This window comes from Noviherbaspirillum soli (genome assembly GCF_015352955.1).
GTDB lineage: Bacteria > Pseudomonadota > Gammaproteobacteria > Burkholderiales > Burkholderiaceae_D > Noviherbaspirillum_A > Noviherbaspirillum_A soli.
Window position 1 is genome coordinate 1 of sequence record NZ_JACYOX010000040.1, and the last position, 46,570, is coordinate 46,570.

Annotated in this window: 43 protein-coding genes, 1 tRNA gene and 3 pseudogenes; 27 read left to right on the forward strand and 20 right to left on the reverse strand. The window is 62.3% G+C overall.

Annotated features, from left to right (window positions below; genetic code table 11):
- Window positions 1-120: pseudogene (locus IGW04_RS25910) on the forward strand (IS5/IS1182 family transposase); the annotation flags it as partial.
- Here the strand turns inward: IGW04_RS25910 and IGW04_RS21585 are convergent.
- Window positions 83-1,771, reverse strand: coding sequence for a hypothetical protein (locus IGW04_RS21585; RefSeq protein ID WP_194715169.1), 1,689 nt, complete (start codon window positions 1,769-1,771; stop codon window positions 83-85). The pseudogene IGW04_RS25910 and the gene IGW04_RS21585 sit on opposite strands and share 38 nt — an antisense overlap.
- Window positions 1,772-2,236: 465 nt before the next feature.
- Entirely contained in the window at window positions 2,237-3,082 is an 846-nt protein-coding gene (locus IGW04_RS21590; protein WP_194715170.1) for a DUF4007 family protein, read from the reverse strand.
- Between the two features lie 646 nt (window positions 3,083-3,728).
- Here IGW04_RS21590 and IGW04_RS26255 point away from each other — a divergent pair.
- The gene (locus tag IGW04_RS26255; protein WP_407672160.1) at window positions 3,729-3,944 is read left to right on the forward strand and encodes a helix-turn-helix domain-containing protein; all 216 of its coding nucleotides are present in this window, start codon (window positions 3,729-3,731) and stop codon (window positions 3,942-3,944) included.
- A 9-nt stretch (window positions 3,945-3,953) separates the two neighbouring features.
- Window positions 3,954-4,499 (forward strand): hypothetical protein, encoded by a 546-nt coding sequence (locus tag IGW04_RS21600; RefSeq protein WP_194715172.1) that lies wholly within the window; start codon window positions 3,954-3,956, stop codon window positions 4,497-4,499.
- Between the two features lie 114 nt (window positions 4,500-4,613).
- On the opposite strand, the gene IGW04_RS26260 is transcribed toward IGW04_RS21600, so the two are convergent.
- The gene (locus IGW04_RS26260; protein WP_194715173.1) at window positions 4,614-4,793 is read right to left on the reverse strand and encodes a helix-turn-helix domain-containing protein; all 180 of its coding nucleotides are present in this window, start codon (window positions 4,791-4,793) and stop codon (window positions 4,614-4,616) included.
- Between the two features lie 346 nt (window positions 4,794-5,139).
- On the opposite strand from IGW04_RS26260, the gene IGW04_RS21610 reads away from it, so the two are divergent.
- The 8 genes from IGW04_RS21610 to IGW04_RS21645 all read left to right on the forward strand — a co-directional run bounded on the left by IGW04_RS21610 (window position 5,140) and on the right by IGW04_RS21645 (window position 15,033).
- Window positions 5,140-6,876, forward strand: coding sequence for a SpoIIE family protein phosphatase (locus IGW04_RS21610; RefSeq protein WP_194715174.1), 1,737 nt, complete (start codon window positions 5,140-5,142; stop codon window positions 6,874-6,876).
- Between the two features lie 5 nt (window positions 6,877-6,881).
- Window positions 6,882-7,376 carry an ATP-binding protein gene (locus IGW04_RS21615; RefSeq protein WP_194715175.1) on the forward strand — a complete coding sequence of 165 codons (495 nt, stop codon included), beginning with the start codon at window positions 6,882-6,884 and terminating at the stop codon, window positions 7,374-7,376.
- A 234-nt stretch (window positions 7,377-7,610) separates the two neighbouring features.
- Window positions 7,611-9,452 (forward strand): glycosyltransferase family 2 protein, encoded by a 1,842-nt coding sequence (locus IGW04_RS21620; protein ID WP_194715176.1) that lies wholly within the window; start codon window positions 7,611-7,613, stop codon window positions 9,450-9,452.
- Window positions 9,449-10,795 (forward strand): DUF3131 domain-containing protein, encoded by a 1,347-nt coding sequence (locus IGW04_RS21625; protein WP_194715177.1) that lies wholly within the window; start codon window positions 9,449-9,451, stop codon window positions 10,793-10,795. The genes IGW04_RS21620 and IGW04_RS21625 overlap by 4 nt, the downstream gene beginning before the upstream one ends.
- Window positions 10,792-12,213 (forward strand): DUF3131 domain-containing protein, encoded by a 1,422-nt coding sequence (locus IGW04_RS21630; RefSeq protein ID WP_228527301.1) that lies wholly within the window; start codon window positions 10,792-10,794, stop codon window positions 12,211-12,213. Before IGW04_RS21625 ends, IGW04_RS21630 begins: the two co-directional genes overlap by 4 nt.
- Window positions 12,207-13,652, forward strand: a complete 1,446-nt coding sequence (locus IGW04_RS21635; protein WP_194715178.1) for a DUF3131 domain-containing protein — start codon at window positions 12,207-12,209, stop codon at window positions 13,650-13,652. Before IGW04_RS21630 ends, IGW04_RS21635 begins: the two co-directional genes overlap by 7 nt.
- A gap of 40 nt (window positions 13,653-13,692) precedes the next feature.
- Entirely contained in the window at window positions 13,693-14,640 is a 948-nt protein-coding gene (locus IGW04_RS21640) for a hypothetical protein (protein ID WP_194715179.1), read from the forward strand.
- 51 nt (window positions 14,641-14,691) lie between these two features.
- A complete protein-coding gene (locus IGW04_RS21645) occupies window positions 14,692-15,033 on the forward strand; it encodes an STAS domain-containing protein (RefSeq protein ID WP_194715180.1) in 342 nt (113 codons plus the stop codon).
- A gap of 22 nt (window positions 15,034-15,055) precedes the next feature.
- Here IGW04_RS21645 and IGW04_RS21650 read toward each other — a convergent pair whose 3' ends face one another.
- Together IGW04_RS21650 and opgC are read right to left on the reverse strand one after the other, a co-directional pair.
- Entirely contained in the window at window positions 15,056-15,781 is a 726-nt protein-coding gene (locus IGW04_RS21650) for a family 16 glycosylhydrolase (RefSeq protein WP_194715181.1), read from the reverse strand.
- 172 nt (window positions 15,782-15,953) lie between these two features.
- Entirely contained in the window at window positions 15,954-17,210 is a 1,257-nt protein-coding gene (gene opgC / locus IGW04_RS21655) for an OpgC domain-containing protein (protein ID WP_194715182.1), read from the reverse strand.
- A gap of 347 nt (window positions 17,211-17,557) precedes the next feature.
- Between opgC and IGW04_RS21660 the strand changes: the two are divergent.
- Window positions 17,558-18,043, forward strand: a pseudogene (locus IGW04_RS21660) (NADPH-dependent FMN reductase).
- Window positions 18,044-18,106: 63 nt separating this feature from the next.
- Here the strand turns inward: IGW04_RS21660 and IGW04_RS21665 are convergent.
- The 5 genes from IGW04_RS21665 to IGW04_RS21685 form a co-directional block, all read right to left on the reverse strand.
- Window positions 18,107-19,642 carry an ArnT family glycosyltransferase gene (locus IGW04_RS21665; protein WP_194715183.1) on the reverse strand — a complete coding sequence of 512 codons (1,536 nt, stop codon included), beginning with the start codon at window positions 19,640-19,642 and terminating at the stop codon, window positions 18,107-18,109.
- The gene (locus tag IGW04_RS21670; protein WP_194715184.1) at window positions 19,639-20,637 is read right to left on the reverse strand and encodes a glycosyltransferase family 2 protein; all 999 of its coding nucleotides are present in this window, start codon (window positions 20,635-20,637) and stop codon (window positions 19,639-19,641) included. Before IGW04_RS21670 ends, IGW04_RS21665 begins: the two co-directional genes overlap by 4 nt.
- Window positions 20,610-21,017 (reverse strand): GtrA family protein, encoded by a 408-nt coding sequence (locus tag IGW04_RS21675; protein WP_194715185.1) that lies wholly within the window; start codon window positions 21,015-21,017, stop codon window positions 20,610-20,612. Before IGW04_RS21675 ends, IGW04_RS21670 begins: the two co-directional genes overlap by 28 nt.
- The gene (locus tag IGW04_RS21680; RefSeq protein WP_194715186.1) at window positions 21,017-22,567 is read right to left on the reverse strand and encodes a hypothetical protein; all 1,551 of its coding nucleotides are present in this window, start codon (window positions 22,565-22,567) and stop codon (window positions 21,017-21,019) included. The genes IGW04_RS21675 and IGW04_RS21680 overlap by 1 nt, the downstream gene beginning before the upstream one ends.
- 153 nt (window positions 22,568-22,720) lie before the next feature.
- Window positions 22,721-23,188: an MgtC/SapB family protein gene (locus tag IGW04_RS21685; protein ID WP_194715187.1), complete on the reverse strand. Its 468-nt coding sequence runs from the start codon at window positions 23,186-23,188 to the stop codon at window positions 22,721-22,723.
- A gap of 216 nt (window positions 23,189-23,404) precedes the next feature.
- On the opposite strand from IGW04_RS21685, the gene IGW04_RS21690 reads away from it, so the two are divergent.
- The 4 genes from IGW04_RS21690 (at window position 23,405) to IGW04_RS21705 (ending at window position 26,799) form a co-directional block, all read left to right on the forward strand.
- Complete coding sequence (locus IGW04_RS21690; protein WP_194715188.1) at window positions 23,405-24,082, forward strand: response regulator transcription factor; 678 nt, start codon at window positions 23,405-23,407, stop codon at window positions 24,080-24,082.
- On the forward strand, window positions 24,069-25,523 hold the full coding sequence (locus IGW04_RS21695) for a sensor histidine kinase (RefSeq protein WP_194715189.1): 1,455 nt from the start codon (window positions 24,069-24,071) through the stop codon (window positions 25,521-25,523). The genes IGW04_RS21690 and IGW04_RS21695 overlap by 14 nt, the downstream gene beginning before the upstream one ends.
- A gap of 127 nt (window positions 25,524-25,650) precedes the next feature.
- Window positions 25,651-26,343 carry a TerC family protein gene (locus IGW04_RS21700; RefSeq protein WP_194715190.1) on the forward strand — a complete coding sequence of 231 codons (693 nt, stop codon included), beginning with the start codon at window positions 25,651-25,653 and terminating at the stop codon, window positions 26,341-26,343.
- A gap of 15 nt (window positions 26,344-26,358) precedes the next feature.
- Window positions 26,359-26,799: a universal stress protein gene (locus IGW04_RS21705; RefSeq protein ID WP_194715191.1), complete on the forward strand. Its 441-nt coding sequence runs from the start codon at window positions 26,359-26,361 to the stop codon at window positions 26,797-26,799.
- A 477-nt stretch (window positions 26,800-27,276) separates the two neighbouring features.
- On the opposite strand, the gene IGW04_RS21710 is transcribed toward IGW04_RS21705, so the two are convergent.
- From IGW04_RS21710 to IGW04_RS21740, 7 genes are all read right to left on the reverse strand, one after another.
- Window positions 27,277-29,310 carry an acyl CoA:acetate/3-ketoacid CoA transferase gene (locus tag IGW04_RS21710; RefSeq protein WP_194715192.1) on the reverse strand — a complete coding sequence of 678 codons (2,034 nt, stop codon included), beginning with the start codon at window positions 29,308-29,310 and terminating at the stop codon, window positions 27,277-27,279.
- Window positions 29,311-29,420: 110 nt separating this feature from the next.
- A complete protein-coding gene (locus tag IGW04_RS21715; protein WP_194715193.1) occupies window positions 29,421-30,638 on the reverse strand; it encodes a hypothetical protein in 1,218 nt (405 codons plus the stop codon).
- Between the two features lie 754 nt (window positions 30,639-31,392).
- Window positions 31,393-32,862, reverse strand: coding sequence for a DNA recombination protein RmuC (locus IGW04_RS21720; RefSeq protein ID WP_194715194.1), 1,470 nt, complete (start codon window positions 32,860-32,862; stop codon window positions 31,393-31,395).
- A gap of 4 nt (window positions 32,863-32,866) precedes the next feature.
- Window positions 32,867-33,274 carry a group II truncated hemoglobin gene (locus IGW04_RS21725; RefSeq protein ID WP_194715195.1) on the reverse strand — a complete coding sequence of 136 codons (408 nt, stop codon included), beginning with the start codon at window positions 33,272-33,274 and terminating at the stop codon, window positions 32,867-32,869.
- Window positions 33,275-33,305: 31 nt separating this feature from the next.
- The gene (locus IGW04_RS21730) at window positions 33,306-35,801 is read right to left on the reverse strand and encodes an ABC transporter permease (RefSeq protein ID WP_194715196.1); all 2,496 of its coding nucleotides are present in this window, start codon (window positions 35,799-35,801) and stop codon (window positions 33,306-33,308) included.
- On the reverse strand, window positions 35,801-36,385 hold the full coding sequence (locus tag IGW04_RS21735; protein ID WP_194715197.1) for a DUF4126 domain-containing protein: 585 nt from the start codon (window positions 36,383-36,385) through the stop codon (window positions 35,801-35,803). The genes IGW04_RS21730 and IGW04_RS21735 overlap by 1 nt, the downstream gene beginning before the upstream one ends.
- A gap of 114 nt (window positions 36,386-36,499) precedes the next feature.
- Window positions 36,500-37,516, reverse strand: a complete 1,017-nt coding sequence (locus IGW04_RS21740; RefSeq protein ID WP_194715198.1) for an adenosine deaminase — start codon at window positions 37,514-37,516, stop codon at window positions 36,500-36,502.
- A gap of 133 nt (window positions 37,517-37,649) precedes the next feature.
- Between IGW04_RS21740 and IGW04_RS21745 the strand changes: the two genes are divergently transcribed.
- On the forward strand, window positions 37,650-38,024 hold the full coding sequence (locus tag IGW04_RS21745) for a hypothetical protein (protein ID WP_194715199.1): 375 nt from the start codon (window positions 37,650-37,652) through the stop codon (window positions 38,022-38,024).
- A 43-nt stretch (window positions 38,025-38,067) separates the two neighbouring features.
- Here the strand turns inward: IGW04_RS21745 and IGW04_RS21750 are convergent, their stop codons facing one another.
- A complete protein-coding gene (locus IGW04_RS21750) occupies window positions 38,068-38,472 on the reverse strand; it encodes a DoxX family protein (protein WP_194715200.1) in 405 nt (134 codons plus the stop codon).
- 186 nt (window positions 38,473-38,658) lie between these two features.
- Between IGW04_RS21750 and IGW04_RS21755 the strand changes: the two genes are divergently transcribed.
- The gene (locus IGW04_RS21755; RefSeq protein ID WP_194715201.1) at window positions 38,659-38,826 is read left to right on the forward strand and encodes a hypothetical protein; all 168 of its coding nucleotides are present in this window, start codon (window positions 38,659-38,661) and stop codon (window positions 38,824-38,826) included.
- A gap of 47 nt (window positions 38,827-38,873) precedes the next feature.
- Here the strand turns inward: IGW04_RS21755 and IGW04_RS21760 are convergent, their stop codons facing one another.
- Window positions 38,874-39,212 (reverse strand): hypothetical protein, encoded by a 339-nt coding sequence (locus tag IGW04_RS21760; protein ID WP_194715202.1) that lies wholly within the window; start codon window positions 39,210-39,212, stop codon window positions 38,874-38,876.
- Between the two features lie 156 nt (window positions 39,213-39,368).
- On the opposite strand from IGW04_RS21760, the gene IGW04_RS21765 reads away from it, so the two are divergent.
- The 9 genes from IGW04_RS21765 (at window position 39,369) to fliR (ending at window position 46,070) form a co-directional block, all read left to right on the forward strand.
- Window positions 39,369-39,458, forward strand: a tRNA-Ser gene (locus tag IGW04_RS21765).
- A 264-nt stretch (window positions 39,459-39,722) separates the two neighbouring features.
- Window positions 39,723-41,606, forward strand: coding sequence for a PAS domain S-box protein (locus IGW04_RS21770; protein WP_194715203.1), 1,884 nt, complete (start codon window positions 39,723-39,725; stop codon window positions 41,604-41,606).
- Between the two features lie 164 nt (window positions 41,607-41,770).
- Window positions 41,771-42,277: a flagellar basal body-associated protein FliL gene (fliL, locus tag IGW04_RS21775; protein WP_194715204.1), complete on the forward strand. Its 507-nt coding sequence runs from the start codon at window positions 41,771-41,773 to the stop codon at window positions 42,275-42,277.
- A 7-nt stretch (window positions 42,278-42,284) separates the two neighbouring features.
- Window positions 42,285-43,286 (forward strand): flagellar motor switch protein FliM, encoded by a 1,002-nt coding sequence (fliM, locus tag IGW04_RS21780; protein WP_194715205.1) that lies wholly within the window; start codon window positions 42,285-42,287, stop codon window positions 43,284-43,286.
- Window positions 43,276-43,692 carry a flagellar motor switch protein FliN gene (fliN, locus tag IGW04_RS21785; protein ID WP_194715206.1) on the forward strand — a complete coding sequence of 139 codons (417 nt, stop codon included), beginning with the start codon at window positions 43,276-43,278 and terminating at the stop codon, window positions 43,690-43,692. Before fliM ends, fliN begins: the two co-directional genes overlap by 11 nt.
- Window positions 43,689-44,228, forward strand: coding sequence for a flagellar biosynthetic protein FliO (fliO, locus tag IGW04_RS21790; RefSeq protein WP_194715207.1), 540 nt, complete (start codon window positions 43,689-43,691; stop codon window positions 44,226-44,228). Before fliN ends, fliO begins: the two co-directional genes overlap by 4 nt.
- Entirely contained in the window at window positions 44,218-44,961 is a 744-nt protein-coding gene (gene fliP, locus IGW04_RS21795) for a flagellar type III secretion system pore protein FliP (RefSeq protein ID WP_194715208.1), read from the forward strand. Before fliO ends, fliP begins: the two co-directional genes overlap by 11 nt.
- 31 nt (window positions 44,962-44,992) lie before the next feature.
- Entirely contained in the window at window positions 44,993-45,262 is a 270-nt protein-coding gene (fliQ, locus tag IGW04_RS21800) for a flagellar biosynthesis protein FliQ (protein WP_194715209.1), read from the forward strand.
- A gap of 19 nt (window positions 45,263-45,281) precedes the next feature.
- The gene (fliR, locus tag IGW04_RS21805) at window positions 45,282-46,070 is read left to right on the forward strand and encodes a flagellar biosynthetic protein FliR (RefSeq protein ID WP_194715210.1); all 789 of its coding nucleotides are present in this window, start codon (window positions 45,282-45,284) and stop codon (window positions 46,068-46,070) included.
- Between the two features lie 306 nt (window positions 46,071-46,376).
- Here fliR and IGW04_RS21810 read toward each other — a convergent pair.
- Window positions 46,377-46,570, reverse strand: a pseudogene (locus IGW04_RS21810) (hypothetical protein); the annotation flags it as partial.

A 46,570-nucleotide genomic window follows, 5' to 3' on the forward strand; every position in this document is an offset into this window, starting at 1 on the left:
TTGCATCAATTCCGGCGACTGCGCGTACGCTACGAACGACTGCCCTCGATTCATGAAGCATTCCTTCACTTGGGCTGCGCCCTTATTTGCTGGCGCATTTTGAAAAACTCATTTTGTTAGATGCTCTTAGCCACAACAACGCCTTACGCAAACCCTCGCATTCCGGGTTATCAAACCGAGCATCATGTAGTGCAGCCGAAAGAAACTCGTCGTTTGGCTGAAAACCCGCGGCAAGCACCGAAGAAAGGAAAATCGTTGACATGATATTCTGCCGCTCAGCAATATCTTGTACATCCGCTCCATCCGATTCTAACTGACTCAAATTTTTATAATGCACATCGAGTTGTTCCTCGAGTCCACTGCGGCGCATACGTTCGCCATAATATTCGACTAATTCGGGAATACGAACCAACTCATGACGGTATAACGTGTCTTGAGGTACGTCTATATCTAACCGGCCACGGTCCTCGAGTTCTGGAAGAAAATGGAACGCAGTGCGTGTTGCTGCCGCATAGTTGTTTGATAAAGCTAGCAAACCGGCGGTTGTAACTGGATGTAGTGGGTAACACTGCTTCGCTACAAATTCTACCTCTGAGCCTAGGTGGGAAAACAATTCTAGGCGCTGGCATGCATCGATTACTTTCGTCGCATTCTCGCGATTGGCATCCAAAGCCGCCCTGCCCTTCTCTGTCTTAGCCACTTGCGCCGCTAACAAATGGTAGCCTTCCGATTCAGCGGCCTTCATCTCGACCTTCAATATGGTGAAGCGCCCTTCGATTTTAGTCAGGTTTTCCCGCACGCCCTCCGTTGCCCCTTGGCGCGGACCGTATTCACCTAAAGACACGTGCGTTAGGCCAATGAATAGAGTATGACCTTGAGATGGCGTGCAAACTTGCTCAACGAATCGCTGCAGATCGTGGATTTCTGCCTGCGGGTTGCGCGCACTGTTGGTGAGCATGTCTTCCAACGCATACCCAAATTCATCCCAAATAACTGCGATCCCGCGATAGTTTTTCTTTTGCAGAGCGGCGGCAGCATCCGAATAAATGGCGTGGAAACTTTTTGCTCCAAAGTTTTCAGGTGCAAATTCGATACCAAACGTTACTGCCTTGTGCCATTTCACGAAGAAATCAAGTGCTGCTGCTTCTCGGTTTTGTAGCGCTTCCTGAAGGTCTGAGAGCTGCAAATACTGATCGCCTATATTTCTTTTTGGCAAGAACTCGCTAGCAAACGCCGGGGATTGTTCCAACATTTTGGCAATCCTGTCCAACGCAACATCAAATGCCGTTTTTGGCATTAGCTTGGCCGGGTCGAACCCAGAGCTAACAAGGGAAGTGTACAGTGCCTCCACCAATGCGGCTTGTACCGAGGTTGCACGATTGCCGTAAAGCGGCACAACGAAATACGGGCGCGCGTCGTCGTCCTCTGGCGGCAAAAAGTTACTTTTTAGTGACTTCGCCAATGCCCCTTCATTCATGTCTACCAAACGATTCAAGAACGTTTCGAAGTCGGAGCCACCCACACCACCGCTTAATGCTTGGCCGACCAATACTGCAAGACGGCTTTTCCCTGCGCCGTAAGTGCCGAACCAATTAAATGCGCGTTCATTGAACGCTGCGTCCGGGGCAACCGCCCGTAACAACTTCTTCAAAATTGTTATTGACGCTTGTGTTGGGGTGAAAGTACCAGCCAGTGCTTTGTTTTTTAGTCCATCCTCTAAGACGATGGCAGCCTGCTCGCGGCGAATTGAGACGATCTCACTGAGTTTCATGCTAGTTTTCGTATTTTGATATGTAGACGTGAATTTCAGGCCCAAGCGATTGAGTCCGATTTAGGTAACTTTCTACGTTTGCCAATGTAGCTGCCGTACCTGTAAACACCACAAAAACTCGATTTCTCCCATACGTTTCTGCGAGATTTGCCCAGAATACACGCCTGTCTGCGATCGACCATCCGACCATCCATTCTTCTGGCAAGTAGACAATTATTCCGTTGGGATGAGGTTCAGAGAATAGGCGCGCACAAAATTTGTTTCGCGATATCGGAACATGAGGAGCACCGTCTGATCCAGGTTTGCTCCATACAGTTACCGGCCGCAACAGCTGCGACAATTTAGACTTAAGAATTTCTAAGTCGGCTTGGCGAGCTGATGAAAAAGCAACCCCGATATAGCGAGGCGGCGGCGAATGGCTAGCCCGGTCTACGAGAAATCGCCGGAGCGCGCTTTCCAATTCGATTACATCCAAGTGTCCGCTCCTTCTTGCAAGAAGGTAATCAATACTGACTCAGCGGTGAAAAGCGGATCGAACGATAGTGAATCTAAGTTGGCATTCGTGGTGTATTGCAGTCCAAGGTTTTTCAACGACAGCTGTTTGATGCGGGCTCGCAATGCGTCTTGCGAGGTGAGCAGGTAATGATCAAGATGCATTCCAATTAACTCGCTGAAGTCAACCGATATGCGAGTAGGGAAAAAACGCTCACGCGTGAGCGCAATACCGAATAGGATGGCACCATCTGGGACTAGTGGGGCACCAAGCCGCCAGAATACGTTGTCATCACTAGCGCCACGATCAATACGGGATTCAACCAAGCCGAGCCCTTCGAGAGCGCCATCACGACCAAAGGTTTTTAAAATGCCGTCAAGGTAAGTCTCAAGGGTCCCAACCCTTAAATCGTTGCCTTCAACCTCGGAAACCCTTTCAACCAGCGCTTTGGTCCCGATATAGGTGCGCACCGAAGGTTCAAGTTGAACGAAAACTCCGTGATACGGGTAAGCGTCTTCTGAAAGGCACAGTAATAAATGGAACGCCCACCATGTTGAGGAGCGCTGAAAAGTTGGGTCATTCTCCAAGATGGCCTTGCCGTAACGGCCCACGACAAAACCGTTACCATCCTTTTTGATCAACTTTGACGCTGACAGCCAATTTTTAATGGCTGTCAACATATTTGCTCCTGCAAGCAATTCCTTTCGTGCCATGCGTCTGTTCGCATTGCTAAAAATTGCAGGATTAGACTGTACTGCCTTTAGACCTGCTTGTGCCCACCACCGGTTCATGGGGAACGACTGCGTATCGAGTGCCATCGAAGAAGAACTTCCGTCTATTGAATAGGGATGCGAGGGTACCAAGGGCACATCGCTAAAACATAAATGCCAAGCTTATAAGCTCCAAACGATAAATAATATAACTTGAAAGAATTTTTATGCGGCAACAAAATTATTGTTCTACATTCTAGGATAGTGGTTACCAAACTGCAACGAAATTGCTTAGAGTTGCATAGAATACAACGCCAGTTAAACATTCTGGCCTCGACAAATCGCTGGGGCTGGCAAAGAATATGTATTCCGCGTTCACCGCGCTGGCATCGACCAACCTTTCCCTAGCAAAGCATCGTCTGAAGACGCTATCACGCTCGTAAATGGGCGCCAGCGCCTATAAGGGTATAAATTACGGCAGACCGCCTTCCATCCTAGATTCTGGCCTTTATCGTCTAGAAAAATCTCAGAATCGAAGAATGTTCAGAGTTTCTATAAGGCAAGTTGCGCTTGCCTTGCTCATAAGCTGCAACCTTAATTGGCTGTGCTACCAAAACAGGAGTATGGCAATAGAACGAAGACGTCCAAAGAACGCAGAGATCGAGCTCTCTGAACAGGAGCATGCCAGCTTGCAAGTCGTGGCACATTGCCGCTCTTGCCGCATAGCTTGGTGCGCCGAACGCAAATGATCCTGATGTCGGCCGAAGACCACTCCAATACCGCCGTCGCCGAGCATTTTGGCTTGACACTGCCCAGCGTCGGTTACTGGAGAAAGCGCTACCTGAGTCAAGGAATCGACGGCTACTATGATATCAGCTGTCTCCGGCGCCCATGGAGCTATGAAGATGACAGCGTAGCGACTCTACTCAACAAGGTGCCTAACTATAAGTCCCGGCAAGCTAAGGACTGAAGCGTTCTCTTGGCGGCTAAAGAAACTGGCATTTCCAAGAGCACGGTGCAACGCTACCGGCATCTGTTCGGCGTGCAGCCCCATCGCAGCAAGTCGTTCAAGCCTTTGACTGATCCCTTCGTCGTTGAGAAAGTGTGCGACATCGCGGGCGTATACCTCAATCCTCCCGATAAGGCATTGGTTCTTTGCGTGAATGAGAAGAGCCAGATTCAGGCCATTGAGCGCGGCCATCCGGCCTTGCCAGTCAGTCTGGACCAAGTCGAAGGGATCACCCTTGACTATTATCGGCACGATACCATTACGTTCTTTGCTGCACTGGATGTGATAACCCGCTACGTCATCGGGCAATGCAAGGCGCGGCACCGGCACCGGCACCACGAGTTTCTGTCATTTCTGCGCCATATTGACCAGAGGGTTCCTGAAGAGCTGGACCTCCATTTAGTGATCGACAATACGCCGCGCACAAGCACCCAAAGTACGGGCCTAGCTGGCGCAGCGTCCCCGCTATCAGGTGCATTACACGCCGACGTACACCCCGTAGCTCAGCCATATTGAACGCTGTTTTAAGCTGCTGACGCAGAGAGCGCTACGTCGCAACTTGTTTAAACCGTTAGAGAACCAATCCGCAAAATTGACAACTTTGTAAAGCAATACAATGTGCATTACCGGTCATTGACTGGATCGCCAAGGCAGAAGCCCAGCAGTACCGTGATGCTGATAGGCTCCCACCCAAGTCCTGACAAGGCTATCAGCGATGTCGTACTTGGCGGAGAGGATTTTGTATCCTCCCTTTCCAGATAGGTAGTCACGGACCACCTTCCGTTTGAATTTAATGTCGAACGTCCTCATGAAACCTCCAGGGTTATGTCCAACTCTTGGGGGTCAGTTCAAACCCGGGGCGATTCATCCGTCCGCACCACAGATAAGAGACGACGTAGCGCAATGGATCAACGCGTCATCAGGACAGTGTGGCAACAGCTGGCAGCGTGGGTCGCCTCACGCCAGCCTCCTGCGAAATGCTTGTTCAAACACATGAATCATTACCGCCCCGGCGTCATTGCCAGAAAAGGCCGGTGATAATCCGCCAAAGGATTTGAGCCGGCCGCAAGCCGCGCAAGACGTCAAGCGCCGCCTGGCCGGAACGACCAACCATGACAGCCCGACAGGAATCCTCCTCTACCCACTGCACGCCTCTATGGAAATTGCGCCACTACCGGAAAACGAAGCCGAACGGCTGGACAATCTCTACAGCTACGACCTGCTCGATACACCGCTCGACCCGGTCTTCGACGACATTGCATCGCTGGCCGGCAAGATCTGTGGCGTGCCCTATGCGCTGATCACCCTGGTCGACGCGAAGCGGCAATGGTTCAAGGCTTCCTATGGATGGAAAGGCGGACGCGAGACCTCGCGCGACATCAGCTTCTGCAGCCATGCGATCCTGCAGGAAGACGTCTTTCATGTGCCTGATGCCAGCGTTGACCAGCGCTTTTCCGGCAATCCGCTGGTGACCGGCGATCTGGCCATCCGCGTCTATGCCGGCGTGCCGCTGGTCAGCGAGGAAGGCCACCGCCTCGGCGCAGTGTGCGTGCTGTCGGACCAGCCCGCAACGCTCTCGAACTGGCAACTGGAGTCGCTGCGGCAGCTGTCGCATGTGGTGGCCTCGCTGATCAAGGCCAGGAAGCGGGACGCCCGCATGCAGCTCATGGGCAAGGTGCTGGACCAGATTCCCGACGAGATCATGCTGGCCGATGCGAGAAGCCTGCGCTGCGTGTATGCCAACGCAGCAATGGAACGCACCGCCGCCAGTTTGGGCAGGAACGTCAGGGAAGCTACCCTGGCCGAAGTGGTGGCGGCAGCTCCGAACTCGGCGGCAGCGCGGCTGCTCGACGAGGTGCGGTCAGGACAGATCGCGCGGGCAGTAGTCGAGGTCGAACGGCCGCGCGATGCGGATGGCACAACGCAGCCCGACCAGCTCGAAATGCGCCTGCAGCGGCTGCAGTTCGACAAGTTCGACACCATCATTTCAGTCGGCCATGACATCGCCGAACGCAAGCATGCCGAGCAGGTCAGGCTGGGCCTGCAGGCCGAACTGGAAAGCCGCAACCGCCAGCTCTCGCGGGCCTACAACCAGCTCGATGATGAACTCAAGCTGGCGCGGGAAACCCAGTTCCACTTCCTGCCACAGCCACGCTGGATAGGCAGCGCCCGCTTCGACTGGCTGTTCCGCGCGTCGCATTACCTGAGCGGCGACATCTTCGATTACTTCAATCTCAATGAACGCCATGTCTGCTTCCACATCATCGATGTATCGGGCCATGGCGTTGCGGCAGCGTTACTGGCACTGGATGTGCAGCGCCAGTTGTTTTCCTATCGCCTGCAAGCCCTTGAGCTGTTGCGCAGGCTGGATTTCAACCTGGGCGCGGCGGCGCCCAGGATCGTTCAGGAGTTCAACCGCCGCTTCTATCGCGTCAATCCGACCAGCATGTATCTGACCATGGTCTACGGCCTGCTCGATGCCCATACTGGCGACGTGGCACTGGTGCAGGCGGGCCATCCGCATCCGATGGTCTGGCACCAGGGCAGCGCCAGCCTGCAGGTGATCGGCAATGGCGGCCTGCCGATCGGCATTCTGAAGAAGGCGGGCTTCGAAGTGCTGCGGCTGCGCCTCGATCCCGGTTCGCGGCTTTATCTGTATTCCGATGGCATCACCGAATCCGAAAACAGTTACGGTGTGGAATTCGGCGCTGAAAGGCTGGCCCAACTGCTGCGGCGCGAGGCTGACGCGCCGCTGACGCAGGTCAAGGCCGCGCTGGAGTCGGCGCTGCTGGAATGGAACCCGGACCCCGCCGCAACCAAGGACGACATGACCTTCCTGGCGCTGGAATACGACGCCGCACATCGCAATCAACCCCCTGTCCAGCGAGCCTGACTGCCATGACCGATCCCACTACGCCATCAATGCCACTGCCCGGCGACAAGCCGGTGCGGCGTGCCAGTTTCATGTTTGAGGCCACGCTGGAAGACGTCTCGCGCGTGGCCCAGGCGTTGCGCTTCTTCATTCCGCCGGAAGTGCCGGAACAGGCCAAGTCGGAAATGGAGATTGGCGTGGTCGAGGCCATGACCAACATCGTCAAGCATGGCTATGGCAGCAGCGAGCAAGGCGTCATTGAAGTCAGCTACAGCCTGTCGGCGGGCGTCATCACGATCGAGCTGCGCGATCAGGGCAAGCCCATCTCCAGCGATGCGCTGTTCGGCGACGACCTTGCCGTGTTCGACTTCGATCCGGAGGACATCGCCAACCTGCCCGAAAGCGGCATGGGCCTGTCGCTGATGAAGAGTACGTTCGACCAGATCGACTATCAATCGGCCGATGGCAGCAATCTGCTGCGCATGGTGAAACACGTTCAGGCGAGCGCCGCCGGCGAATAAGGCCTGGCCGTGCAAACCAGCGCGCCTCCCGCGTCTGAAAGCCGGGATATTTCGATCCCGTCAACGGTCATGCAGATTCTGTAGTAGCCGCGTGCGGATTTCTGAGAAAGTACAGCAGACCTGATGTCCTCTCCGGCATCGGTCAGTCAGTGCCGCCCGCATGGCAAGCGCCGCCATCCGGGACGGTCAGCTGCACCGACCCGCCGGGTTGAACGCTCGCTACGGGGAGTCTAATTGGCATTCTATTTTGAGAAATTCGAAGATCGCAGGCCGCCTCCTCCACTGCCACATTCGCCAACGATCGAATTAATCTGGCAGTTCCTGGCTGTCATCGCGCTGGTGCTGGGCGCGAACTACATCCGCTGGCGCTGGATGGAATCCCTTAATCTCGACGCCCTCTGGTTTGCGATCCCGCTGGCCCTGGCCGAGACCCTGGCCTACATCGGCCTGGTGCTGTTCACCATCAACCTCTGGAAGATACAGGACACGCCACGGCGCGCACCGCCGGCCACCATTGCGGAATGCTCCGGCAACGAGGCCGACGAGGCCCGACCGATTGCGGTCGATGTCTTCATCACCACCTATAGCGAGGACGAGGAACTGGTGCGTATCTCGATACGCGACGCCAAGGCAATCCGTTACCCGCATCCGCTGGACCTGAAGATCCATGTGCTCGACGATGGCAAGCGCGCGCTGATGCGCCAGGTCGCGGCCGAGGAAGGCGTCAACTACATCACCCGTGCCAGCAATATCGGCTTCAAGGCCGGCAACCTGCGCAATGCGCTGGAAAACACCGGCGGCGACTTCATCATCATCTGCGACGCCGACACCCGGCTGTTCCCGACGATCCTGGAGCATACGATGGGCTACTTCCGCGATCCGGACGTAGCCTGGGTACAGACGCCGCAATGGTTCTTCGACATTCCCGAAGGGGTGCCGCTGCCGGCTTACCTACAGCAGTCGCTCGGCCGCCCCGGCCGCTGGCTGGGCAGCGCGATCGAGCGGGTGTTTGGCCGGGCGCCGGTCGGACGCGACCCCTTCGTCAACGACCCCAAGATGTTCTATGACATCCTGCTGCGGCGTCGCAACTGGGCCAATGCCGCCTTCTGCTGCGGCGCCGGCTCGCTGCACCGGCGCGAGGCCGTGATGCAGGCGGCGCTGCGGGCCTTTGCGCTGAGCGTGGACAAGGAGGTCAGCAAGTATGCCGACCAGATCCCCGACCCGGCCATCCGCGCCGACTTCAGCGATGCGATGCGCACCCAGGTCGTGCTGGAAACCGAGTTCACACCTTACAAGTTCCATGTCTCGGAAGACATCTATACTTCCATCGTGCTGCATAACGATATCGACAGGCGCTGGAAGTCGGTGATGCATCCGGAAGTGGAATCGAAGATGCTGTCGCCGCAGGACCTGCTGTCATGGATGATCCAGCGCTTCAAGTATGCCGGCGGCACGCTGGACATCTTCTTTCGCGACAATCCGCTGTTCCGCGGCCGCATGAGCTGGCCGCAGCGGCTGATGTACCTGTCGACCTTCTGGTCCTATTTCGGCTGCGTGTGGAACATTGTCTTCCTGGCCGCGCCCATCATCTATTTCTTCACCGGCATTGCGCCGCTGTCCAGTTATTCCACCAACTTCTACTGGCACGCGGTGCCATTCATCGTCGCCACCGAACTGGCCTTCATGTTCGGCATGTGGGGCGTATGGCAATGGGAGGGAAAGGCGTCTTACCTGTCCTTTTTCTCGATCAATGCGCGTGCGCTGTGGACCGTGCTCAAGGGCGAGAAGATCAAGTTTCCGGTGACACCCAAGGAAAGGCAGGAAGGCAATTTCCTGCCGCTGGTGATACCGCAGATCGTGGTGGCCGCACTGACGGCGGCCGGCGCAGTGTATGCCGGCTACCGGGTGTTTGGCCTGGGCTTTCACAATGAGCTCCCGGCGCTGCTGGTGAACCTGGTCTGGAGCGCAAACAACATCTTCGTAATGATCCCCATTATCCGCGCCGCCCAATGGCAGCCGCCGGAGGAAACGGCCGAACCGGCCATCAACGACCAACAACAGGCCCATCCCGTATGACAGAAAACCTGGTCAAGGCGCGCAGCACCATCGTCTTCATCATTGCCCTGCTGGTGGCGACCATGCTGGCCGTCTGGATAGAACGTGAAAGCGCGCGCCATGCCGACGAGGAGAGACCCGCCGCCTATGCCGGCCAGCCGGCAGTCGCCACCAGCAGCGACCTGCCGGCCCTGCCCAGGCCGCAGCCGCTGACGCCGCAGGAGCGCGAGATGGCCCTGCTTGCGTGGAAGTACTTCGAGAACAACACCAATTCCGCGACCGGGCTGGTCAACTCGGTGCAGGACTATCCTGCCGCCACGATGTGGGATACCGCCTCCTACCTGCTGGCGCTGGTGTCGGCATCCAGGCTGGAACTGCTGCCGCAGGCCGAATTCGACCGCCGCATGGCCCAGGCGCTGGGCTCACTGGCGAAGCTGCCGCTTTACGACAACGCGCTGCCCAACAAGTCCTATGACGTCCGCACGCTGGCCATGGTGGACTATACCGGCAAGGAGACGCCGAACGGCATAGGCTGGTCGGCCATCGACATCGGCCGGCTGATGGTGCCGCTCAATATCATCGCGTGGCGCTATCCGCAGCATACCGGGCTGGCCCGGCAGGTGATCAGCCGCTGGAACACTAGCCGTCTGGCGCAGAAGGGCCATCTGTACGGCGTCGCCGTGGCGCCCGATGGCAGCGCCCAGCTGTTGCAGGAAGGTCGCCTGGGCTATGAACAATATGCAGCCAAGACCTTTTCCCTGCTGGGGCTGGACGTGCATGCCGCGCAGGACTACCTGGCCCAGCTTGCCTTTGTCGACATCTATGATATCGGCGTGCCCTATGACAGGCGCGATCCGAAGAAATACGGCGCTGGCAATTTCGTAGTGAGTGAACCCTATGTGCTGGACGGCCTGGAATTCGGCTGGGACAGCACCTCGCGCGAGCTGGCATGGCGGGTCTACCGGGCCCAGGAACAGCGCCACAGAAAGACCGGCAAGCTGACCGCGGTCACCGAAGACCATCTGGACCGCCCGCCCTACTTCCTCTACGACGCCGTATACAGCGGTGGCAAGGCATGGAACCCGGTCACCGAAAAAGGCGTCAGCATGCCGGAGTTGCGCACCATGAGCGTCAAGGCCGCATTTGGCTGGCATGCGCTGTACCGGTCCGACTACACCATGCAACTGGTGCAGGCGGCGGCGGCGCTGCATGACAAGGACAAGGGCTTCTATGCGGGCCTGTATGAAGAAGGCGGCGTGCCTAACAAGGCCATTACCGCCAATACCAATGCGATCGTGCTGGAAAGCCTGGCATTCATCGCAGGCGGCAAGCTGCTGAACCTGCAGGAAGGAGGGGGGAATTGAAGGCAACCTTCACCCAGATCGCGCTTGCAGTAGCATTGTGCAGTCCGCTGCTGGCGGCGGCGCAGTGCAGCCATGGCGCAATGCCGGCGGAACGCTATGCAAGACGCACCGGCGCGCTGACCGAGCAGGAACGCAACATGGCCCGCATTGCGTGGAAATACTTCGAGAACAATTACCAGCCGCAGACTGGCCTGGTCAATGCGGTCGACGGCTATCCTTCTACCACCCTGTGGGATACCGCTTCCTACCTGGGCGCGCTGGTGGCCGCCCATGAGCTGGGCCTGGTGAACCGGCAGGTGCTGGATGAGCGCCTTGGCGCCATCATAAAGACCTTCAACAGCATGGCGTTCTTCCGTGACGAGCTGCCCAACAAGGTCTATAACGCCAAGACCATGGACAAGGCCGACTATGCCAACAATCCGGGCGAGATCGGCTTTTCCGCGATCGACCTGGGCCGGCTCTTGATCTGGCTGCGGATCATCAAGGACCGTTACCCCCAGCATGCCGATGGCATTGACCGCTTCGTGATGCGCTGGAAGTTCGACAACGTGGTGGACCGCGACGGCATGCTGTATGGCGCCTCGCTGTCGCCGCAGAAGAAGGTGCAATATGTGCAGGAGGGCCGGCTGGGCTATGAGGAATATGCGGCCCGGGGTTTCGACCTGTGGGGCTTTGGCACGGCGCAGGCGTCGGCGCCGGAACCGTATGAAACCATACCGATCTATTGCATCGAGATTCCCTACGACAGCCGCGACCCGCGAAAGTATTCCCAGCACAACTACGTGGTGTCGGAGAGCTACGTGCTGGACGGCATCGAGTTTGGCTGGGCTACCGGGCCGGAGGCGGCAAGCGCGGGCATGCGCGGCGCGCAGTGGCGCCGCGATTTCGCCAACCGCGTCTACCAGGCCCAGGAAAACCGCTACCAGGCCACCGGCATCCTGACTGCGCGCAGCGAGCATCAGTTGGACCAGGAACCCTATTTCGTCTACGACACGGTCTACACCGACGGCTATCCGTGGAACACGATTACCGAGCCGGGCAAGTATGTGCCGCAATTCGCCGCGGTGTCGCTGAAGGCGGCGCTGGGCATGTGGGTGCTGTGGAAGTCGGACTATACCGACCGGCTATTTGCCCATATCGCGGACAAGCATGAAAAGGACAAGGGCTATTACGAAGCCATGCTGGAAAGCGGCAAGGGTCCGATCAAGGCCTTCACCGCCAACAACAACGGCATCATGCTCGAAGCCCTGCTGTACAAGGCCAAAGGCACGCTGCTGGAGCCCGGCAAGCAGCGCCGCGGCCTGTGGGAGCAGCATGCATCGAAACTCTATGGCGCCGACGTCAGGACTCGCTTCGGCGGCCCGCGGCAGCCGGTAGCGGCCGACAGCAGCGCCTGCGGCAAGGGGGTGCCATGCTGATGCGGCGCTGGCTTACCGGCGCGCTGCTGCTGGCGGCAGCGCTGCTTACCGGCTGCGGCCTGGTGTCGCGCCAGATCACGAAGGCCGGCGATTATGCGGAACATGCCGGCGGCATTGGCCGCTATGGCAGTCTGAGCGAGAAGGAGCTGCAGTGGGCCAAGGTGGCCTGGCGCTACTTCGAGAACAACACCAATCCGCAGAACGGCCTGGTCAATGGCAGCGACCGCACGCCCAGCTTTTCGATGGCGCACCTGGGCGACTACATTGCGGCACTGACGGCGGCGCGCGAACTGGGCTTGGTCAACGAGCGGGAATTCGATGAACGCCTGTCGAAGGTGCTGGCCTTCCTGCAGGGCATGGACATGTCCGAGGCCAGCATCCCGGCCAAGGTCTACAACACGCTGTCGGGCAAGATGGTCAACTACGCCAACCAGCCGGCGGACATCGGCTGGTCGGCAGTGGAGACCGGCCGCCTGCTGACCTGGATGAAGATCGTCGCTGTGCGCTATCCGCATTACGAGGAATACTTCGACAAGGCGGTGTTCCGGATGAACTTCTGCCAGGTCATCGATGACTGCGGCATCCTGCACGGCCTTTCGCTGGAGAACGGCAAGCGCAACCGCTACCAGGAAGGCAGGCTGGGCTATGAGCAGCTGGCCGCCGGAGGCTTTGCCGCCTGGGGCTTCGAAGCCCGCCGCAGCTGGCGCGGGCCGGACCTGGAAACGGTCAATATCTATGGCGTGCCGGTGCGCTATGACGGCAGGGAATCGCGGCTGAGCGGCGTGCAGACGCCGGTGCTGACCATGCCCCATGTGCTGATGGGTATGGAATTCGGCTGGCGCTATCCGGGCCAGAGCGTGGCTGCAAGCAGCGAGGATGCCGACTTCCGGAAGATGGCCGATGCCGTCTATCGGGCGCAGGAAATGCGCCATGCCAGGGAGGGGGTGCTGACCGCGCGCACCGAATACCAGATCAAGGAGCCGCCCTACCTGGTCTACGATGCGGTGTTTGCCGCCGGCTATCCATGGAACACGGTCGGCCCGGACGGCAAGGAGTATGAGAAGCTGGCCATGGTCTCGACCCGCGCCGCGTTCGGCCTGTGGGCGCTGTGGCCCACGGCCTATACCGACCTGCTGATGACGTCGGTGCAGACGCTCTACAGCCCGGAGCGCGGCTGGTATGACGGCCGCATGGAGAAGAGCGGCGCGCCGCAGGAAGGCATTACGCTCACCACTAATGCCCAGGTGCTGGAAGCGCTGCTGTTCAAGGTCAAGGGACAGCTGCTGCCTGCGGCAAGCAACGGGCGCTATCTGCGCCGGCAGACCGGCAACCCGTTCGACCGGCCCAATCGCTGCTTCCCCGGCGAGCGGCCGGCATGCCGCGACCCTGGTGCCGCGCCCATGCCGGCCGCGCTGCGCCCGGCGGCAATGGCGCGATGAAGCATGCGGGCATGGGAACCATGAAGCGGCGTCGGTGCAGATGCGAACGCGGATTTTGCTGATGGGCAGCCTGGCATGCGGTCTGGCGCCGCTGGCAGGCATGGCCGAGGAGATCAACCGCGCCGGCACCTTCCCGGCGCTGATCCCATCCTGGGAACTGTCGCGCGGCACGCCGGCCGACCGTGCGCCGCCGCCACCGCTGGAACCAGCGGCGGAAGAAGTCAAGCGCCTGCGCCTGCGTCTGGCAATGGATATACCGCTGCGCACCACCGAAGGCGGTTTCAAGGGCGCGGGTTTTCAGGGATCGCCTGCGGTTTCGCCCACGCTGCAGGCCGAACTGCGCTACAACCCGCACAGCTACTGGTTTGGCGGCGTGACCTTCTACCGTTATCTGATGGGCGACAGGCAGCGGCCATGGAATCCGGACTTCACCTATACCTTCGGCTACGACGACTGGCACCCGGACACCTTCAGCTTCACCTACAGCAATTACGGCGGCAACCGGCTGTTTCCCGACCATACCGTGCCGCGCGGGCAGCAGCCCGAGCAGTACACCCGCTTCAACCAGGGCCAGTGGTCAGTCGGCTACAAGTTCGTGCTGCCGGAGATGCTGCGTCCGCTGCTGCTGATCGATGACCGGCACCAGCTCGGCTGCAGCATCAATGCCAACCTGACGCCGCGCTATACCGACCTGAAATCGCGCTCGGTGCAGCCATCCAAGCGTTCGGCCTCGCTCGGATGCCGCTATGCCACGCCGTCGAACTGGTACGCCAACATCACCCTGTTCTACTACCCGGACCGCAGCCAGCAGCAGCCATGGGACCCCGACTTCACCTATGGCTTCGGCTATTTCGACTGGCATCCCGGCACGATTTCCATCCAGTACAACAATTATTCGGGCAACCGCTATCCATGGCACAGCCGATCGCCGGGCCAGGGCGCGCCGCGTAACGGCAGTATCTCGATCTCCTGGTCACATGCATGGTAGACCGGCACCAGGCCCGAAACAGGCAGACTACACACAAGGAAGAGGACCCCTATGGACATCATCAATATCAGCCGCGAGCAGAACGTGGCCATCATCCGGCCCGCGACGAAGCGCATCGACAGCGCGGTGGCGCCGGCTTTCAAGGAAGCCGTGCTGAAGCTGGTGCAAGCAGGCGACAAGCGCATCGTGCTGGACCTGGAAGGCGTCGACTTCATGGATTCCAGCGGCCTGGGCGCTCTGGTCTCGGTGCTCAAGGGCTTGGGCGGCAGCGGCGCGCTGGGCGTGTGCAATGTGCAGGGCGGTGTGCAGAGCCTGTTCAAACTGACCCGCATGGACAAGGTATTTACCATCAGCGACAACCTGGCCGAAGCCGTGCAGAAGGCCGCTGGCTGAGGCAGCGGCATAGGGGAAGGCCCTACTGCCCTATCCAGACCGAGTCGTACTGGGCCGCGCCCTGCTGTCCGACGTAATAACCCGGGAAGAGCAGCGCCGTACCGATGTTGTCGCCATACCAGGCATTCATCATCAGCCTCATGGGCGCGCTGATCGCGGCTGCGGCGCGCCGCACTTCCACCCACTGGCCGGCGTCATTCATCACATGCCAGACGATCACATCGGCCTGCCAGCTCACGCTGTAGCGGCGGCTGGTCTTATAGGGATCGATGCCCATGGCCCTGAGGTCGATGTCCTGCGGATGCTGCTGTCCGGCAGTCCAGTAATTGGTATGCAGCAGGCCGCTGCCGCCGACGAATTCAATGTCGATCTCATAGTGGGAGGCGGTGGCGGCGACGCCGTCATACAGGAAAAAGGAACTGACCGTTCCCGGCACGGCCGATGGCTTCATGTCCACCACGAAGGCGCCGTATTGCCAATACTTGGTGGTCCTGACTTCGGCGCACTTGCCGGAATTGCCGCTGAAGCTCAGGCTAAGCTGGCTCTTGCTGACATGGACATCCTGACTGGAAAAAGTGCAGCCGAACGGCGGGCCGTTCACCCAGGTTGCGATCTGCCACGCGCTGCTGAGAGCACGGCCATAGAAATCGTCGAAAAATACCTGGGTCGTCTGTGCGTTCAAGGTGGTGGTGAAGCCGGCCAGCGCAAGCAGGCAGCCGCCGATCAATTTTCTTGCAAGATTCTTCATGGTCAACCGTATCTGGATATTCCGGCAACCGATGGGCATTTGCCAATTAGTTGCTATGCGGGAATATTCTAGCCGCTTTTAGTTGACTTCGAGAAACATTTTGCGGTGTTGTTGTCAGACGTACCCGGTTTGACACCCGGTCCGGCCTCCTATTGCAGCGCCGGGCTAAGTATCAGTGCGGCACCAGGTTGAACAGGAATTTTTCCCTGATCATCCACCAGCAGGCAAGCAGCGCCAGCACATGGAGGGCGGTGTTGATCCATACATCGTCCAGTGTGGGCAAGGGCGAATTGAACACCAGCAGCACAACGAACAGATGCATGAAGAACACATACATCGATTCCTGCCCCAGCGGTATGAACAGCCAGCCCAAGCTGCGGTAGATCGGTTTCCAGGCCACCGTCAGCACGGCCATGGCGGCAACTAGCAGGCAGGTGATATTGAGGATGCGGCCCGGTCCCAGCTTGTATTTCAGGAAGAAGGACTGGTAGGCGGCATTGAACAGTTCTGGCGCGATGAAGTGCAGCCGCGCCCATGCCGGCAACTGCTCCAGTGGGTGGTTCAGCGAAAACATCGCCAGCATCAGCGACAGCAGCATGCATAGCGCGATCACCGCGCGGCCCGCGCCGGTGGAGAAAAACGCCATCACCGCCTTCCGATGGAAGCCGGCTACCACGCCATGCACGAACAGCAGTTGCCAGGCCAGCACCGGGAACGCATATTCGAACTGGGCCACAGTCAACTGGATCTCCGCGGTGCCGGGCTGCGCTTCCGGCGTCAGATAGTTGACCAGGTAGGCCAGCCAGCTCGCCAGCAGCAGCCAGCCGGTCAGCCGCCTGTCCAGGGCCCAGAAGATGACGGGCGTAAGCAGAAACAGCACCACATACAGTCCGACGATCTGGAACTGGTGCGGACTGGCTGCCAGCACCAGCACATGGAACAGATTGGACAGGAAACCTTCCGACAGGCTGGGATATAGCGGATAAAGCGTGCCGCTGACCGGGTCGGTGAAGGTGGTCAGCGAGGTCATGTCCAGCCACGGCACCAGCCGCAGCAATGCCACCAGGCCGGCGGCGATGACGGCCGTCTTGTACAGCGTCCAGGCCCTTGAGAAGAGCTTGATGGTGCAGGCGCCGAGGCCGTCGCTGCGCAGCCTCTTGCCATAGACAGCGCCGGTGACGATACCCGACAGCAGGATGAACATTTCCGCCGACGACACCACCCCTACCCGTTCCCAGCCTATCAACGACACCCATGAAAAGAAGTTGAAGTGTGAGGTAAATAACAGCACGAATACCAGGCCGCGCAGGAAGTCGATGCGCAGGTCGCGTGTCCAGCCCCGGCTGTCATAGCGCCAGGAAGCGGGTCGGACTGCGGGCGCGGCGCCGGGCGCTGCCTGGTCGTGGGCGGGAAAGTGGGCTGAGGTCATCCAGGCACGTTGGTTGGTTTCGAAGTCAGAGCCTTGCACGCTGCGCGGCTATGGCCAGACTAGACGATGCAGCGTGGCAGCATGTTGCGTCTGTCGGACTCGTGGCCGATTCAGGCTTAATCCACGGCAAGCCGGCTGCATGCCGCGCGGCCGGCCGAATCGCAGAGGATGCGCAGACATTGCGCCAGAGCGTCCATCGGCACGATGCATCTGCAGTATGCTGCGATGCACAGGGCGGGTGAGGAACCTGATCGTTCACCGAGGAGAAAGGAAGACACCATGACAGCCACGGTGCCGAAGATAGTGGCCTTCGCGAGCAGCGCCGCAAGGCTTCCCTGAACAAGCGGCTGGTCCGGGTCGCTGCCGAAAGCGCGCGCCGCGCCGGCGCCGACGTCACCGAGATCGACCTGCGCGACTTTCCGGTGCCGATCTACGACGGCGACCTGGAAATCGAGCAGGGACTGCTGCCGAAGGCGCGTGAACAGCGGCAACTGATGCTGGAGCACCAGGGCTTCCTGATTGGCAGCCCCGAATAAAACGGTTCCCTCCCGGCCCTGCTGAAGAACTTGATCGACTGGACTTCCCGCGCCGTCGATGGCCAGGATGGCCTGGCGCCTTACCGCAACAAGATGGCGGTGCTGATGAGCGCATCGCCCGGCAGCTATGGCGCACTGCGCGGCCTGGTGCATGCCAGGGCCATCCTCGGCAACATCGGCGTGATCGTGCTGCCCGAGCAGCTGGCGGTGGGCAAGGCGCATGAGGCCTTCAGCCTGGACGGCTGTACGGCTCCGTCAACTTCTGCCGCCTGTTCGGCATCCCGACCGCAAGGCTGAAGGTCGCAGTGAAATGACAAGGAAGGGACAGGATGCGGCGCACTGCGCCGCCATCCCTACCCTTCACTTCCTCGCATACACCACCAGCTCCCGTTCATCCTTGCGCACATCCCCGCGCAAGGGCACGCGCCCGACGATGGAAAACATGCCGCCATTGTCCAGCAGGCGCTGGAACTGCTGCATGCTGGGCTGGTCAGCGAGATAGCCTGTCTGCGCCACTACCACTGCAATCTTCTGGTCGTTGAGGATCTTCAGGATCGCGTCCTGGCTCAGTTCGCGGTCGCGTATGCCAAGCTGGCGCATGATGTTGATCTCGACGAACAGCTTGTCCGCACGGCGCGTGCCGATATCTCGGCGCTTGCCGTCGGCGCGCATGTTGAAGATGACGCTGCCGTCGCGATGCGCCGAGATCAGCACGTTCTCGCCAGGCGGCGTATGGGCCTGGGCCAGGCCGGCTGCCTCGCGGTATCCCTGCGCCACCGGCACCTGGAACAGCATCGCCTGATACACCGCCCAGCCCGCCAAGGCCAGCAACAGCAGGCGTCCCAGCAAGGCCTGCACGCGCACCATGCCGTAAGCGGCAAGCATGAAGGTAAACGGGATGCTGGGCAGGTTGAAGCGCGCCTCCTTGTTCGACACGATGGTGAAGAAGAGCCATGACGACAGGGCGAATGCGGCGAAGACCCGTGCCGCTGGCGGCATGCCCGAGCGCAGCGTGGCCACGGTGGCCAGCAGTCCGGCGATGATGAACCAGGTGGCGGGCCAGCCGATCTGCTGCGGCAGCGCCCGGGCATACCAGGTCCAGTTGTTCCATGACCACAGGGCCGGCATGTCCGGCATCGCGCCGGCCAGGTTGCCGGTCACCTTGCTGAAGTAGAAGACGCTGCCGACCGATGGCAGCGCAAGCACGAGGAAAAGCAGTGCGGCAGCTAGCCATGTCCGCAGCGGCGGACGCTGGGGCGTGCGATGGAACAGTGCGAACAGGCCAACCACCGGCACCGCATAGCCGGTTTGCACCCGGGTCAGCATGGCCAGGCCCATGAAGGCCGCAGTGACCAGAAGCCAGCGGCCGCTGCCGGTGTGCAGGTAATGAATCAGCGCCCACGCGGTGCAGAGCAGCAGCGCCAGCGCCGGCACATCGAGCTGCACCTGCCGCGCCCACAAGGCCATGTCCGGCAAGGCCAGGATGGCCAGCGCCACCAGCAGTGCGCTCCACCTGTCCATCATGCGCTGGCAGATCAGGTAGATCATCACGCCGGCAAGCATGGCATGCAGCGCCACGACGGACTGCGAAACAGCATGGCTGGCGCCGAACACGGCCAGGAAAGGCACCGAGGCGATATACATGAACGGCGGATAGAAGCCAATATTGATCGCCGGATATTGCTGGTAGTACTCCCTGGCGAAGCGCAATGGATGCAGCAGGCCGCCTTCCATCAGGAAGTCGCGCAGGAATATGCCATTCATCGCGTGGCGGGATGCGTCATACCACCAGAAATCGCCGCCGGTGGGCGTGGTCATGAAAAGCGCCAGCGTCATCGCCGCCAGTGCGACGATGGCTGGCGCATGGCCCAGCCCTGCCACCCTCGCCTGGCTCATCGGGGCGTCGCGTCGGTAAAGCGTTCGCCGCACAGGCTTTCAACATGGAAGCGCGGGCGTTTCTTGGAGGACTCGAAGATCTTCGCCACGTACTCGCCGATGATGCCCAGGCTCAGCAGCTGCACGCCGCCCAGGAAATACATCGGGATTACGGTCGATGCCCAGCCCGGCAGGGCACTGTCGGTAAACAGCTTGGTGACCACGGCCCATGCGGCCATGACCAGGCTGATCACGGAAATGATCATGCCGATGCCGGTGATGAGCCGCAGCGGATAGGCGGAAAACGAGGTCACGCCCTGCCATGCCAGCGACAGCATCTTGGTCAGCGGGTATTTCGATTCGCCGGCAAAGCGCTCGGCCCGGTCGAATTCGACGATCGCGCCCTTGTAGCCCAGCTGCGGCACCAGGCCGCGCAGGAACAGGTGGGTTTCGTCGTAGCCGCGCAGGCTTTCCACCGCGCGCCGGCTCATCAGCCGGTAGTCCGCATGGTTGTAGACGATCTGCACGCCCATCATGGCCAGGAACTTGTAGTAGCTCTCGGCGCTGAAGCGCTTGAAGAAGGTGTCCTTGGTGCGCTTGCGGCGCACGCCAAACACGATCTCGCTGCCTTCGCGGTAGCGCTGGATCATTTGCGGAATGGCTTCCAGATCGTCCTGCAGGTCGGCATCCAGGCTGATCAGGATGTCCCCCGGCGCCGTCAGCAGGCCGCACAGCAGCGCGTTCTGGTGACCGCGGTTGCGGCTGAGCTTGATGCCGCAGACGTCGGCATGGCGCTCGGCGTAGTCATGGATCATTTCCCAGGTCCGGTCGCGGCTGCCGTCGTCGACGTAGTAGATTGCGCTGCCCTCGGCGATCTCGCCGTTGGCCTGCAGCCGGGCCAGCATGGCCTGCAGGCGGGCGGTGGTTTCCGGCAGGACTTCCTGCTCGTTGTAGCAGGGAAGCACCAGGCTCAATACCGGCGGATGGGCTAGGTCTGTGGCTTTTTGAATGTCCATAATGCGTTCAATGTGTAATTCCAGATCAAGACGCCTGCGGTGGTCAGAATCTGGGCCGGCGCGGGATGCAGGCCGGCGGCGATCAGCAGGCTCAATAACAGGGAGTTGATGCCCAGCCCGAGCGCGGCGGTAATGGCAAAGCGCGGCAGGGTCGCGGCGTGCGAGCGCTCGCTGCGGAAGGTCAGCCGTGCATTGAGCAGATAGTTGGCCACGGCGCTGATGGCGAATCCGACGTTGGAAGCCGTCAGGGCAGGCATGCCGGCCAGCCCCATCAGCAGGGCCATGATGGCGTACTGCAGGCCGGTGGCGAAGCCGCCCACCACGAGAAAGCTCGCCAGGCTGCGCAGGGAAATGTTGCCGGACTGGGGTGTTGTGTTCATCAGGAACCTTTCTGCGGGCGTATCTTGAAGAGCATCACATTCTCTTTCTCATAGATCGGCGCAAAGCGGGCCGGATAGTCGTGGCTGAAATAATCCGGATTGATCAGCATCACAAAATCGAACCGTTCCAGCGGGAGGTCAGGAAACGGATCGGCCTTGCCCTTCTCTTCCGGCGGCATGCGGAATGTCTGCGAAGGATCGACTGAAAACGGCGCCTTCGAGCCATAGACCACCTGCAGCACCTGCTTCCCCGGCTCGGCGAACAGGGTATTGAGATAGGCTTCCTTCGTTACCACTGCCATGTTGGGCACATGGTCCAGCGGCGGATTGGCAAGATAGGGGAAGCTGTCGCCGCCGCAGATCACTGCCACTCGCGCGCCATGCGGCAATTGTTCGATGCTGGACAATATCGGCTGATAGACCTTGTCGGCATGGATCCAGTTCACGCCAATGACCGTCATGCGCCCCAGAAACAGGACTGCCAGGCCGGCGGCCAGCATGCCGCGCACCCGGGCCGTCTCGATGCGCACGTGCAGGGCGGCCACCGTGGCCAGCGCCACCATTACCAGCAGCCGCCGGTCGGCGCCGAAGGAAGCAAACATCAGCCGCGGCAGGCACAGATAAATGATGAACAGCAGGGCCAGCGGCAGCCGCAGGTCGCGGTGAACCGACAGCCGGCGGGTAAGGATGCCGGCGCCCACCAGGGCCGCCAGGATCAGGAAGGTGGCGACATCGAGCGGCAGGCTGTAGTTGTTGACCATATCCAGCAAGCCGTACAGCTTGTCGACCGGCGCAGACCACTTGATTTCCCCTGCCCGATCGGTGGTGCTGGACAGCCCAAGAAACAGCGCGGCAGGAAGCACGAATTGCGCGCCAGCCACCAGCAGGGAGCGCCAGGGCCCGTTTTCCCGCTGGCGCCATGCGACGGACACTTCGTAGCCGCCGATCAGGATGGCATAGCTGGCAAACGCATGCAGGTGGGAAATCAGCAAGGCGGTCGACAGGATGGAAAACAGCACGATGCGCAGCGCGTCGCTGCGAGGGCGCAGGTGAATGTGCGCGGCCAGCATCCACAGCGCAAGCCCTACCGAAAACAGATAGTTCAGGAAGCCCCAGAGGAAATGCCTGTTGTAAAGAAACAGGAAGGCAGCGAACGGCAGCAGTGACCAGCGGCCATACAGCGTGCGGTGCAGCACGATGGCGCCGCTTGCCATCAGGAACATGGCAAGCGCAGCAAATACCAGACTGGCCTGCTCGGCGGACAGGGGTGGCATCAGCATCGGCACCAGGAGATCCATCGCCAGATTCGGTATGAATTCCCAATGCACCAGATAGTGCCTGGCAAGCGCCGCCGAGTCCGACAGGTGCGCAATGATCTGCATGCGGGCCACATGGTTCGGATAGTCGCTCAGGGGCAGCGGCGACACCAGGGCAAACGGAATGAGGACGACGGTGAGTAGTGCCAGGAAAGTGCCCGCAAGCGCCAGGTGCCGGGTACTGCGTATTCCTGCGCCCGTTTCCGGCAGGGTCTTGCATTTCTGAAGCATCATGAAACGGCTTTAACTTAATTGGCGATCATCTCATGACAGAAAAACAAGGCCTTGCGTGAAACAGACTCATGGACAATCAAGCCGTAAAAAAGCCGCGGAGCCCGGCATTGTTTCATGGCGACAATGCCGGATGGCATTAATCCCATCCGCCGCCTATTTCGCCTTGGTCAGCCTGAGCAGCGACAGCACCACCCATCCGAACACGGCGCTGAGCACCGCGGTTGCCTCCAGCCCGAGCCCGGCCGCCACGCCGACCGCCGATGTCAGCCAGATGCCGGCGGCGGTGGTTAAGCCCTTGATATGGCTTTCCTCGCGCAGCTTGATGATGGCGCCGGCGCCGAGAAAGCCGATGCCCGAAGCCACGCCCTGGAGCACGCGCGACATGTCTTCCAACGCCATGCCAGCCTGGGAAGGCACCAGCACGAACAACGCCGAACCGAGCGATACCAGCATATGGGTGCGCAGGCCGGCAGCGGCGCCAACCGATTCCCGCTCGTAACCCAGCAAGGCGCCCAGCGCCAGCGCCACCAGCAGGCGCAGGCAGACCCGCGTGACATCGGATGCGTCGCCCAGATCGGAAAATTCCTGCTGAACGGCAAGCCAGCTTTCAGTCCACCACATTGTTTTTCTCCTTGATCTGCAGGTCTTCCATGGTACGGCCGAGCAAAACTTAAGCGCATGCTCGACGACAATGGCTGCGCCTTTTCCCGGCGGCAAAGCTGTTCTGCCGAGCCTGTCGAACGCTGCTTCCCCGGCAAATGCATCGATGCGGGCTGTGCGGGCGTTATCCTCCGTTAGAATCGGCCCACGCGACTTCACCCTACCTTCAGTCACATCATGCGAATTCTTCTCGTCGAGGACGATGAAATCCTGTCCGACGCCCTGTACCGCGCCCTGGTGCAGTCGGCTTATGCAGTCGACCTGGCCAGCAACGGCGACCAGGCCGACAAGGCCCTGTCCATCCATACCTATGACCTGGTGGTGCTGGATGTCGGCCTGCCTGGCATGAGCGGATTCGAGATCCTGCGCCGGCTGCGCGCGCGCAAGTCGCGCGTGCCGGTGCTGCTGCTGACCGCGCTCGATGCGCTGGCCGACCGGGTGCGCGGCCTCGACCTGGGCGCCGACGATTACCTCACCAAGCCCTTCGACCTGCCCGAGCTGGAAGCGCGGGTGCGCGCGCTGCTGCGGCGCGGCCATGGCAGCTCGGCGCCCGACCTGCATCATGGCCGGCTGCGGCTGGACACTTCCGGGCGGCGGCTGTATTACGACGACCAGCCGATCGAGCTGTCGGCGCGCGAGTTGGCGCTGTTCGAATTGCTGCTGATGCGCGAGGGCCGCGTGGTCAGCAAGGAGCACATGGTCAATCACCTGTATGGCTGGGGCGATGAAGTCGGGCCGAATGCGATGGAAGTCTATGTCTACCGGGTGCGCAAGAAGCTCGAACCCTACGGCTGCACGATACGCACCATACGCGGCATGGGCTACCTGATGGAACGCGACGATGCCGCTGAATAAGGGCAAGGCAACGCTGCGGCGCCAGCTGCTGGCATGGCTGCTGGGTCCGCTCCTGGGCCTGCTGCTGCTCGATACCCTGGTCACCTACTCCACCTCGCTGGGCTTTTCCAACCGGGCGCATGACCGCTCGCTGGAAGAGATGGCGCGCGAAGTGTTCCTGCATGTGCGTCCCGGCCCGGCCCAACCCAGCCTGGAGATCGCGCCGATGACGGAGCGCATCCTGCGGGTGGACCAGGACGACCGCATCTATTACCGGGTCTCGTCCAGCGACGGCCAGCTGGTCGGCGGCGACCCCGAGCTGGCGCCCACGGCCCGCGTGGTGACGGGCAAGCCGCTGTTCTATGACGATCTGCTGCATGGCGAGCCGGTGCGGGTAGTGGCCGCGCTGATGACGGTCAACGAGGCGCAAGCGCCGACCGTAGTGCTGGTGCAGGTGGCCGAAACCCTGAACAAGCGCAACCGGCTGGCGCGCGACATCCTCGCCAGCGTGTTCCTGCCGCAGATCCTGCTGATCCTGTGCGCCGGCGTCGCGGTCTATTACGGCGTGCGGCGCGGCCTCCTGCCGCTGGAGCGGCTCAAGCGCGCCGTGTCCGACCGTTCCCACCTGGACCTGAGCCCGATCGAGGCGGTGGGCGTGCCGGGCGAGGTGATGCCGCTGGTGGAGGAAGTCAACGACCTGCTGCTGCGGCTGGGCAAGACGCTGGACTTCCAGAACCGCTTCATCGCCGATGCGGCGCACCAGTTGCGCACGCCAGTGGCCGGCATCAAGGCCCAGATCGAGCTGGCGCTGCGCGAGAACGACAAGGCCAGGCTGCGGCATTCGGTGGCGCAGCTCTACCTCAGCGCCGACCGGCTGTCGCGCCTGGTCGGCCAGCTGCTGTCGCTGGCGCGCAATGAGCCGGGCGCGGTGGAACGCATCGAGCTGCATGCGCTGGACCTGAATGCGCTGGCGCTGGAAGTGACGATGGAATGGGTGCCGGAAGCGCTGCGGCGCAATGTGGACCTCGGCTTCGAAGGCCCCGAGACGCCGGTCTTCATCGATGGCGACGCGCACCGGCTGCGCGAGCTGATCAACAACCTGATCGACAACGCGGTGCGCTACAGCCAGGATGCGGGACGCGTGACGGTCCGGGTGGTGGCGGGCGAGCGGCGCATGCTGTCCATCAGCGACGATGGGCCGCGCATTCCGGTGGAGGAACGGGAACGCATCTTCCAGCGCTTTCATCGGCTGCTCGGCACCAACATGGATGGCAGCGGCCTGGGGCTGGCCATCGTCAGCGAGATCGCGGCCCTGCACAAGGCGTCGATCACGCTGGAGGAAGACCTGGACGGCGTCGGCAATACCTTCACCGTGTTCTTTCCGGCCCCGGAACAGGCGGCGCTGGACACCGACACTGCGCTGGCCGGACATGGCGCAGCGCCTGCCGCACCCAGGCCGTAAGGCTGGCGTAAGGAAACTGAAAGGCTGGCGTAAGGCGGCAGACAGGAAGGCGAAAGACTCCTTCTCTATCCTTGCGGGCAAGGGAAATCACATTCCGGTTTCCCATGTCCAATCCAAGGAGACCCGCGTGACCATGCTGACTTCGCCAGAATTCTGGCTTGCCCTATCCCAGATCATTCTGATCAACATCGTGCTTTCCGGCGACAATGCCGTCGTCATTGCGCTGGCCTCGCGGTCCCTGCCTCCTCAGCAACAGAAAATGGCCATCCTGGCCGGCAGCGTCGGCGCCATCGTGCTGCGTATCGTGCTGACTTTCTTCGCGGTCTATCTGCTGTCCCTGCCCTACCTGAAGCTGGCCGGCGCGGCCCTGCTGCTGTGGATCGGCATCGGCCTGCTCAAGGGCGAAGATGGCGACGAGGACCTGGAAGGCCATTCCAACCTGGCCGCCGCCATCAAGACCATCATCGTCGCCGACCTGGTGATGAGCCTGGACAACGTGATCGGCGTGGCCGCTGCCGCCAAGGGCAACATCGTGCTGCTGGTCGTCGGCCTGGCCGTGAGCATCCCGCTGATCATCTATGGCAGCACGCTGATCCTGAAGGTCATGACCCGCTTCCCGATCATCATCACCTTCGGCGCCGCCCTGTTGGGCTGGGTCGCCGGCGAGATGGCCTTCTCCGACCCCAGCATCCATACCTGGGCGGAAAGCCACCACAACCTGCACCTGATCCCGCCGGTGCTGTGCGCGATGCTGGTGGTCGCGGTCGGCAAGTGGATGCAGAGCCGCAATGCCGGCGCCCGCGTGGAACACGCCAGCTGAGCGGCAGGCCATGCCATGAAAAAAGTGCTCGTTCCTGTCACCGTGCATACCAGCCCGGAGCAGATGCGGCATGCGGTGGAGGAAGCCATCGCGATCTACCGCAAGGAAGACGGCGTGCAGATCCATTTGCTGAGCGTGCAGCTGCCGGTGTCGCGCCATGTGTCGGACTGCTTTGCGCCGGGCGAGATGCAGGAGCTGCATGCGCAGGCCGCCAGGGAAGACCTGGCGCCGGCCCGCGCTGCCTTCAGCGCGGCGAACGTGCCCTTTCTCAGCCATATGGAAACCGGGCGCAGCGCAGAAACCATCGCTGCCTTTGCCCGCGAAATCCGCTGCGACCGCATCCTGATGGGCGAAGCGGCGCAGACCGGCATGGCCAACAAGCTGTTCGGCAACCTGGCCAGCCAGGTCCAGCACCTGCTGGGCCTGTCCAGTGAATGCCGGGTGATTGGCTGCTGAAGCGCTCCGCCCTTTCTTCCGTCGTCATGCAGTGCCCGCCCTTGCAACAGGGCGGGCATTGTTTTTTCTTCGGGGTATTGCGCCCTACGAAGTGGCTGCGGTTGCAGTTGCTCTTGAAGTGGCCTTGGCCGTTGCCGCTCAAACCCGTTGAGCGCGCCGTGTCAGTAGTCGTAGGGCGGAATACCCCGCAGGGGCATTCCGCCAGGCCGCCGAGGCGCCCTGCCGTTTCTTTCCCATATCCTTGCATCCGGCTTGACAGGCATGCCTGGTGATTAGCGCTTGCCGCTGCCCAGGGTGCCCAATACGCCAGCTGTTCGAGGAATGCATTGCCGGCGTCCGGATGCAGGCCCCGCCCGGCATCGTGGAAACGCTTTCGATCTTCTCCATGCCGGAACTGCCGCAGGCCGCCGACATGCGGTCGCTGCAGTCCCGCGCAGCGGTGGCGAAGCGGCTGCGCGAGAGTGCCAGTGCGCTCGTTCAGCCCGCCGGTCCTGCCGGCCCCATCAGCTGCGACAGCGCCTCCTCGGGCGTGGCATACAGCGCCGGCTCGGCGTCATGGGCGCGCAGCGCCTGGCCGAAGTAGCTGCGCATGAAGGTGCTGGTGGTGTAGCGGGTGACCCGGCTGTAGAAGCGCTCGGTCAGGTCGCGCACCATGGCGATATAGTCGTCCATCAGCTCCGGCGCGATGGCGAAGTTGTCGTAATTGACGATGGCCGGCACCTTGCGTTTCAGCGGCGCCAGGCACTGCGCGACGCTGATGCGGATTTCATCGATGTCGGCCATGGTGCGGATCTCCACGCCCTCGAAATTGATGAAGAAGATGTCGCGCTGGGCGTCGAAGCGCAGCCGCTGCGGCAGCGGCAGAAACAGGATGTCGTCGCGCAGGCCCATGGCGGCCGGCCGGAAGATGCGCGCATCCATGATCTTGAGATTGGCGCTGACGGCAGGACGAAAGCGCATCTGCCCGATCACGTCGCGCTCCAGGTCGATGCCGGGCGCGATCTCGATCACTTCCAGGCCGTCAGCCGTCAGCTGGAACACGCAGCGCTCGGTGATGTAGAGCACCGGCTGGCCGCGCTCCACCGCATGCGCGCCGCTGAAGGTGCGGTGCTCCACTTCCTCGACGAACTTGCAGGCCGTGCCCTCCCGCACCACCCGCAGCGCGCCATTCTGGATTTCCACCTGAAGGTCGCCGGCAGTGAAGGTGCCCACGAACACCACCTTCTTCGCGTTCTGGCTGATGTTGATGAAGCCGCCGGCGCCGGCCAGGCGCGGGCCGAACTTGCTGACGTTGAGGTTGCCGTGGCGATCGGCCTGCGCCAGGCCGAGGAAAGCGACATCCAGGCCGCCGCCGTCATAGAAGTCGAACTGGGAAGGCTGGTCGATGATGGCGTCGGGATTGGTGGCGGCGCCGAAGTTCAGGCCGCCGGCCGGGATGCCGCCGATCACGCCAGGCTCGGCGGTCAGGGTCACCAGGTCGAGTATCTTCTCTTCCGCCGCCACGCTGGCCACGCCTTCCGGCATGCCGATGCCCAGGTTGACCACGCTGTTGGGCTTCAACTCCATCACGGCGCGCCGGGCAATGATCTTGCGCTCGTTGAAGGCCATCGCCGGCAGGGTCGACACCGGCACCCGCAGTTCGCCGGCAAAGGCCGGGCTGTAGGGCTCGGCGAAGGTCTGCATGTGGTATTCCGGTTTTTCCGCCAGCACCACGCAATCGACCAGCACGCCAGGCACCCTGACCTGGCGCGGATTGAGGCTGCCGCTTTCGGCGATGCGCTCGACCTGGGCGATCACGATGCCGCCGGAATTGTGCGCCGCCATCGCAATGGCCAGCGCTTCCAGCGTCAGCGCCTCGCGCTCCATCGTGATGTTGCCGTTGGCGTCGGCAGTGGTGCCGCGGATGATGCCGACGTTGATCGGCATGGCCTTGTAGAACAGGTATTCGCGGCCGCCTATGGTCATCAGCTCGACCAGGTCTTCGGTGGTGGCGGCATTGACCTTGCCGCCGCCGTGGCGCGGGTCGACGAAGGTGCCCAGGCCCACCGCGCTGATCACGCCCGGCTTGCCGGCAGCGATGTCGCGAAACAGATGGCTGATGATGCCCTGCGGCAGGTTGTAGGCTTCCACCCGGTTTTCCATCGCCAGCTTCTGCAGCCGGGGCACCAGGCCCCAGTGGCCGCCGATGACGCGCCTGACCAGCCCTTCATGGCCCAGATGGTTCAGGCCGCGCTCGCGGCCATCGCCCTGCCCGGCCGCGTAGATCAGCGTCAGGCCGCGCGGCTGGCCGGCGCCTTCCTGGCCCGGCACCACGCCCAGGAAGCGCTGCTCCAGCGCCACCGCGATATTTTCCGGGAAGCCGATGCCGACGAAGCCGCCGGTGGCCACGGTGTCGCCATCGTGGATCAGACGCACCGCTTCGGCGGCCGAGACGATCTTGTTGCGATGGGCGCGGCGCGCGCTGGCGGCTTGCTGGTCCAGGCTGGCTGCCTGGGTGGGGAGCTGTGACATGGCGGAGTCTCCGTGAGGTTTTGCAGATTATGCAATAAAGCGCGTGGGACTCGGCGTGAGAGCCGCTACAGCCAGCCATCGTTGCAGAAACATCAGCAACTCGGCTGGCATTATAGGAAATCCAGATCAAGCAAAGACTGTTCTGCCCACCACATGTCTGCGGCAGCTTCCGGTGCAAGAAGCGAGGAGGCAACACTATCCATTTGAGGTGCCGGCCACTTGGTGTCTCGAATGGCTTGCTCCAGGGCTGGAAGGTTGTCGCAGGAAGGCCTGTCCAGGCCCAGCAAGGCCCATGATGACCAGCCGATGGCAGGGCTTGCTTCCGGTGCAGGCTGGACGGAAACACTGTTGATGAGATATACCGGCCGCGTAGTAGCCGGCGCGACTTGCTCCAGCGCGGGAAAGAAGGTGAAGGAAGTCGCACTGGTGGGCAACAATTGGGACACGGTCGTCGCGGGAATGGCGGCAGCCATGCCAGCCGCTGCGGGTGCTACCGCTCCGGGGGCGACAAGGGCTTGTTCCACATGTTCACCTGCTTCCTGATCATATGACTGGCAAGACGGCGTATTGAAATCGGGCAGGGGCTGCAGTGTTGGCTCCATGGCCGGGCTTGCTTTCAATGCATGCTGCCTGGGAGAGCTGCCGCTTCGATTTGCCTCAGTCTCGGCGGCCAATGTCCTGCGCATGGCATCAAGGCGCTCCTGGTATGACAAGCTGCTCTCCACAACACCTGCACGACTGATCTTTTTAAGCTCCCTGAAAACCCCTAATTCTTTGAGGGAAGCGTAGGAAGTCGCCAATATGGGGTCGGCCAAACGCGCTTTCCTGTTGCTTTGCCATACGGAGATGGCCAAGTCGATGAATTGAATGGACGTGCCCTCTCCAAACAATGCATTTTTCATCTGGCGGCGCATCGTGGCGCGGTCGGCTTGGACTCGCCCGGACCCATCTATGGTTTTACATGCTGCCGCGATGCGGGATAGGCCTTCGCAAAAAATCCTGCTTGAAGACCAGAATCCAGGTGACGGCTTACGAAGCGTCGTATGCGTGGTCAGTATCTTCAAGCACTCCACGAAATTAAGGAACGTCGCACCCGACTTGAGTGTGGAATTCAGAAATAGCCGGATATGCATGTTTGCCATCTGGTCATCCGCATCAAGGCCGCGTTCGGCTATATCCAGCATGGATAAACCGGCAGCCGAGACCTTGGCGCCCGATGATACCTGGGGTGCCTGCAGCAAGCCTGGGCACGGTACGGGCAAGGTGGAAAATGTGCAGGAAACAGGCGTCTCGCCTTCGCTTCGTGGAGCGTTTATGGCGGTCGGCATGTCATCGTCGGCATGTATCCGCTTAGGCAAAGGTTGTCCGCCCCGCATCTGGTACGCCGCGCTGGCCGTCTCAGGCGAGCCGCCATGTGGCGCGGGATTACCGAGCGCAGCATCATATGAACGCTTGGCCGGCGTGCAGGGCGCGCTGGATGCTCGCTCTGGCGCAAGCGCCGTTAGGGAAATTGCTGGTACAGGCTTGCTTGGCCGAGAGCGCAGCAAGGGGCTGCCTTGTGCCTGGCTGGCAGACTCGGTCGATACACGGCAATTATTTTCCGTATGCAAAGGTAGGGAGGAAATGGTGTCCATCTTCAAGCAGGAAGTGGCGGAAAAGAAAAGGCAACCGCCGCGGGTTGCGCCTTCGTCCGGGAACCTGGCATCTCTATAGGTGCGGGCGGTCTGGGTAACGGGATATACAACCTTGTTTCTTCTCACCTTTTCGCTTATCGGAAAAAGCCGAAACCAATTAACAAACCTTGGTGCAGATCAACGATGTGACTGTCACATGCTGCAAAACGGGATCATTATTTACAGCTCTTGCGGCCTGCCGCCAATCGCGGACCAAAGCCATCCAGCCTGCCACTCTGTCTCACTGGCACGACGTTCGGCATCGAGCTCGGTGTTTAACCGAAGATAATTGTCCCCAGCGTCATGCACTTCTCCCTTCACCCGTTCAAGCCTTGTACGACAGCCCTATCTGCCGCTCCGGCAACCAGCCAGAACCAGCTTTCCGAGCAATCGCGCAACGGCCCTGGCCTCAAGGGTCGTTCGTGCCTTCCTTCTCTTCCCCGAATTCCAGCGCCGCCGCGCCCAGCAGCGCCTGCGCCGCGTCGCCTGGCAGCGCTTCCACCGACTTGAGCTTGCGCGACATTTGCCGGCTGCGCACTTCGGCCTGCTCGATGTTGCGCGCCGCCCGTTCCAGCGTCAGCTTGGTAGTGGCCAGCACGTCGCCGAACTTGCCGAACTCGGTCTTGACCGCGCCCAGCACCTGCCATACCTCGGACGAGCGCTTTTCCAGCGCCAGCGAGCGGAAGCCCATCTGCAGGCTGTTAAGCAGCGCGCACAGCGTGGACGGGCCGGCGATGGTGATGCGGCAGGTGCGCTGGATTTCATCGGCCAGGCCGGGCCGGCGCATCACTTCGGCGTACAGGCCCTCGGTCGGCAGGAACAGGATGCCGAAGTCGGTAGTCAGCGGCGGCGAAATGTATTTCTCGCAGATGGTGCGGGCCTCGCCGCGCAGCACCCGCTCCAGGTCGCGCACCGCCAGCGCCACCGCATCGGCATCGGCGCGGTCGGCGGCGTCGACCATGCGCTCGTACTGCTCCTTCGGAAACTTGGCGTCGATCGGCATCCAGACCGGCGCCCCGCCGTCGCTGGCGCCCGGCAGCCGGATCGCGAACTCGACCCGCTCGCCGCTGCCGGGCACGGTCTCGACATTCTTTGCGTACTGGTCGGCCGTGAGCATCTGCTCCAGCAGCATGCCCAGCTGCACCTCGCCCCAGGTACCGCGTGTCTTCACATTGGTCAGCACCCGCTTCAGGTCGCCCACGCCGATGGCCAGCTGCTGCATCTCGCCCAGGCCCTGGTGCACCTTGTCGAGCCGGTCCGACACCAGCTTGAACGACTCGCCCAGCCGGTGCTCCAGCGTCGCATGCAGCTTTTCATCGACTGTGCGGCGCATCTCTTCGAGCCGGGCGCCGTTGTCGCTCTGCAGGTCGCGGATCTTGGCTTCCAGCGTGCCGCGGATCTCGGCCATTCGCTGGGCGTTGGACTCGGTCAGCGTGGCCAGGGTCTGGTTCAGGGTGTCGCCGAAGCGCTTCAGCGCGCCGGCCTGCTCCTCGCGGCCGGCCTTGGCCTGCAGCGAGATCGCATTGCGCATCGCTTCGAGTTGCTGCGCATTGGCTTCGGTCAGCTTGGCCAGCTGCTGCGCAAAGGCATCGATCTGGCCGGTCTGCAGCGAGGCCATGCCGGTCACCTGGGCGCCGATGCTGCGCTGGAATTCGGCCAGCAGGCCGGACAGTTCCTGGCGCGTGCCCTGGGCGCTGGCCTGCACCTGGCTGCGCAGTTCGCGCTCGGTACGCTCGCTGGTCTTTTCCAGCACATCGAGCAGTTCATCGGTGCCGGCATCGGCGCCGGCCTGGGCGCCGCGCCGCATCAGCAGCATGGCCTGCAGGGCAATCATCACCAGCCCGAGGCCGAGCAGCAGGAAAAATTCAATATTGGACATGGGTTCAGCCGTGGCGGTTGCGCATCCAGTCGGCGGTCTGGAAGAAGGAATGCATCAGCCGTTCCTGCAGCGCCTGCGGCATGTCGAGCTCGTGCATGGCCTGCGCCATGCAGCGCAGCCAGTCGTCACGCTCCTTCGATGCAATCGAGAACGGCAGATGGCGTGCCCGCAGGCGCGGGTGGCCGAAACGCTCGATGAAGTGGTTCGGGCCGCCGCTCCAGCCGCACAGGAACCAGAACAGCTTGTCGCGCGAGCCATCCAGCGAGGGCGGATGCATCGCGCGCAGGTCGGCGAACCTGGGTTCCAGGTCCATCAGGTCATAGAAACGGTCGACCAGTTCGCGCAGGCGGGCCTCGCCGCCGATGATCTCGAACAGGGTCGGGGAATTGTCTTGGTCTTCGGGAGTCGTCATGGGCGCCAATGATAACGCACGGCCGCCGCCGTCAGGCCTCGCGCAGGGTGCGCATCGGCGGATGGCGCAGCACGTCCCGCAGCCCCACCCAGCCGCCGATGAAGGCGCAGGCGGCGCCGACGGCGATGCCGGCCAGCCAGACCATGATGCTTACGCGCCATTCGAACTTGAACACCTGCTCGGCCAGCACCCAGCCGGTGGCCGCGGCGCCGGTGGCGGCCAAAAGGCCGGCCAGGCCACCCACCAGCGCGAATTCGATCCACTGCGCGCTCGACAGCTGGCGCCGGGTGGCGCCCAGCGCGCGCAGCAGGCCGGCTTCGCGGATGCGCTCGTCCTGCGAGCCGACCAGCGCCGCATACAGCACCAGCACGCCCGAGGCCAGCGTGAACAGGAACAGGAATTCCACCGCCCGCACCACCTGGTCGATCACGCCCTGGATCTGGCGCACCACGCTGCCGATGTCGACCACGGTCAGGTTGGGAAAGTCGCGCACGATCTGGTTGACCAGGCCGGCCTTTTCCGGCGGCAGCCGGAAGGCGGTGATATAGGTCTGCGGCATGCCGTTCATCAGGGAAGGATTCAGGATCACGAAGAAATTGACCCGCATTGAACCCCATTCCAGCTTGCGCAGGCTGGTGACCGGCGCTTCCACCACCTGGCCGCCGATGTCGAAGCGAAGCCGGTCGCCCAGCTTCAGGTTCAGGGTCTTGGCCAGGCCCTGCTCCACCGATGCCTCCGGCTTGCGGTCGTCCAACCACTTGCCGGCTACCACCTGGTTCTGCGGCGGCATCTCGGTCATGGTGGACAAGTTGAATTCCCGGTCGACCAGGCGCTTGGCGCGGTCTTCGATGAATGTTTCGCCCGTCACTGGCGAGTCGTTGATCTGCACCAGCCGGCCGCGGATCATCGGATACAGCAGCGGCTGCTCGACGCCGTTGGCAGACAGCAGCCTGGCCAGCGGCTCGCGCTGTTCGGGCAGGATGTTCAGCGCGAACTGGTTGGGCGCGTCCGGCGGCGTCGCCTGCTGCCAGGCCTGCACCAGGTCGCCGCGCACGACGGTCAGCAGCAGCAGCGCCATCAGCCCGAGCGACAGCGCCACCACCTGGACCACGGTGGCGCCCGGACGGCGCTGCAGCGCCGTCACCGCGAAGCGCCAGCCGGGATGGTCGAAGGCAGTGCGCAGCAGCCGCAGCGACTTCAGGGCCAGCCAGCCGACCAGCGCGAACAGTGCGAAGCCGCCGAGGAAGCCGCCGGCCGTCAGCGCGCCCAGCTTCAGGTCGCCCGACTGCCACAGCAAGAGCGCCACGAAACTCACCAGGCCCAGCCCATAGGTGGCCAGCGTCATCGGCTGCGGCGGCGCCTGTTCACGCCGGATCACCCGGTTATGCGGCACGTTGCGCAGCTGCAGCAAGGGCGCCAGCGCGAAACCGAGCAGCAGCAGCATGCCGGTCGCCAGGCCCTGCACGGCCGGCAGCAGGCCCGGCGCCGGCAGGTCGGCGGCCACCAGGCTGCCGAGCCAGGCCAGCAGCGCGAAATGCGCGCCAAAGCCCACCAGGACGCCCAGCGCGCTGCCAGCCAGCCCGACCAGCAGGAATTCGATCAGGTACATCTGCGTCACCTGCCCCTGCGTCAGCCCCAGGCAGCGCAGCATGGCGCAGGCATCCAGGTGGCGCAGCATGAAGCGGCGCGCCGCCATCGCAATCGCCACCGCGGCCAGCATCGCGGAGAGCAGCCCCACCAGCGCCAGGAACTGTTCGGCCCGATCCAGCGTGGCGCGCATTTCCGGCCGGCCCGACTCCAGCGATTCGATATGCACGCCCTTGACGCCGGCGCTGGCAATACGCTGCTCCACCCACTTCTGGAATGCCTTGACCTGCAACGGCTCGCCCGCCAGCAGCAGGCGGTAGGTCACCCGCGAGCCATACTGGATCAAGCCGGTGGAGGCGAGATCGGACTGGGCCAGCATCACGCGCGGCGCGAAATTCATGAAGGCCGCGCCACGGTCGGGCTCGACCGAGATCACCTGCGCGATGCGGAAGCTGCGCTCGCCCAAGCGCAGCTGGCTGCCCACCTGGACCTTGTGCGCCAGCAGCAGATTCTCGTCCACCCAGACGGTGCCCGGCGCCGGCGTGTCGCGGGTCGGCCTGTCGGCATTGCCGTCCTTGAGCTTGACGCTGCCGCGCAGCGGATAGTCGGGCGTGACCGCCTTGACCGAGGCCAGCTGGGTAAAGGCCGCGTCGCCGCTGCCGCTGCTGGCCATGCTGGGAAACACCGTGGTCTGCGCCATGCGCAGCCCGTGCTTGCCGGCTTCAGTAAGCCAGCCTGGCTCGACCGGCTGGTCGGACCGGACCAGCAGGTCGGCGCCGAGCAGCTGGTTGGCATCGCGCGCCAGGGCGCTGCGCATGCGGTCGACGAAGAAGCCCACCGAAGACAGCGCCGCCACGGCGACCACCAGGGCAATGAGCAGGAAGCGGAGCTCGCCGGCGCGCCAGTCGCGCCGGGTCATGCGGAAGGCTTGAAGGAACATCAGGTGCTGAACTTTCGGAAGAGCCAGCGCATGCCGCGCCAGAGTTTGGGCAGGAGCCAGATGGTCAGCACCAGGAACAGCGCCAGCAGCACGAACCAGAGCCACGGATGGAAGAAGGCAGCCCAGAGGCCGGTGGCCACCACCGCTTCCTCGGAAAACGAGGCGGCCCAGTTGCTGAACGGTTCCGGCGAGGTATTGATCAGCGCGCGGCTGCCAGCCTTGGTGAAATGCGCGCTGGCGGCCAGCGTGCCGCCCAGCAGCGCCGCGATGGTGGTCCAGGCCGGGTCCATCTGGCCCAGCGCCGCCACGCTCAGGATCGCGCCGGCAGGTATCCGTATGAAGGTCTGGACGGCGTCCCAGGCCGAATCCACGCCGGGTATCTTGTCGGCCAGGAATTCCACCACCAGCAGCAGGCCGGTCACGCCCAGCACCCAGGGCGATTCAAGCACCTGCAGCGCCGAAGGCAGCTCCAGCCAGCCGGCACGCGCCATGGCGCCTGCCATGAACAGTGTCATGTACAGTCGCAGTCCGCTGGCCCACGACAGGCCGCCGGCCAGCGCGGTAGCGGACAGGGTCTCAACCATGATCGCTCTCCTTCAGACGATGGAAACAGCCTACCCGATTCCGCCGCGGCGCGACGGCCGGCGGCAAACGGGTTGCGGTTTGGTCAAGCCCAGATGCGGACATGCTGCGCTATCTCAAGCGGTGGCGAACCAGTCGTCGACCGCGCGCAAATAGGCCGCCTTGGTATCGTCATCCAGGAAGGCCGCGGCAAAGCTGTTGCGCGCAAGCCGCCAGGCATGGTCGCGGGTCAGCGGCAGCGACTCGAACAGCGCGACATAGTTGTCGTTCACATAGCCGCCGAAATAGGCCGGGTCGTCGGAATTGACCGTGGCCGCGATGCCGGCGTCGAGCAGTTCCAGGATGTTGTGGTCATGGATCTTGTCGAACACCCGCAGCTTGACGTTGGACAGCGGGCAGACCGTCAGCGCAATCTGCTCGCGCGCCAGGCGCGCCGTCAGCGCCGGGTCTTCCAGGCAGCGCACGCCATGGTCGATGCGCTCGACATGCAGCACGTCCAGCGCAGTGTAGATGTATTCCGGCGGCCCTTCCTCGCCGGCATGGGCCACAAGTCGCAGGCCCAGTTCGCGGCAGCGCGCGAAGATGCGGGCAAACTTCTCCGGCGGATTGCCGCGTTCGGACGAATCCAGCCCGACGCCGATGAACTTGTCGCGATGCGGCAGCGCCTCTTCCAGCGTGGCGAATGCCGCCTCTTCCGACAGGTGCCGCAGGAAGCACAGGATCAGCGAGGCGCTCATGCCCCACTGCTTTCTTGCGTCCGTCAGCGCGCGGTGGATGCCGCTGATGACGACCGGAAAGCCGATGCCGCGCTCGGTATGGGTTTGCGGGTCGAAGAATATTTCGGTGTGCAGCACGTTGTCGGCATGCGCCCGCTCCAGATAGGCCCAGGTCATGTCATAGAAATCGCGCTCGGTCTGCAGCACGCTGGCGCCGGCGTAATAAATGTCGAGGAAGGACTGCAGGTCGGTGAAGGCATAGGCGCGCCGAAGGTCGTCCACCGATGCATAGGGCAGCGTCACGCCATTGCGCTCGGCCAGTTCAAAGATGAGTTCGGGTTCCAGCGAGCCTTCGATATGCATATGCAGTTCGGCCTTGGGCATGCCCCGCACCAGGTCAGTCAATGCTTCAGTCATGTGATCTCCATCGGTTAACAAGCGACATGGTAAGCGCTGTGCCGGCAACTCTGCAAAACAGCCCGCGCAACCGCCGCGCGGCGCTTCATTGCCAACCTGAAAACAGATTCGTTAGCAGTTCGAAAACACCTTTATGCGTACACGCATCGAAACGCGGAAAGCGCGCAACAGCCGGTCTGTGTGGTTGATTTCGGTCAAGCATTTCCCGAAGGATCTACTTAAGATTCCCGCTGTGACCTCTGGCAGCGGCCTTCGTCAACAGTGGCTCACCAACACTCTCCTTATCCAGTTCACCCAGTTCACGGACTTTGACATGCATACCTCGCGGGACACGGACCAGGCAATCAGCACTCTCATCGAAGCCGCGGGCATGCGCACCGCGCGCGAACAGTATCTTTATCGCCAGTCCCTGCTGGCATTGGTCAGGCTGGCCAAGGCGGAACAGATGAATGAAGTGCGGGCCAACGTCGGCATGCTGATCGGCACCCCCGCATACGCCGCGCCCTGAATGCCTGCCACCGGGCCGGTGGCAGGCAGACCATGCCGCCGGCTCAGTTCCAGCGTCCGGAAATACCGCCCATGCTGTAGCGGCCGGCGCCGAGCAGCGCCACTGCCAGCGCGGTGAAGAAGTAGAAACCCTGCAGTTCGAGCGCCCAGCCGCCCGTCTTGCCCATCGTGAAGAACTGCGCGCCATGCGCCAGCGCCACCGCCACGATCATGTTGATCGCAACAATCACGGCCCCCAGCCGCGCCCAGATGCCGAACAGGATCATCAGCGGCGCAATCACTTCGCCCACGTACACCAGAAAGGCCAGCCCGGATGGCAGCCCGGCCTTGGACAGCATGCCCATGATAGGGTCGACGCCGGTAATGAGCTTGGAAACACCATGGAACAGGATCAGGATGGCCAGCGTGGCGCGCAGCACCAGCTTGCCGAGGTCATCATTGGTTTGCATCGTCATCCTTCCGTGAAGAGGCCTGGACCGGCCGTTATGGGTTTCAGGTTATTGAAGCGGAGCGCAACCGACGCCTGCATCGCAGCGCCGGCCATTGCGCCCGGTCGTGCCCTGCATGCGCATCGAACTATATGACAGCATGCGTATCTTAACTCGTGTATGAATCATCAACATTTGGAGAGCGCAATGCAGAAACCGATCACGCACATGCCAGCTGAAGCCGATGTAGGCAGCGGCGAGAAAGGCCCCGGAGAACGGGAGACGGACGAAATGATCAAGCAGGTGGGCGACAAGGTGGAGGAAACCCGCCGCCAGTCGGAACAGCAGAAGGACCAGCCCAGATCGGCAGGCTAGGCCCATGGCTGAATGCGCGGACGGCTTGCCGGCCGCGCATTCCTGGATTACCTTGCCGCGCCGCCGGAACCCGGCGCGGCTCTCGGATGGTCGCCATGCATGCCGCGATGATGCGCCCGGCCGCCGTGATGATGGCCCTTGCCGCCATGCATATGGCCACGTTCGCCGCGCATATCGTCCGCCATGTTGCCGTGCATGCGCTGCTGCATGGTCGGCGTTGCGGACGAGGCTTGTCCGCTGCGCAGCGCCTCGGCCCGCCGTTCGACCTCGGCGATCCTGGCCGGATCGGTGCTCTCCCGGATCGTGCTCTCCGGCGCCTGCGCCAGCGCGGCTCCGGTTGCAAACAGCATGGGCAATACCATCAACGTGATTTTCCGCATTTTCATGATGACCTCTCCTGATGTTAGGTAGGATTGGGTAGCAAAAATTGCAATTAGTTCCGGTGGCAGTAACTGCGGGTGACGTGGCTTGAGCGCCATTGCATGCCGCCATCAATTTTATTGCGGCACAGTGTCGCTGTGGCATAATGCCGGCTTCCCAGAGGAAGCGTGGCCGAGTGGTTGAAGGCACCAGTCTTGAAAACTGGCGACGGGGTAACCCGTTCGTGAGTTCGAATCTCACCGCTTCCGCCAGTTCCCATTTCCCGCCACGGTTCAGCTCTTCGGGCACCCACTGTCACCAGCCTTCCTGATGCGATGCCCTGTGATACGGCAGCACCGTCGATAGAGCTTTCGCTTTCGCGGTCGCCGCCCCAGCCCGGCGGCGGAACATGGCAGATGGCAATGAAATAGCCAAAATGGTATCTTGCCCTCAAAAAAAGATACACTCACCCTTCTCAAAAAATTTCCTCCGTGCATTACATGGCAGAATAGCGCTTTGGATTCCAGAGTTGTTCCATGCCTGCTGCTTCCTTGCCTGCCGATGAGGCCCTGCGTCTCAGGGCCCTGCATTCCACTGACCTGCTCGATTCCGCTCCCGAACCGGCATTCGACCGCATCACCCGGCTGGTTGCCCGCGCCCTCGGCGTGCCGATTGCGCTGATCACCCTGGTGGATGAGAAACGCCAATGGTTCAAGTCGCGGGTAGGCGTGGAGGTAGACCATACGCCGCGCGAACAGGCCTTCTGTGCGCATGCCATTCTTGAAACAGAGCTGCTGGTGGTGCCGGATGCAACTGCCGATGCGCGCTTTGCGGATAACCCCTTGGTGACAGGCGCGCCCGACATCCGGGCCTATGCCGGGGTGCCGATCAGAACCCGGAATGGGCAGGCAATCGGCACGCTTTGCGCACTGGACAGCCAGCCACGCTTCTTCACTCAGGAAGAACTGGATACCCTGTCCGATCTTGCCGCGCTGGCGATGAAACAGGTGCAGATGCGGGAGGCCGTAGAGCGCAGCAGGCTGGAAGTTGACCGATCCGATGCCGCATTGCGGGCCAATGCCGCCCAGTTCGAAGAGATGTTCGACCTCGCCTCGGTCGGCATCGCGCAGGTAGCGCCGGACGGCGGCTGGCTCACGGTCAATCAGGCGCTGTGCCGGATTGTCGGCTACTCGCCCGATGAACTGCAGCGCCTGACCTTTCAGGACATCACCCATCCGGACGAGCTCCATGCAGACCTCGACCTGATGCGGCAACTGCAAGCCGGACAAATCAGCCAGTATCAGATCGAAAAGCGTTATCGTCGCAAGGACGGCCAGTTCATATGGATCGACCTCAACTTGACCAGGAAGTCCGGAGAGGACGGCCGGCTGGAGTACTTCATCTCCATCATTCAGGACATCGATGCCCGCAAGCAGACCGAGCTCGCCCTGGCTGCCTTGCGGCGCAACCTGGAAGAAACGGTCCGCCAGAGAACGGAGGAAGTGCTTGGCCGGGAAGCCGAACTGCGCATGGTCATCGAGAATGCATATGACGCCTATGTGAGCACGGACGAGGAAGGCCGGGTGATGACCTGGAACCAGCAGGCTGAATCCACGTTCGGCTGGTCAGCCGCGGAAGCGCTCGGCCAGCCTCTCGAAAATCTGATCATTCCAAACGGAATGCGCGAGCGACACAGGCAGGGCATGGCGCGTTACCTCAGGACCGGCGTCGAGGTCGCCCTGAACAAGCGCCTGGAAGTGCCGGCGCAGCGCAAGGATGGCACAGCGCTGGTGGTCGAACTCTGCGCCACAGCGCTGCACATGTGCGGACGCACGACGTTCAGCGCCTTCCTGCATGACATCACGCAGCGCAAGGCCATGGAGGCCGAGCGGGAACGGGAGGCCAGGCGTGATGCCCTGACCGGGCTGCTGAACCGGCGCGCCTTCACGGAACTGCTCCCCCAGGCGCTGGCGCGGGCCGACCGCAGCGGCAAGCCGCTTGCCCTGCTCTTCCTGGACCTAGATGGCTTCAAGGCAGTCAATGACACCCTTGGACACGAGGCAGGAGATGAGCTGCTGAGACATGCAGGGGCCATGCTGCTGCAAAGCGTCCGCCAAACCGATAGCGTGGTGCGGCTGGCAGGCGATGAATTCGTGGTGGTGCTGGAAGACCTGAGCCCCGGCGCGGCCGATGGCCATGTCGTGGCTGAAAAGATCCTGGCAAGGCTGAGCGCTCCGTTGCTGCTGCAGCACGGACAGGCACGCGTCAGTGCCAGCATCGGCATCGCGGTCTACGGACCCGGTTCCGGCCAGACCCCCTCCGCATTGATCCATGAAGCAGATGGCTGGATGTACCAGGCCAAGCAAGCCGGCAAGAGCCTGGTATTGCCCAGGCAGGCAAGCTGCCCGGAGACGCCTTGACCGAAACACTGCTGCTTGCGGATTGCCATCCGCAATGGCAAATCCACAACCACTTCCGCCCAAGCCACGATATGCGCACCTATCCTCCCCTTAATCTCCGCATTCCCTTGCCCCGATCTTCCCGATAATTGCAGCAACCCGAATTGCATAGTCAAGGAACGCAGATGGCCACATCCAAAGCCGCCGCCAAGCCCGCACAGGCGGAAGGCGGCGCCAAGTCCAAATCCAAGCTGTTCATCATCATCGGCGCAGCGGTCGTACTGCTCGGCGCTGGCGGTGGCGGCGCCTGGTACTTCCTCGGTCACAAGAACGAGGCGCAGGCAGAAGCGGCGCCTGCCAAGGCGGCGCCGGCCGCGCCGCCAGTGTTTGCCCAGATGGACCCGTTCACCGTGAACCTGCAGGCCGACGGCGGCGAGCAGTTCCTGCAGACTGCGTTCACGCTCCAGGTCGGCAGCCAGGCCGACGTCGATGCGATCAAGCTCTATCTGCCGCAGGTGCGCAGCCGGGTGCTGCTGCTGCTGTCGTCCAAGCGCAGCGCGGAGATCTCGACAGTGGAAGGCAAGAAGAAGCTGGCCGAGGAAATCATCGCCCAGTTGAAGCAACCCTTCGCTGCCGGCGGGCAGCCACTGAATGTGTCGGACGTGTTCTTCACCGCCTTCGTGATCCAGTAACCCAGCCATGGCCGAAAATTTTCTGTCGCAGGATGAAGTCGACGCCCTTCTGAAGGGCGTCAGCGGAGACATCGACGAAAGCACCACCCAGGTCGACACTTCCAGCGTCCGGCCGTACAACCTGGCCACCCAGGAACGGATCGTGCGCGGCCGCATGCCGACGCTGGAAATCATCAACGAGCGCTTTGCGCGGCTGCTGCGGATCGGCCTGTTCAACTTCCTGCATCGCAGCGCCGAGGTGTCGATCGGCCCGGTGCGGGTGTCGAAGTACAGCGAGTTCATCCGCAACCTGGTGGTGCCCACCAACCTGAACCTGGTCCACATGAAGCCGCTGCGCGGCACCGCGCTGATGGTGCTCGACCCCAACCTGGTCTTCCTGATGGTGGACAACCTGTTTGGCGGCGACGGCCGGTTTCATACCAGGGTCGAAGGCCGGGACTTCACCCAGACCGAGCAGCGCATCATCCAGCGCATCCTGAACATCGTCTTCGAGTCCTATGCGAAGTCATGGGAGCCGGTGTACCCGGTGGAGTTCGAGTACATACGCTCGGAGATGAACACCCAGTTCACCAATATCGCCACGCCCAATGAAGTGGTGGTGGCCACCACCTTCACCGTGGAGCTGGGCCCGGTCAGCGGCGAGATGCACTTCTGCATGCCCTATTCCATGATCGAGCCGATCCGCGACCTGCTCACCAGCAGCCTGCAGGGCGAGACACTGGAAGTGGACAAGCGCTGGATCCGCCTGATGACGCAGCAGATCCAGGGCGCCGAAGTCGAGCTCGTGGTGGACCTGGGCCAGGCCCGCACCACGCTGGGCGCCATCCTCAACATGAAGGCCGGCGACGTGATTCCCTTCAACCTCACGCCGACCGTGGAAGCCAAGGTCGACGGCGTGCCGGTGATGGAATGCTCGTATGGCAAAATCAACGGCCAGTACGCATTGCGCGTCGAGCGCATGATCAACAGTTCGCATGAAGCGACCCCAGGAGATGACAATGTCCAATGACCCAACTACCCAGATCATTGCCGAAGACGACTGGGGCGCAGCCATTGCGGAACAGGCGCAGGCAGAGGAAAACGCGATGCGCGCCCAGGCTGCGAGCGCCACGATCTTCCAGGAATTTTCCGGCGCCGGCAGCCGCAGCACCCACAACGACATCGACTTCATCCTCGATATCCCGGTCCAGCTCACCGTGGAGCTGGGACGCACCAAGATCGCCATCAAGAACCTGCTGCAGCTGGCGCAGGGCTCGGTGGTGGAACTGGACGGCCTGGCCGGCGAGCCGATGGACGTGCTGGTCAACGGCTGCCTGATTGCACAGGGCGAAGTGGTGGTGGTCAATGACAAGTTCGGCATCCGCCTGACGGACATCATTACCCCGTCGGAACGCATCCGCAAGCTCAACAAATGAGGGTGATCCACGGGCTGGTCCTGGCGCTGACGCTGACGCTGGTTGCCGGCACAGCCGCGGCCGAGGAAGCGGCAACGCCTGCGGCGACCGTGGCTACCCAGCCGGCGCCGGCTTCGGCACCGGCGGCGGCGGCCGCATCGCCGGCCGCGGCCGCACAAGCGCCTGCGCCGGCGAGCGCCACCGTGACCAGCGCGCCCTCCTCCGCCGGCAGCCTGGTGCAGGTGATCTTCGGCCTGGTCGTGGTGCTGGGCCTGCTGGCCGGCGCGCTTTGGGTGTTGAAGCGGGTCGGCGGCGGCCGGCTGGCAGGCGGCTCGGTGGTAAAGATCGTCGGCGGCGTGTCGGTCGGCAACCGCGAACGGGTGATGGTGGTGGAAGTGGCCGACCAGTGGATCGTGATCGGCGTGGCGCCCGGCCAGGTCAGCAAGCTGGCCGACATGCCGCGCCAGGAACAGCAGCAAGGCGCCGCGGCACTGCCCGGCGCCCCCAATTTCAGCGCATGGCTGAAGCAGACAATCGAGAAACGCAATGCAAACTAAGTGGGTCGCTCGCGGCCTGGTCATCGGCGCGGCGCTGTTGCCGCTGTGCGCCTTCGCGCAAGGCCTGCCGGCGCTGACCTCCACCCCGACCGCCAACGGCGGCCAGAACTACACCCTCAGCCTGCAGACCATGCTGTTGCTGACCGGGCTGACATTCATCCCGGCGGCGCTGCTGATGATGACCAGCTTCACCCGCATCATCATCGTGCTGTCGCTGCTGCGGCAGGCGCTGGGCACGCAGACCGCGCCGCCCAACCAGGTGATGGTGGGCCTGGCGCTGTTCCTGTCGCTGTTCGTGATGGGGCCGGTTCTGGACAAGATCTATGCGAATGCCTATCTGCCGCTGTCGGAAAACAAGATCACGATGCAGCAGGCGCTCGACACCGGCGCCGGGCCGCTGAAGGAGTTCATGATGAAGCAGACCCGGCAGTCCGACCTGGCGCTGTATGTAAAGCTGTCGGGCAATGCGCAGCTGCAAGGCCCGGAAGACGTGTCGCTGCGCATCCTGGTGCCGGCATTCATCACCAGCGAACTCAAGACCGCGTTCCAGATCAGCTTCGCCATCTTCATCCCCTTCCTGATCATCGACATGGTGGTGGCCAGCGTGCTGATGTCGATGGGCATGATGATGGTCTCGCCGGCCATCGTGTCGCTGCCCTTCAAGCTGATGCTGTTCGTGCTGGTGGACGGCTGGCAGCTGCTGATCGGCTCGCTGGCGCAGAGCTTTTACTGATGGCGCAAGCCAGGCAACAAGGAAACACTCGATGACTCCCGAAAGCGTAATGTCCCTGGGCCGCCATGCGATGGAGGTCACCCTGATGGTGGCCGCGCCGATGCTGCTGGTGGCCCTGATCATCGGCCTGGTGGTCAGCATCTTCCAGGCCGCCACCCAGATCAATGAAGCCACCCTGTCCTTCATTCCGAAGCTGATCGGCATTTTCGTGGCGCTGGTGGTGGCCGGTCCGTGGATGCTGTCGGTGATGCTGGACTACATGCGCCAGATGCTGACCGGCATACCCGGCATGGTGGGCTGAAGAAGGCCGCCGCGAGCGCATGATCACCATCAACAGCCTGGACATCAATGCGTTGATTGCCGGCTTCCTCTGGCCCTTCACCCGCATCATGGGCCTGCTTGCCGCCGCGCCGCTGTTTGGCAACCGCAGCATACCGGCCCGCGTCAAGGTGGCCCTGGGCCTGCTGCTGTCGGCCATTGTCGCGCCCACCGTGGCCGCGCTGCCGCAGATGGACCCGATGTCCATGACCGGCGTGCTGGTGCTGGCGCAGCAGTTCATCATCGGCATTGCGATGGGCTTTGCGATGCGCATCGTGTTCACCGCGGTGGAACTGGCCGGCGAGCTGTGCGGCATGACCATGGGCCTGGGCTTCGCCACCTTCTTCGACCCGCAGTCGGCCGGCCGCTCGTCGGCGATCAGCCAGTACCTGTCCCTGATCACGCTGATGGTCTACCTCGCCGCCAACCTGCACCTGGTGGTGCTGTCGACGCTGGTCGACAGTTTCACCACCATGCCTGTCACCGCGATGCCGATGGGCGGCGACCTGTTCCGGCAGCTGGCCGGCTGGGGCGGCCGCATCTTCAGCGCCGGCGTGCAACTGGCGCTGCCGGTGGTGGCGGGCCTGCTGATCACCAACATCGCATTGGGCATCCTGACCCGCGCCGCGCCGCAGCTGAACCTGTTCGGCGTCGGCTTCCCGGTGACCTTGACGGTCGGCTTCCTGATGCTGGCGCTGACGCTGCCCTATCTCGCGGTGCCGCTGGAGCGGCTGTTTGCGGACGGCTTTGCGATGATGCGGCAGATGACGGCCGGGCTGCCGAGGATTTGATAGCGGGCTGGCGCGCTTCGCGGTTGCGGTTGCGGTTGCGGTTGCGGTTGCGGTTGCCGTTGCCGTTGCCGTTGCCGTTGCAGTTAGGGTCCCCGTCTGTGTACCGCCGTGTCGGCGATGCCTCGAGCGGGAAAAGGTGCGGCGTCTGTCTGAGCGAAGCGCAGCGCAGCGAGTTTAGCCGCGCCCCGCTCGGGGCATCGACGGCACGGGAACCCCGCGCAGCGGGGCGGCACAGTCGGGGTCGCCTTTTTTTGGTTACTTTTTTTGGCGAAGCGGTATGTGTCAAGGTAGTTGTCGCCAAATTAGTCATGCAGCACGTGGCATCGCGGCCGGCAAAGCCTCCTTTCGCTCGGGGTTCAGATACACCACCTCGTCAAGATCCCAATGGCGCACGGCGCCTGCCCAGCGCTGCGGCTTGGCGGCCCGGGCGGCTTGATAGACCGCCTTGCGATGGGCCAGCAGCTGGTCCGCCTGGCCACGATGACGCTGATCCGGCGTCA

Bases quoted from the DNA above. Each gene is read 5' to 3' on its own strand.
- IGW04_RS21585 (WP_194715169.1), bottom strand. From the start codon at position 1,771: ATGAAACTCAGTGAGATCGTCTCAATTCGCCGCGAGCAGGCTGCCATC.
- IGW04_RS21590 (WP_194715170.1), bottom strand. From the start codon at position 3,082: ATGGCACTCGATACGCAGTCGTTCCCCATGAACCGGTGGTGGGCACAA.
- IGW04_RS26255 (WP_407672160.1), top strand. From the start codon at position 3,729: ATGTCGGCCGAAGACCACTCCAATACCGCCGTCGCCGAGCATTTTGGC.
- IGW04_RS26260 (WP_194715173.1), bottom strand. From the start codon at position 4,793: ATGAGGACGTTCGACATTAAATTCAAACGGAAGGTGGTCCGTGACTAC.
- IGW04_RS21610 (WP_194715174.1), top strand. From the start codon at position 5,140: ATGGAAATTGCGCCACTACCGGAAAACGAAGCCGAACGGCTGGACAAT.
- IGW04_RS21615 (WP_194715175.1), top strand. From the start codon at position 6,882: ATGACCGATCCCACTACGCCATCAATGCCACTGCCCGGCGACAAGCCG.
- IGW04_RS21625 (WP_194715177.1), top strand. From the start codon at position 9,449: ATGACAGAAAACCTGGTCAAGGCGCGCAGCACCATCGTCTTCATCATT.
- IGW04_RS21635 (WP_194715178.1), top strand. From the start codon at position 12,207: ATGCTGATGCGGCGCTGGCTTACCGGCGCGCTGCTGCTGGCGGCAGCG.
- IGW04_RS21640 (WP_194715179.1), top strand. From the start codon at position 13,693: ATGCGAACGCGGATTTTGCTGATGGGCAGCCTGGCATGCGGTCTGGCG.
- IGW04_RS21645 (WP_194715180.1), top strand. From the start codon at position 14,692: ATGGACATCATCAATATCAGCCGCGAGCAGAACGTGGCCATCATCCGG.
- IGW04_RS21650 (WP_194715181.1), bottom strand. From the start codon at position 15,781: ATGAAGAATCTTGCAAGAAAATTGATCGGCGGCTGCCTGCTTGCGCTG.
- opgC (WP_194715182.1), bottom strand. From the start codon at position 17,210: ATGACCTCAGCCCACTTTCCCGCCCACGACCAGGCAGCGCCCGGCGCC.
- IGW04_RS21665 (WP_194715183.1), bottom strand. From the start codon at position 19,642: ATGAGCCAGGCGAGGGTGGCAGGGCTGGGCCATGCGCCAGCCATCGTC.
- IGW04_RS21670 (WP_194715184.1), bottom strand. From the start codon at position 20,637: ATGGACATTCAAAAAGCCACAGACCTAGCCCATCCGCCGGTATTGAGC.
- IGW04_RS21675 (WP_194715185.1), bottom strand. From the start codon at position 21,017: ATGAACACAACACCCCAGTCCGGCAACATTTCCCTGCGCAGCCTGGCG.
- IGW04_RS21680 (WP_194715186.1), bottom strand. From the start codon at position 22,567: ATGATGCTTCAGAAATGCAAGACCCTGCCGGAAACGGGCGCAGGAATA.
- IGW04_RS21685 (WP_194715187.1), bottom strand. From the start codon at position 23,188: ATGTGGTGGACTGAAAGCTGGCTTGCCGTTCAGCAGGAATTTTCCGAT.
- IGW04_RS21690 (WP_194715188.1), top strand. From the start codon at position 23,405: ATGCGAATTCTTCTCGTCGAGGACGATGAAATCCTGTCCGACGCCCTG.
- IGW04_RS21695 (WP_194715189.1), top strand. From the start codon at position 24,069: ATGCCGCTGAATAAGGGCAAGGCAACGCTGCGGCGCCAGCTGCTGGCA.
- IGW04_RS21705 (WP_194715191.1), top strand. From the start codon at position 26,359: ATGAAAAAAGTGCTCGTTCCTGTCACCGTGCATACCAGCCCGGAGCAG.
- IGW04_RS21710 (WP_194715192.1), bottom strand. From the start codon at position 29,310: ATGTCACAGCTCCCCACCCAGGCAGCCAGCCTGGACCAGCAAGCCGCC.
- IGW04_RS21715 (WP_194715193.1), bottom strand. From the start codon at position 30,638: ATGCCGACCGCCATAAACGCTCCACGAAGCGAAGGCGAGACGCCTGTT.
- IGW04_RS21720 (WP_194715194.1), bottom strand. From the start codon at position 32,862: ATGTCCAATATTGAATTTTTCCTGCTGCTCGGCCTCGGGCTGGTGATG.
- IGW04_RS21725 (WP_194715195.1), bottom strand. From the start codon at position 33,274: ATGACGACTCCCGAAGACCAAGACAATTCCCCGACCCTGTTCGAGATC.
- IGW04_RS21730 (WP_194715196.1), bottom strand. From the start codon at position 35,801: ATGTTCCTTCAAGCCTTCCGCATGACCCGGCGCGACTGGCGCGCCGGC.
- IGW04_RS21735 (WP_194715197.1), bottom strand. From the start codon at position 36,385: ATGGTTGAGACCCTGTCCGCTACCGCGCTGGCCGGCGGCCTGTCGTGG.
- IGW04_RS21740 (WP_194715198.1), bottom strand. From the start codon at position 37,516: ATGACTGAAGCATTGACTGACCTGGTGCGGGGCATGCCCAAGGCCGAA.
- IGW04_RS21745 (WP_194715199.1), top strand. From the start codon at position 37,650: ATGCGTACACGCATCGAAACGCGGAAAGCGCGCAACAGCCGGTCTGTG.
- IGW04_RS21750 (WP_194715200.1), bottom strand. From the start codon at position 38,472: ATGCAAACCAATGATGACCTCGGCAAGCTGGTGCTGCGCGCCACGCTG.
- IGW04_RS21755 (WP_194715201.1), top strand. From the start codon at position 38,659: ATGCAGAAACCGATCACGCACATGCCAGCTGAAGCCGATGTAGGCAGC.
- IGW04_RS21760 (WP_194715202.1), bottom strand. From the start codon at position 39,212: ATGAAAATGCGGAAAATCACGTTGATGGTATTGCCCATGCTGTTTGCA.
- IGW04_RS21770 (WP_194715203.1), top strand. From the start codon at position 39,723: ATGCCTGCTGCTTCCTTGCCTGCCGATGAGGCCCTGCGTCTCAGGGCC.
- fliL (WP_194715204.1), top strand. From the start codon at position 41,771: ATGGCCACATCCAAAGCCGCCGCCAAGCCCGCACAGGCGGAAGGCGGC.
- fliM (WP_194715205.1), top strand. From the start codon at position 42,285: ATGGCCGAAAATTTTCTGTCGCAGGATGAAGTCGACGCCCTTCTGAAG.
- fliN (WP_194715206.1), top strand. From the start codon at position 43,276: ATGTCCAATGACCCAACTACCCAGATCATTGCCGAAGACGACTGGGGC.
- fliO (WP_194715207.1), top strand. From the start codon at position 43,689: ATGAGGGTGATCCACGGGCTGGTCCTGGCGCTGACGCTGACGCTGGTT.
- fliP (WP_194715208.1), top strand. From the start codon at position 44,218: ATGCAAACTAAGTGGGTCGCTCGCGGCCTGGTCATCGGCGCGGCGCTG.
- fliQ (WP_194715209.1), top strand. From the start codon at position 44,993: ATGACTCCCGAAAGCGTAATGTCCCTGGGCCGCCATGCGATGGAGGTC.
- fliR (WP_194715210.1), top strand. From the start codon at position 45,282: ATGATCACCATCAACAGCCTGGACATCAATGCGTTGATTGCCGGCTTC.